The sequence below is a fragment of the Corallococcus sp. NCSPR001 genome (assembly GCF_017309135.1).
Classification (GTDB): Bacteria; Myxococcota; Myxococcia; order Myxococcales; family Myxococcaceae; genus Corallococcus.
Map to the genome: position 1 here is coordinate 3,187,553 of NZ_JAFIMS010000002.1, position 55,272 is coordinate 3,242,824.

Here is a 55,272-nt window from a genome sequence, read left to right on the forward strand (position 1 = left end):
GACATCCGCCTCGTGGTCCATGCCGCTCCTGCTTCCGCCGCGAGGGGAAGCGCCCATCATGGAAAGACGCCCGCGGCCCACCTGAAGAACGGGGGCCGCGAGCCGGGGTCCCCCTCCCATGTGGGAGAGGAACAGGGGAGGGGAGTGGCGGGACTAGTAGGTCTTCGGCGAGCTGCTCGAACCCGTGCTGGAGCCCGTGTCCGGGTTCATCGTGGAGTCGTTGCCCTGACCCATGTCCTGGCTCTTGTCATCCATGCCCGAGCCGCCCGTGTCCTGGTTGATGGACGAGTCCGGCGCCATCGGGTCGGTGCCCGAGCCGCCCGTGCCCGAGCTCGGCGAGATGCTGGTCGCCATGTTCTTCTCGTCCTTCACCTGGAAGCTGGCGCGGATCTCCTGGCCCTCTTTCAGGCTCTTGGCGTTCTTCATGCTCGGGTCGGTGAACTGCGTCTTGCTGTCGACCTCCAGGGGCACCACCGCGCCGCTGGCGCTGCTGATGTAGACCTTCTTGCTGTCGCTCTTGACGACCTTGCCCGTCAGCTCGTTCGAGCCCGTCATGCTCGACGACCCCATCGAGTGCGTCGAGGACGACCCCGAGCCGCCCATGGCGTCCGAGCTGCCCGAGCTCCCGGAGGAGCCCTGCATGCTGCCGGACGACGTCGACGGCTGCTGCGAGCCCTGCGTCGTGCTGTCCTGGGCAAAGGCCACACCCGAACCCAGCAACGCCACGGACGCGAAAACCCCAATGAGCTTCTTCATGGAATCTCTCCCGGATGATGTGTGAGTGGGACGGGGCGGCACCCTCCGGGGCACCCCGTTGGGAAAAAGCTAGGGGTGGGGGGCGCGGGGGGCAGGACGGAGGGGGAAGACCGCGTGCGTGCCCGTTCGGTCCCCGGCCCGAGGGACGTGGACTGGAACCGACGACCTGCGCTCCGGCCGCCGGGTGGGGTGCTTGAAGCTGATTCCGGATTCACCTAGCGTGCTGGGGAAAGAGCGGAGGCTGGCCGCATGGCCTGCTCCCCGCCAGGAGACCGTGACCTCGATGCCCCCGCCCGCCAGGCCCTCCGCGCCGCAGCCCCAGCCCCAGGAACTGCCTGTCCCGTCCTACCCCGCCGTCGAGACCTTCATCGAGAAGGCCTCCGCCAGCGACGTCCAGGCGCTCTTCGCCCCCGTCAAGGCGGGGCTCGCCGAGCTCAAGGGCCCCCGCGCGGAGATCGGCAAGAAGGCCCAGGCTGCGATCGCACGGTCCGAGGAGCTGCTCGGCATGCTCGTGGACGTCCGCGAGAAGCTCGTCGCTGAGTCGAAGCAGTCCAAGGGCCGGAAATAACGGGCCTTTCGGGAGCACGGACGATTTCTTGTCACCAGCAGGCAACCGGCGGCTGGCTCTCCCGATAATCCATTGAAAGAGCCGAGGGATGATCCCGGGGCTCCCCTTTTAGAATCGCTGGCACCTGCAGCGCGGAGGCTGAAATGGCAAAGATCGACAGCGGCATGATGGGCCCGAACCTGCGCATGAACACCCAGATGACCACGGCTCGGCAGACGCCGAACACGAGCTTTGGCGCGCGCGTGCAGAACGGCCTGAACAGCACCGTCGGTGCCGTGGGCGCGGGCGTGGGCGCGGTGGCGGGCTTCGTTCCCGGCGCGGGCATCGTCTCCGCCGCCGTCTCCTCCGCGCAGACCTTCTCCGGCGCCTCCGGCTCCGGCATGCAGGGCGGCCCGTACGTGGGCGTGATGAACACCGCCTCCGGCGCGGTGCCCTCCACCAACCTGCCCGGCGTGGGCGGCTCCGGTCTGCCCTCCACGGGCGGCTCCACCGGCCTGGGCACCAGCGTCGGCGGTGGCGCCTCGGGCGGCCAGGTGTCGGATCAGCTGAACAACAACAGCAGCCTCAAGACGATGATGGACGACAACGTCAAGCTGTTGAACCTCCAGTCGGCCATGCAGCACGAGTCGCAGCTCTTCACGGCTGTTTCCAACGTGATGAAGTCGCGGCACGATACGACCAAGAACTCCATCGGCAACATCCGCTAGTCTTCACGGACAGCGGAATCTGACCGGTGCAAGGAAGGCGGCCCTCGACGGCCGCCTTCCGTGCTTCCGGCGACAGGAAAGGAAGCGCGACGTCCATGGCGGAGACCCCTTCGGAGATTGCCAACAGCCTCGTGCCCCTGGCGCGCCAGCCGGCCATGGTCCTGCTGGAGTCCGGCTACCTGTGGCTGGACATGGGTCACTTCGACAAGGCGAAGGAGATCTTCGTCGGCGCCGCCGCGCTCATGCCCAAGAGCGAAGTGCCGCAGATCGGCCTGGGCGCCGTGGAGTTCGCGCAGGGCAAGCACGACAAGGCCCTGGCGGCCTACCGGGTCGCCCAGCGGCTCGCGCCCCTGTCGTCGCTGCCCCGGGCACACGCCGGTGAGGCCCTGCTGTTCATGGGCAAGGTGCCGGAGGCCCTCAAGGAACTGAAGGCCGCCATCGACCTGGAGCCCGAAAGCGACGGCGCGAAGCTGGCCCAGGCGCTCATCCAGGCGAAGGAAGCGGGGGCCCTGCCTCCGCCGAAGAAGTAGTCGCGGCAAGACGAAGGAGGTACGTCGATGGCTGTCGGTGGAGTCGGACGTGGGGGTGGGAAGGGCCGCGCGGGCGGCGTGAAGGGGGCGTCCGGTCCGTCGGGTGCCGCCGGTGCGTCCTTTGGCGGCAAGGTGGACCGCACGGAATCGCTCGTCGGGCCCTCGGGTCTGGTAGGCTCCAGCAACGTCCAGGGCCCCCAGGCAACGGATCCGATCGCGGCGCAGGCTCTCGCCATCGCCAAGCGGCTGAAGAACGGGGGCTTCAAGAGCAAGGAGGAGGCGACGAAGGCGCTCGTCTCCGAGGTGCTCCAGGAGAAGTTGAACATGAAGTCCGCTGCCCTCACGGGCCGCATCGCCGGGGCCCTGCAGGATGATCCCCGGCTGAACCAGGTTCTCGAGCGGCTGTGGTCCAAGGCCGAGTGAGCGCGCCGCTTGCCTCTGGGTGAAGACAGGAAGGTCATCCTGGAGAAGTACGGCCCGTACGTGCGGTCGCTCGCGGCCACCGTGCGCAAGCAGTTCAATGCCCAGCTCGAACTGGATGAACTGCTGGCCTATGGGCAAATCGGTCTGCTGGAAGCCGCTGAGCGCTTCGACCCCAAGGTTGGCGCCAACTTCCTCACCTTTGCCCACTACCGCATCAAGGGCGCCATCTTCGACGGCCTGAGGAAGATGGGCGTCCTGCGGGGCGCGGACGCCCGCACCGCCTATCAGGGCGAGCGCGCGACGGCGTATCTGGGAAATCTGGCGGACCGCGAGCAGGGCGCAAGCAACCGCGGGTCGTCATTCGACGATGATATTGGAGACATCTCGGATGCCGTGGCGGGCCTCGCGGCGGTTTTTGCAGCGGGGGCGGAAGGGGCGGAGGCGGCGGGCTACGTGGATGAATCACTCCCGGCGGATCAGCGCCTGGAGATGGAGCAGTTGAAGAACCGGGTGCGCTCGGCCATCGAGAAGCTTCCGGAGAAAGAGCGCAAGCTCCTGCAGGGCTATTACTTCCAGGGACGCACGCTGGAAGAGGCAGGGGCGGAGATCGGGCAGTCGAAGAGCTGGGCGTCGCGGCTTCATGCGCGCGCCATTGATCGGCTCAAGGAACTCTTGAACGAGGAGGAGGAACTCCCTCCCCCCTCGACGGATGCAAGGAGGGTGTCACATGGCGGCTCCGATGAGCGGCATCTCCGCGGGACAGGTGGCGCAGCAAAAGCTGCAGGATCAGGGCGCGCAGCAGCAGACGCAGAAGACGGGCGCGTCGAAGTTCGACGGAGTTCTCGCTGACAAGGCGCAGGGCGCCGGCCAGGTGGACGCCGCCCAGAACGTGAACAAGGCGCAGGCCGCGCAGGCCACCCAGAAGGTGGACACCGTCCGCCAGGTGGAGACGGTCAACAAGGCGGAGAAGGCCAACCTGAACAAGGTGAGCGGCGCCGCCCAGCAGCCCGCCACCGCCAAGGGCGCCGAGCCCGTGGACGCGAAGGCCGAGGCCTCCAAGACGACCAAGTCGGGCGGCATGGTCTCCGACCTCGTCTCCGGCCTGGAGAAGGGTCAGGTCAGCATGGACAAGCTGATCAAGGAGGCCTCCTCCGGCAAGAACATGTCCAACGCCGAGCTGCTTGGTCTCCAGGCGTCCATGTACAAGTACTCGCAGGAGTTGGACCTCACGTCGAAGGTCGTCGAGAAGGCCACCAGTGGCCTGAAGGACGTCGTCAAGACGCAGGTCTGAAGTCCCCACCCCGCCGGGCCATGGCGGCATGCGAAGGGCGGTCCCTCCCAGGGTCGGGAGGGGGCGCCCTTCCGCGTTTTGCAAGGGCCCTGTTAAGCTAAGCGCGCCCATGACTCGCCGAACGCCCGTCTTCGCCGCCCCGCTCCTCGCCCTGCTGTTCCTCACCGGCTGCTCCATCGAGCTGCAGCACGAGCTGACGGAAGCAGACGCGAATGAAATCTACGTCCTGCTCAGCAAGAACGGCATCAACGCCAAGAAGGAGAAGGCGGAGGGTGGCAACGAAGTGCGCTTCACCATCGTCGTCCCCAAGGGCGACGCCGCGCAGGCCGCGGAGCTGTTGAAGCGCAACTCGTTGCCGCGCCCGGTGGAGAAGGGCCTGTCCCACTTCGCCAAGGGCAGCATGGTTCCCACCGCCACGGAGGAGCGCGCCATGCTCCTCAAGGCCATGGCGGGTGAGGTCTCCAACGCGCTCAACCAGATCGACGGCGTGCTGGAAGCGCGCGCCATCGTGATGGTGCCGGAGAACAACGACCTGTCGCAGCCGGAGAACAAGCCGATGCCGTCGGCCTCCGTGTTCATCAAGTACCGCATGCTGGAGGGCGGCAAGCCCCCCATCTCCGTGGACGCGGTGAAGCAGTTCGTCGCCAGCTCCGTGTCGGAGCTCAAGCCGGAGGCCGTCACCGTGCTGATGACGGAGGCCATGGCCCCCACGGCGGAGACCACGGAGACCAACCGCCTGCAGGACGTGCTCGGCGTGCGCATGACGGCCGCCAGCGCGAGCACCTTCAAGATGATCCTCGGCGGCGCGTTCGCGCTCATCCTGGCGATGATGGGCCTCACCGCGTGGACCTTCATGCGCGGCGGCTCCGGCGGCGCTGCCCCGGCCGCGGCGGCGCGTCCCGCGCGTGCGCGCGGCGGTCGCGAGGGCTAGAGCTGCAGTCGCTTCCCGCGGCCCTCCTGGGGTGGTCCGCGGGACGTGTCCTCCAGGCCGGGGACACGACTTCTATCTTCAGCGGGCCACCTGGGGGCCCGCGAGGTGACCGTTGGATTCCTTCTTCACCTCGCTCAGCAAGCGCCAGACCATGATGTTGCTCACCGCGGTCACCTTCGGGGGCCAGGAGAGCATGGCGGCGCTGGAGCACCTGCCGGACGAGGAGGGCGCGCTCTTGCGCCACCGCGCGCAGGAGATCCTCCAGATTCCGCGCGAGAAGCGCCTGCCTGCGGTGGTGCAGGAGCTCAAGCGCCTGATGAAGGACCGGCGCGGCCAGCTGTGGACCGCGGATCCGGAGCGGCTGGCGGCGCTGCTCCAGCGCGAGCGCGGCGCCCTGGTGGAGGTCACCCTGCGTGCGCTGCCCGGCAACATGGCGGACGCCGTGCGCGGCCACCTGCCTGCCTCGCGCGTGAAGCTGACCCGCGAGGTGCGGCCGCAGGTGCTGGACATCATCCGCTGGAAGCTGGAGGAGGCGCTGGCGCGCGAGGTCGCGGGCCAGTCCGCGGGCTTCAAGTTCGCGGACGTGCTCAACCTCCAGACGCGTGAGCTGCTCACGGTGAGTGACCGGCTGGGCGCGCGCGTGCTGGGGCCGGCGCTGGCGGGACTCCCCGAGGAGGAGCTGAACGGCCTCATGGAGTCGCTGCCTCCGGACCTGCTCCAGCTCGCGAGCAAGTCCGTGGCGGCCAATGCGCCGCGCAAGCTCCCCGAAGAGGATGCGCGCGCGCAGATCAACCTGCACGACGGCTTCAGCCGGCTGGCGGGCGCCATTCGCAGCGCCGGCGTGCAGCGGCTGGCGCGCGCGTGCGTGGCGCAGTCCCCGGAGTTCGCCGCGCGCATGCTGGAGAAGCACCGCGGTGAGTTCGGTCACCTGGTGGCGAAGTGGGTGCGCGAAGAGCGCTCGCGGCCAACGGCCCGGGGCGATGGCGGACGCACCGACATCGTCATGGACCTGGAGCGGCTGGCCGTGCGCGGCCTCATCGAGCGCCCCGTGCGGCTGACCGCGCCGCCGCCGCGCCCCTCCGCCGTGCTGCCTCCTCCTCCGGGGGCCCGGAAGCCCGCGCCCGCGGCGCCTGGAGCCCGTCCCGCGGCGCCGGGAGCCCGTCCCGAAGCCCCAGGCGCACGCGCAGCGGCGCCGGGAGCCCGTCCGGGCGCGGCACCCGCGCCGCGCGAGGGCCTGCGCACCACCGCGCCGGATCCATCGCGTGCGCCCGCGCTCCGGGCTCCCAAGTCCCTGCGGGGAAGTCCCCCCGCCGAAGAGTCCGCGGAGGCGGGCGCCAAGCGCGACTTCATGGCCGAGCGCGCGGCCCGTCGCGCCGGTGCGGCGTCCAGCCGTGACGCGGGCCCGGGCGCGGCCCCCTCCGGACGTCCGCGTCCGGCTCCAGGGGAGGAGCGGGGCTCGTCGGTGGGCCCCGCGCCTCGCGCCTCCATGGCCCCTCGGGAAGGGGATGCGAACGGCTCCCAGATGCGCCGCATGCCGGTGGAGCGCGAGCGTGGGCCCGCGCCCCGCGCCTCCATGGGAGCGCCGCTGCCGGAAGGTGAGGCGGGAGGTTCTCAGATCCGCCGCATGCCGGTGGAGCGCGAGCGTGGACCCTCGCCTCGCGCCTCCATGGGGGCCCCGGAAGGGGATGCGAACGGCTCCCAGATGCGCCGCATGCCGGTGGACCGGGGCTCGTCGGTGGGGCCCGCGCCCCGCGCTTCCACCGGGGCTGTCCCCGGCCGCCGTGATCCAGATGCATCCCGGCCCGCGCGTCCCGGCCGGCCGGATCCAGACGGCGCCCGCATTGGCCCGCCGCCCTCGCGGCTGGGGGCACGCGGTGCGTCACGCCCGCCGGAGCCGGAGGCGGCGGAAGGCCGCTCCGTCCGGGTCGAGCGCCCCGCGCGGCCTCCCGCCGACGCGGAGGAGCGCGCCCCCCGGCGCCCGGATCCGTCCGGGGAGGCCGCGGAGGGGGCCCGCGTGCTGCGCTCGCGCACGGGGGGCCGTCCCGCGGCGCGTCCCGAACCCGGGGGCGAGCCGGAGCGTCCCCCACGCGTGCTCTCCAGCCAGCCATCCCCGCCCCGGTCCTCGGAGGGAACGCAGGTGGGCCGCCGGCGCCCCCCTCCCACCGACCGGCCGGGCCCGGATGACGCGGGCGGCCCGGGAGGGCGTGGACCGCGTGGCGGAACGCGCTAGCATCCGGTCTTCAAGGAGTGGCCCATGGCGATCGGCAAGGTAATCAAGGGGGACGGGTTGGCGGAGTCGGTGGTCGTCGCCACGTCCGAGCGACCGGCGCTGCGTCCGCCGCGCGGCGGCGTGATGAACGCCGAGGTCTTCGAGGCACGCCAGGGCGCGCAGGGCATCATCGAGGAGGCCCAGCGCGAGCGTGAGCGCATCCTCGCCGAGGCCCAGCGCGAGAAGGAGGAGCTCTTCGCCAAGGCGAAGGAGCTGGGCCGTCAGGAGGGCATCGCCCAGGCGACGGAGCTGCTGCTGCGCGCGAAGATTCAGGCCGGGGAGATGCTCACCTCCCAGGAGCAGGACATCATCGCGCTGTCGTTGAGGATGGCGGAGAAGATCCTCGGCCGCGACCTGGAGCGCGAGCCGGAGCTGCTGGTGGACATGTGCGCCGCGGCCATTGAAAACCTCCGCAACGCGCGCGCCATGGTCCTGCGCGTGCATCCGAAGACGGCCACGGTGCTGCGCGCCAAGCGCCCGCAGTTGATGGAGCTCATCGGCCGCACGGTGGACCTGGCCATCAAGGAGGACCCGGAGGTCGCTCCCGTGGGCTGCATCGTCCAGACGGAGTACGGCACCGTGGACGCGCAACTGCCCACCCAACTGGAGATGCTCCAGAACCTCCTGCAGCCGGACACCGGTCGCAAGAGCGGCCCTCCCTGAGCCTCCCGGCCAACGCCGCGCCCTCGAGCCCTCCCGGAATCCGCCATGGCCATCGACCTCTCGCGCTACTACGACCTCATCAAGGAAGCGTCCCTCGTTCGGGTGCGCGGTCGCGTCACGGAGCTGACGGGGCTCGTCATCAAGGCGAGCGTGCCGAACGTGCGCATCGGCGAGCTGGTGCTCATCAAGAACCGCCAGCGTGGCCTGATGAAGTCGGAGGTCGTGGGCTTCGTGGGCGACGAGGTGATGCTCATGCCCCTGGGCGAGCTGTACGGCATCGGTCCGGACAGCGAGTGCATCCCCACGGGGCGTCCCCTCACCATCAAGTGCGGTGACGGGCTCCTGGGCCGCGTGCTCAACGGCATCGGCGAGCCCATGGACGGCCTGCCCCTGGAGGGGGAGAACCTGGTCGACTGGCCCGTGGACCGCGACTGCCCGGACCCCTTCACCCGCCAGCGCATCGAGCGGCCGCTGCCCCTGGGCGTGCGCTGCATCGACGGGCTGCTCACCGTGGGCGAGGGCCAGCGCGTGGGTCTCTTCGCCGGCTCCGGCGTCGGTAAGTCCACGCTGATGGGCCAGATTGCCCGCAACACGCAAGCCGACTTGAGCGTCGTGGCGCTCATCGGCGAGCGTGGTCGCGAGGTCCGCGAGTTCATCGAGGACGCCATGGGCGAGGAGGGCATGAAGCGCGCCGTGCTGGTGTGCGCCACGTCCGACCAGCCCGCCCTCGTGCGTCTGCGCGCCGCCTACGTCGCCACGGCCATCGCGGAGTACTTCCGTGAGCGCGGCGGCAACGTGCTGTTCATGCTCGACACGGTGACGCGTCTGGCGCGCTCCCAGCGCGACATCGGCCTCGCCATCGGTGAGCCTCCGGCGCGCCAGGGCTACCCGCCCAGCGTCTTCTCCATGCTGCCGCGCATCCTCGAGCGCACGGGCAACTCGGCGAAGGGCAAGTGCACCGCCATCTACACCTGCCTCGTGGCCGGCGGTGACATGGAGGACCCCATCGCCGACGAGGTCCGAGGTATCTTGGACGGCCACTTCATCCTCAACCGTGAATTGGGCGCGCGAAACCAGTGGCCCGCCATGGACGTGCTCCAGAGCCTCAGCCGTGTGATGAGCGGCATCGTCAGCAAGGAGCACAAGAAGGCCGCGGGCAAGCTGCGCGAGACGCTCGCCACCTACGAGAAGCAGCGCGACCTCATCCTGCTGGGCGCCTACCAGGCCGGCGCGGACCCCCGCACGGACTACGCCATCGAGAAGTACGACGCCATCATCGACTTCCTCAAGCAGGACACCCACTCCAACTCTCCGTACGAGGAGACCGTGGAGCAGCTCATCAACCTGTTCGCGGACTGACGCGGGCCGCCTTCCACCCCCATGCGCCTGGACGGGCCGGTTTTTGGGTAGGATGCCCCCACCATGCCCCCGTACCGGTTGCAGTCACTGCTGGACATGCGTGAGAAGGCGAAGGAGGAGGCCGAGCAGGCCTTCTCCGACGCCGTCAAGGCGCTGGCGAAGGAAGAGCAGGAGCAGGCGCGCCTGGAGGCGGAGCTGGAGCGCCGCAAGAAGGAGCGCAAGGCCAAGGTCCAGGAGTACTTCCAGCAGATCATGGCCAAGGGCGCCGGCATCAACGGCATGAACATGATGGGCCGCTTCGAGGAGCGTCTGAAGGACGACGAAGCCCAGGTCGCCCTCCAGATTGAACACCAGAAGGAGGTCGTCCGGACGGCGGGCCGCCTGGTGGAGCAGCGCCGCATGCTGATGGCCGAGGCCGCCAAGGAGCTCAAGGCCATCGAGAAGAACAAGGAGAAGTTCGTCAAGCAGGTGAAGAAGGAGCGCCAGGACCGGGAGGAGCTCCAGCAGGAGGAGATCGGCAGCGCCTTGTTCCTGGCCCGCCAGCGCAAGTAACCTCGCGCCGCCTTCCGCCGTATCTGGAGAAACGCCATGAGCCGAGTTGATGACGATCGTGATGCCGCGCGCTTGGCGGAGCGGATGATCCAGGAGCGTAAGCTCGCGGAGGCGAAGACCCAGAAGCGTCTGCAGGGCGAGTCCGTCTTCTCCAAGCTGGTCCAGCAGGGCCAGGCCGAACAGGCCCAGCCGAAGCAGGCGCAGGAGCTGAAGCAGCCCCTGGGCAAGCAGGTGCTGGCGCGCCTCGCGCAGGGGCAGGGCAAGACCTTCGACGAGAAGCTGGCCCAGAAGGAGACCGCCTTCGCCAAACCCGGGGAGTCCACCCAGGGCGCCCAGCAGTCCCAGCGCAACAGCGAGTCGCAGCAGCTGTCCCGGGGGGGCGAGTCCCGCAAGACGGAGGTCGTGGAGGAGAAGCGCTCCACGGACGTGCGCGAAGGCGACATGAACAAGGCCGAGGGTCAGGCCAGCCGGCTGAGCCAGGAGAAGGGCGAGCTGAAGATCGACGTCAACGCCGGCGGTGGCAAGGGCGCGGGCGGCGGGGGCAGCAAGGAGAAGGACGACAAGGGCGCGCAGATGGCCGGCGCGGGCTTCCGCTTCAACCCCGCGTTGATGGCGCCGGTGCCGGTGGCCAAGCCCAAGGACACCGCGGGCTCCGAGCGGCTGCGCGCCATGGCGAACGAAATCGCCCAGAAGATCGTCGAGCGCGTGCGCGTGGGCACCAACGCCGCGGGCAACGCGGAGTTCCAGATCGACCTGCGCGGCGACGTGCTCAACGGCCTGTCCATCAAGGTCAGCGCGAAGAACGGGAAGATTTCGGCCACCTTCAGCGGCAGCGACCGCGACACCTTGAAGATGCTCGAAGAGCAGAGCGATGGCCTGCGCAGCGCCCTGGGCGGCCGGGGACTGGCGCTTGAAAATCTGAGGTTCGAGGCCAAGACATGAGCCTGGAGCCGGACGACGAGCCCGGAGTCTTCGAGCGCACCATGTTGGTCGACACCCGGAAGCTGGGACCGCCCACGAAGCCCGCGCAGGCGCCGGCTCCGGTACCGGCTTCCACGCCGGCCCCGGCTCCGGTGTCGCCGTGGCGGCCGTTCGCGTTCACGAACCTGGAGAAGGTGTCGCGCACGCAGGGCCAGCTGGCGGAGCGGCTGCGGTGGCTGACGCCGAACGCGGGCACGCTGGAGACGGTCTGCGCGCGCCTCAAGGCCCTCTTCGACGTGGACGTGCGCCTGTCGGTGGAGTCCGCCCAGGCGCGCCCCATGACGGAGCTGCGCCGCTTCCTGGGCGACCCGTCCTTCCTCGCGGTGCTGGCCCCCGGTGCGCTCAAGGGCCGGGCCATCCTCGAAATCGAGCTGTCGCTGGCGCACTCGGCGGTGGACCTGCTCTTGGGCGGCGCCGGTGAGACGGTGGGCCTGCGCCCCCTGACGGACATCGAGGAGGGCGTGATGGGCTACGTCGTCCTGGAGGCCCTGAAGGAGCTGGTGCCCGGACTTCAGCCGGGCGTTCCCCGGCCCCGGCTGGACGGCGTGGCGCGCGGCGTGGATGAGGTCTCCGCCCGCCTGGGCGAGGACGGCCCGATGCTGGCGGTGCACCTGAACGCGGTGCTGGGCTCGCACCGCGGCATCGTGCGGCTGGTGGTGCCTTCGGCGGTGCTGGAGGCGGCGGAACCCGCGGTGGAGAGCGCCCAGCGGCGCGAGCACCGCCGTCAGGACATGAAGGCGAATGGCCGGCGCCTGTCCGCGCTGCGCGACTGGCTGCGCGCGGAGATTGGCGTGGCGGAGCTGTCCGCCCAGGACCTGGCGTCCCTGCGCGTCAAGGACGTGCTGCTTTTGGACATGCTGTCGGCGCGGCCGGACCGGGGCGAGCCCGGCACGGCGCAGCTGCGGCTGGGCCTGGGACGCACCGGCCACTTCCTGGCGGACGTGGCCGTGGAGAACGGCCGCTACCGGGCGCGCATCACGGACATCATCCCCGGCGAGCCGGGCAACCCCCAGGGTGGGGAGCCCGGGGGCGCTTCGGAAGAGAACGAGGACTTCACCAACCCGGAGCTGGGCGTTCCTCCGGAACTCGAAGGGGCGGCATTGGACGACAAGGACGGAAGCGATCTGCTCAGCGACCTGCCCCTGCAGGTGGCGGTGGAGCTGGCGCGCGTGCCCATCACGGCCGAACAGGTGGTGGGCCTGCGCACAGGCCAGGTCATCGACCTGCGTCGTGGTGCGGGTGAGCCGGTGGACCTGTCGGTGAACGGCAAGGTCGTGGCCCGGGGCGAGCTCGTGGAGCTGGAGGGCCAGCTCGGGGTGCGCATCATCCACCTGAGCTGAAAGCGCTTGCGCCCGTGCGTCACAAGGCAGGCGGGCAGGGGGGCGTGCTCGTGCCCGGGCCCGTGGCGGTCCTGACTCGGGTGCACTAGGCTCGCGCCCATCCATGGCGGTCCTCGGTCTCTTCCCCTCGCGCCTGTTGCTCGGCGCCGCGCTGCTCTTCGCGTCGCCCGCCGTCCTGGCGCAGGCGCCCGCGGCCTCCACGCCGGACGCCTCCGTGGCGGCACCGGCCCCGGCTCCCGCCGCCGTACAGGCTCCCGCCGCCGTACAAGCTCCGGCGGTGGCACCGGCTCCGGAGGCATCCCCGGCCGTCACGGATGGCAGCGCGGCCCGCGCGAAGCGCCACGCGGACGAACTGGACCGCGAGCTGGGCGTCCCCGAGGCCGAAGGCGCGGAAGCGCAGGAGAGCCTGGCCTGGGTGGTGGTGCGCACGGTGGCGCTGCTGGGCGCGGTGCTCGCGGCCATCTACCTCACGCTCAACGTGGGCCTGCGCCGGCTGATGGGCCTGCAGGGCGTGCCCGTGGGCAAGGCGTCGGTCGTGTCGGTGATGGAGCGCATCCCGTTGGATCAACGGCGCACGCTCTTCGTCCTGAAGGCCGCGGACGAGTACCTGCTGGTGGGCGGCGGCGAGGGTGGCGTGCAACTGGTTTCGAAGCTGGACCGCGACGCCGTGGAGCGCATCCGCGCCGCGCGTCCGCCGTCGTCGCCGGTGTCCCTGAGTCCTTTCCTCCAGAAGCTCCTCTCCCGCCGGACCGGTGGCACCACGCCGCCGCCGGGCGTCTGAAGGCCGTCACGTGAACCGTTCGTCTCCCGCTCGCCCGCTGCTGTTCCGCGCTCCGCCCTGGCTCTTCGCGGCCCTCGTGTCGCTTTCTCCCTTCGTCGCGTCCGCGGCGAAGAAGGGCGGCGACTCGATGCCGGATGAGATGGTCAAGGAGGCGGTGAGCTCCGACTCCTTCACCTCCCGTCCGCTCATCCTCATCCTCGCGCTCGCGGCCATGTCCCTGGTCCCGTTCGCGCTGATGATGGTGACCAGCTTCGTGAAGATTTCCGTGGTGCTCTCCATCGTCCGCTCGGCGCTGGGCACCCAGCAGATTCCGCCCACCCAGGTCATCACCGGCCTGGCCATCATCCTCACCGTCTACATCATGGCCCCCGTGGGCCAGGAGATGTACCGGGCGGGCGGCATCGACATCTGGTCCCGGGGCACGTCCGTCTTCTCCTCCGAAACGGTGGGCACGATGCTGGGGGCCGCGGACAAGTCCAAGGAGCCGCTGCGCGAGTTCCTGATGAAGAAGGTCACCAACAAGGACCGCACGCTCTTCTACAGCCTGGCGAAGAAGATGCGGAAGGAGGAGGACCGCAAGGACATTGGCCCCAATGACTTCATGGTCATCGTCCCGGCCTTCGTCGTGTCCGAATTGAAGGAGGCCTTCCAGATCGGCTTCCTGCTGTTCGTGCCCTTCATCGTCATCGACATGGTGGTCGCCAACATCCTGCTGGCGCTGGGCATGCACATGCTGTCGCCCACGACCATCTCCATGCCCTTCAAGCTCTTGTTGTTCGTGCTCGTGGACGGCTGGTACCTCATCGCCAAGGGCCTGGTCATCGGCTACCTGTAAGGAGCCCCGTACTTCCATGAATCAGCTCACGTTCATCACCCAGGAGGCGCTGTTCCTGGTGCTCGTGGTCTCCGCGCCGCCGGTGCTCATGAGCCTCCTGGTGGGCTTCCTCGTCTCGCTGTTCCAGGCCACCACGCAGATTCAAGAGCAGACGCTCTCGTTCGCGCCCAAGGTCGTCCTCGTCTTCGGCGTGCTCGCCATGACGGGCCCGTGGATTGGCGGGCAGCTCCTGCGCTTCACCTTCCACGTCTTCGACCGCTTCCCGGCGCTCATCGGCAGATGAACATCGGCGAAGCCATGGCCGAGCTGGGTGCTCGGGTCAACCTGTCGGTTACCATCTTCACGATGGCACTCATCATGTGCCGCGTGATGCCCATCCTCATCTTCAGCCCGTTCCTGGGCGGCGAGGTCGTCCCCTCGGAGATGAAGCTGGGCCTGGGCCTGCTGGTGTCCGCGGTGCTCTTCCCGTCCGTCGCGGACAGCATGGACCGGATTCCCCTGAGCGCGCTCCCGTACATCGGGCTGTTGCTCAAGGAGATCTTCATCGGCGTGGCGCTGTCGTACATCGTCAACATGGTGTTCGACGCGGCCCGCGTGGCCGGGACGCTGATGGACACCATGTCGGGCAGCAACAACGCCCAGCTCTACGTGCCGCAATTGGGCACGCAGGTGTCGCTCTTCTCCAGCCTCAAGGTGCAGCTGTGCGTGGTGCTGTTCCTGTCGCTGGACGGGCACCACATCATCATCCGGGCGCTCGGGGACAGCCTCGCCATCGTGCCGCTGGAGGGCTTCCCGCGCTTCAGCCGCGGCGTGTGGCCCTTCTTCGACCTGATGATCCGCTCCTTCGCGGACCTGTTGAAGATCAGCCTGGCGCTGGCCGGCCCCGGCATGGTGGCCGCGTTCGTCACCGACCTGGCCCTGGGCGCCATCAACCGCGTCGCGCCGCAGATCCAGGTGTTCTTCATCTCCATGTCGCTCAAGCCGCTGGTGGGCGTGCTCATCATGTTCATCGCCATCCATGTCGTGGTTGGCCGCATGCAGCAGGAGCTGGCCAATATGCTCCGCATCTTCCAGCACGCCATCCAGATGCTGGCCTGAGCCGCTTCAAGCCTCCCGGGATTCCTCCATGTCGGACGAGAGTGGCGACAAAACAGAAGAACCGTCGCATAAGAAGCTCGACGACGCGCGCAAGAAGGGCCAGACCTGGAAGAGCAAGGACCTGACGGGCGTGGCCGTGCTCGTCGCGGGCCTGGGCATCGTCAAGGGCACCTGGGACACCGTGGAGCGGGAGATCTCCACGCTCTTCCGCTTCAGCTTCGACGCCATCGCCCACTCGGATGACCTGGCCCTGGCGACGACGCAGCTGCTCATCATGGGCCTGCGCACGCTCCTGCTGTTGACGGTGCCCATCGTGGCGGGCGCGGCGGTGCTGGGCGGGCTGATGGACTTCCTCCAGGTGGGGTCGCTCTTCACCATCGACCCGCTCATCCCGAAGTTCGACAAGCTCAACCCCATCGCGGGGTTGAAGAACATGTTCTCGAAGAAGTCCTTCGTGGAACTGCTCAAGAACCTCATCAAGATTTCCGTCGCCGCCTACGTCGTCACCGGCGTGGTGCGCGACTCCATGCCCCTGGTCATCGAAACGGTGCGCCAGGACACGGTCGGCATCATGGCCATCATGGGGGAGATCCTCTACCGGGTCTGCGTGCGCATCATCATGCTCTTCGTCATCTTCGGCGTGTTCGACGTGTGGTGGCAGCGCAAGTCGTTCATGAAGGACATGATGATGACGAAGGAGGAAGTGAAGAAGGAGTACAAGCAGAGCGAAGGCGACCCGCACCACAAGGCCAAGCGCAAGGAGCTCCACCATGAGATCATGGAGGGGGCCCAGATGGAGGCGGTGAAGGACGCGAGCGTCATCGTCACCAACCCGGACCACGTCGCGGTGGCGCTGATGTACGACCAGAACAAGGACGGGGCGCCGCGCGTGCTGCTGAAGGGCATGGACGCCAAGGCGGAGCGCATCAAGGCGCTGGCGCGCGAGGCGGACGTGCCCCTCTTGCGCAACGTCCCGCTGGCGCACGCGCTGTTGCGCGTGGAGGTGGGCGAGGAAGTCCCGGAGGAGCTCTACGACGCGGTCGCCGAGGTGCTGAACTTCGTCTACGGGCTCAAGCAGCAGCAGAACGCGGCGCCGCCTGCGCGCGCCTGAGGAGGACGCCATGGCCAGCGACGAAGAGGCGGACATCGCCATCGCCATCAAGTACGACAACAAGGCGGACGGCGCGCCCCGCGTGGTGGCGAAGGGGATGCGCCTCAAGGCGGAGAAGATCCGGGAGATCGCCAAGCAGTACGGCATCCCGGTGATGCGCAACGTGTCCCTGGCCCACGCCCTGTACCGGGTGGACGTGGGGCAGGAAGTCCCGGAAGAGCTCTACGACGCGGTCGCCGAGGTGCTGAACTTCGTCTACGCGCTGCAGCGGGAGCAGGCGGGCGGGCGCTGAAGGGGGCTGGACGCGGGGCCCCCACCTGTATTGAAGTCGGGTCACCATGGCCAGAATCAACAATCAGCCCCCCAGCACCGCGCTTTGGCCCTGGGGAGGTCCCCGCAGTGTCCGCGAGCGGCTGGTGGACCCGTCCCAGCTGGACCGGGCGAAGAAGCTGCGCAAGGCGGGGAACATCAAGAACCCGTCGATGCCCTCCGCGGCGCTCCTGGACTTCATCGGTCCGGCGCACTCGTCGGAAGAGCTCCGGTTGCCCCTGCCGCCCCACCCGGGGGGGCACGACGCGGACCTGGAGGGCTTCAGTGACCGGCCGCACCTGGCCAGCGTCGCCGGCCGGGGAGATGACGGGCAGCGCCGCATGCTGGAGCGCGGGCTGTCCAAGGTGAACGCGCCGCCGGAGCGCCTGGAGCGCCTCAAGGCCCTGTTGCAGCGCGAGTCCGCCATGCTGGGCCTGGTGGACCAGGTGAGCGCGGAGTCGCAGGAGATCATCCGCCGCATGTGGGAAGAGCAGAAGGACGAGGGCTACTGACCCATGGCGGCGCTGGACCCGGAAGATCCGCAGGACGAGGCGAAGCTCACCGCGCTCCTGCAGCGTTGGGCGGAGGGCAAGGCCACGCTCCGCGAGGTGCGCGGCTATTCCAACGACGAGCTGTACGCCATCGCCAAGACGGCCTACTTCTTCTTCTACCAGGGCCGGATAGCGGAGGCGCGCACGCTGTTCCAGGGCCTCTACGCCATCAACCCCACGGACGTGTACTTCGCCAAGGCGCTCGGGGTGGTGGAGATGGCCGCGGGGAACGGGCAGGGCGCGCTCGCCGCCTTCGACGTGGCGGCCAAGCTGGCCCCCCAGGATCCGTCCGTCTACGTGGGCCGCGCGGAAGTGAAGTTGGCCATGGGACAGAAGCCCCAGGCCCTGGAGGACCTGCGCCGTGCGGCGGCCATGCCTCCGGCGGATGATCCGGTGGTGCGCAAGGCCGGCGCCATGGTCACCGCGCTCACCCGGCGCTGATCCACGGGTGGGACCCGCATCCTGGCGCGTCGGCTGGAAGCCCCGTAATCTCTGTTAGGCTGGATTCATTCACCTCTCAACCGATGGAGCGGTTCATGAGCACCCCCCCCAAGACACAGCTTCCGCTGCCCCCGGAGCCGCCGGAACTGAAGGAGAAGCGCGACAAGCTGCTGGCGGAGCTGGACGTCCAGGGCAAGACGGCGCAGGGCACCTTCCTCCAGGTGGTGCGCAACATGCGCAAGCTGGTGGCCGCGTCGGCTCCCGGCACGCCGCTGGATGAGGGGATGTACAAGGACGTCACGGATTCGCTGAACCGCTTCATGAAGGACCCCATCCTGCCGCCCCCGCCCATCCTCGGGCACGTGGTGGAGTACCTGCAGTACCGCATCAGCACCTACGGCATGACCATCCAGAGCGCCGTGATGGAGATGAACCCGGAGCTGGGCGCCAAGTTCGCCGTGACGCCCCCGGCCGCCGCGCCGGCCCCGGCGGCTCCTGCCCGCTCCGCGGGTGGGCTCAAGACGTCGGATGGCTTCGAGAGCGCGAGCCGCCCCAAGATCGCGCTGACCCGCGAGGACTCGCTGCCCGGCACCGCCAAGGCCGCGGACCCCCGCGCCGAGTCGCAGCAGCAGCTGGACTCCTTCAAGGCGTGGATGAAGAACCCGACCCTGGGCAAGCTGAAGGGCTGAACCCCGGTTTTTCGAGGCGGGGAGCCGGGAAGAAATGATCCCGGGAAATTCCGAGGAAACTCCGGTCCCCCCTCAGCGATAATCCTTTTGTAGCTGGTGCCGCACGAACCCATCCCGCCGTACCAGGAGAACTCTCATGGCCACGATCGACGTCTTCAACAAGGCTGTTAACACCGCGAAGAGCACCACCGGCACGGCGATGGACAAGATGATCGACGCCGCCCCCGAGGAGCAGAAGGGCTTCCTGCAGGCTCAGAAGCAGGTGCAGCTCGAGTCGCAGATCATGAGCACCATCACGAACCTCATGAAGAAGATGGACGACATGGCGATGGCCGCCGTGAACAACCTGAAGTAGTCCTTCGCAGGTTGTTGGTCCGCTCCGGCCCCGTGCTGATGCCCTCCAGGGTGTCGGTCCGGGGCCGGTGGCATTTCCGGCCCCAGGTGGCGCGCGCGGGGCGGGGGACACGGGGAAAAATGATCGCGGAAAAATCCCCAGGAAACTCCCGCCCCCCCTCAGCGATAATCCTTTTGTAGCTGGTGCCGCACGAACCTATCTCGCCACACCAGGAGAACTCTCATGGCCACGATCGACGTCTTCAACAAGGCTGTTAACACCGCGAAGAGCACCACCGGCACGGCGATGGACAAGATGATCGACGCCGCCCCCGAGGAGCAGAAGGGCTTTCTGCAGGCTCAGAAGCAGGTGCAGCTCGAGTCGCAGATCATGAGCACCATCACGAACCTCATGAAGAAGATGGACGACATGGCGATGGCCGCCGTGAACAACCTGAAGTAGTCCTTCGCAGGTTGTTGGTCCGCCCCGGCCCCGTGCTGATGCCCTCCAGGGCATCGGTCCGGGGCCGGTGGCATTTCCGGCACCCGGTGGCGCGCGCGGGGCGGGGGACGCGGGGAAAATGATCGCGGAAAAATCCCCAGGAAACTCCGGTCCCCCCTCAGCGATAATCCTTTTGTAGCTGGTGCCGCACGAACCTATCTCGCCACACCAGGAGAACTCTCATGGCCACGATCGACGTCTTCAACAAGGCTGTTAATACCGCGAAGAGCACCACCGGCACGGCGATGGACAAGATGATCGACGCCGCCCCCGAGGAGCAGAAGGGCTTTCTGCAGGCTCAGAAGCAGGTGCAGCTCGAGTCGCAGATCATGAGCACCATCACGAACCTCATGAAGAAGATGGACGACATGGCGATGGCCGCCGTGAACAACCTGAAGTAGTCCTTCGCAGGTTGTTGGTCCGCTCCGGCCCCGTGCTGATGCCCTTCAAGGCATCGGTCCGGGGCCGGTGGCATTTCTGGCCCTGGCCGCGTGGGTCCTCCGCTGGAAAGGATCCGGAAACTTCCACTAGGCTCACGTCGATAACCCTGGAAACGCTGCACTCAGAGATGAGGTTTGGATCATGGGCTCCAACACGATTAACGGTTCTGCTCCCCGCGTCGGATTCGCGACCACCTCCGCCAAGCCGGCGACCGGCTCGCAGGCTGTCGTGAAGCAGGAGAACCTGCTCCGCGCCACGACGGATGACCTCGCCAAGAGTCTCCAGGCGCTCCAGGCGAAGAGCGCGCCGCAGGCGGGCACCGCCGGCCAGACCCAGGCCTCCGGCCAGAGCCAGAAGTCGGCCCAGGCCGACAAGCCCTCCGCCGAGCAGGCCGTCCAGGACATCGCGAACCAGTACGGTGACTACCTGGGCAGCCTGGGTGAGAAGGCCGGCACCCGCGCGCTGGGCAAGGCGGAGAAGGCGGTCGCGGACTTCATCAAGAACAACCCGGACGCCACGCCTGAGCAGATCAAGGATCAGGCGAAGAAGGCCTTCAACAAGGAGACCAGCGCCGAGTACATCTTCAAGAGCGTCATCGAGAAGTCGCTGAGCGACGTGATGGCGAAGGTCCAGGAGCGGATCGACGAGCAGGGCTGAAGTCGGCCCGCGCACAGAAGGGGACCCCGTCTGGCACTGGCGGGGCCCCCGGGCTAGACTCCCCGCCGCTGCTGACCCCGCCCCGGTGAACGCGCCGATGACGACTGAATCCAAGGCCACGGTGTCGAACGACAACGAGAAGCCCCTGTCCGGACCGGAGATGCTCGAGCGGGCCACGGAGGGTTTCAACCTCTTCCAGGACGGGAACTTCAACGAGTCGCTGGCCATCTTCGAGCAGCTCTCGGCCATGGACTCGAGCGAGGCCTACTTCCAGACCGCTCTGGGCGCCTGCCACCTGGCGCTGGAGGACCTGGACACCGCCGTGGCGTGCTTCAACCGCGCCATCGAGCTGGACCCCACCGACATCACCCCCTTCGTCAACCGGGGCGAGGCGTTCCTCCGTCAGGGCCGGACGACGGAAGCGGCCCGTGACTTCCAGCATGCCGTGTCGCTGGACCCCGAGGACAAGGACCCCCTGAGCCGTCGTGCGCGCATGCTGGCCGCCGCGGCCCTGGAGAGCTCGGACGAGGCTTCGGAATCCGAAGCCCCCGAGGACCGCTCGTAGGCCGCACGCAGGCTCCCTCGCCGGACAGGTGAGGGAAGGCCCCCCCTTGGGCTCGGGGGCGCGCACGGATTAGGATGGCCCCGCCGATGGCCAACGCCGATCCGAACAGCTTCCTGAACAAGTACTCCGACATCGTCCTGGCCGTGGTCGTCGTGGCCATCGTCGCGATGATGATCGTCCCGCTGCCGACGATCATCCTGGACGTGTTGCTGACGCTGAACATCAGCATCTCGGTGATACTGCTCCTCATCTCCCTCTACGTGCCCAGCGCGCTGTACCTGTCGTCGTTCCCGACGATTCTGCTGATCACGACGATGTTCCGCCTGTCGCTGACCATCTCCACCACGCGACTCATCCTGCTCACCGGCGACCCCGGTGAAGTGGTGGTGGCGTTCGGTAACTTCGTGGTGCAGGGCAACTTCGTCGTCGGCGCCATCCTCTTCCTCATCCTGGTGGTGGTGAACTTCATCGTCATCTCCAAGGGCTCGGAGCGCGTCGCGGAAGTGGCCGCGCGCTTCACCCTGGACGCGATGCCCGGCAAGCAGATGTCCATCGACGCGGACCTGCGCGCCGGCGTGATTGACCAGGACCAGATGAAGAAGAAGCGCCGCGACCTGGAGCGTGAGAGCCAGCTCTTCGGCGCCATGGACGGCGCGATGAAGTTCGTGAAGGGCGACGCCATCGCGTCCATCATCATCACGGTCATCAACATCGTGGGCGGCCTCATCATCGGCGTCACGCAGAAGGGCATGTCCGCCGGTGACGCCGCGCAGAAGTACACGCTGCTCACCATCGGTGACGGTCTGGTGGGCATGATCCCCGCCATCCTCATCTCCACCTGCGCCGGCATCCTGGTGACGCGCGTCGGCGGTGAAGAGGAGGGCGCGCACCTGGGCAAGGACGTGGGCTCCCAGCTCACCGCCTTCCCCAAGGCCATCGCCATCGCGGCGGCCATGCTCGTGGGCCTGGGCCTCATCCCCGGCCTGCCCAAGATTCCCTTCTTCCTGCTGGGCGCGGGCGCGGGCTTCGGCGCCTGGACGATGATGCGCAAGCGCGACGAGGCGCTGGCCGCCGAAGAGGCCGGCCCCGCGATGGAGTCCAGCTTCGGCACGCCGGTGTCCGCCGAGCCTCCGCCCAAGGAGCAGCTCAACCCGGACTCGGAGCTGTTCATCCCCGTCGTCACGCCCATCGTGCTGGAGGTCTCCGACGCGCTGGTGCCCTACGTGGACTCGCGGCAGGACGGCGGCAAGTTCCTCTTCGAGCTCATCCCGTTCATGCGCGACGGCCTCTTCGTGGAGCTGGGCGTGCGCTTCCCCGGCGTGCGCGCGCGCGGCAACGGCGGCCTGCCGCCCGGGGCGTACCAGATTCAAATCAACGAAGTGCCCGTCGTCACCGGCCAGGCCACCCTGGGCCACATCCTGGTGAACGACACGGTGGAGCGCCTCAAGCTGATGAACATCCCCGGCTTCGAGGCCATCAACCCCGCGACGCGCCAGCCGGCCGCGTGGGTGCCCGAGCAGTTCCGGGACATGCTCGAGTCCGCGGGCCTCACCACCTGGGACGTGCCCGGCTACATCATCCTGCACACCGCCGCCGTGCTCCGGAAGAACGCGCGCGAGTTCGTGGGCGTGCAGGAGACGCAGACGATGCTGGAGCAGTTGGAGAAGGCGTTCCCGGCCATCGTCAAGGAAGTGGTCCCGAAGATCGTCAACGTGCTGAAGCTGACGGACATCCTCGGGCGCCTGGTGGAGGAGGAGATCTCCATCCGCGACCTGCGCGGCATCCTCCAGGCCCTGTCCGAGTACGGCCAGGTGGAGGCGGACAACGTCATGCTCACCGAGCATGTCCGTGCCTCGCTGCGCCGCTACATCTCCCACAAGTACGCGCGCGGCACCGGCACGCTGGTGGTGTACCTGCTCGACCCGAACATCGAGGAGGCCATCCGAAGCTCCATCAAGCGCACCTCCGCGGGCGCGCACCTGGCGCTGGAGCCGGAGATCGCCCAGGAGATCGTCGGCGCGGTGCGCTCGGAATGCGGCCACCTGCCGCCCAGCGCGCAGCGGCCCGTCATCCTCACGGCGATGGACATCCGCCGCTACGTGCGCAAGCTGCTGGAGTACGAGTTCAACCCCTCGTTCTCCATCCTCAGCTACCAGGAGCTGTCCCCGGACCTGAACATCCAGCCGGTGGCGCGCATCTCCTCCGGCCGGTAGCGGCGAAGGAGCCTGTGAAGCACCCGGGGCCTCCGCTTCTTCAAGCGGGGGCCCTGTCGTTTTCGCGGGAGGGAAGGGAAGGGCGGCTCAGGCGCCCGCGAGCACGGCGATCATCAGCACCAGGAAGCTCAGCCCCACCACGCCCATGACGATGAGCGGGACGAGCTTCTTCTTGTCCGCCAGCGCGGACACGGCCGCCGGGGCGGGCTCGGGCTCCGGCTCCGGCATGGGCATGTCCTCGCCACCGTCGGGCTGCGGCTCCTCGGAGGAGGACGCGGACCCATCCTCGGAGGAGGGCTGCTCCTCCGGGGGCGACGGTTCGGGCTCGGGCTGCGGCTCCGGTTCGGGCTCCGGCGGGGGCGGCTCCTCTCGCTTGGGCGGGGAGGGGCGCGGCGGCGACGGGGCCGGGACGACGGCGGAGTTCTCCGAGGAGAGGCTCACCGCGGGCTCGTCGGGGGGCTCGGCGGGGTCCACGTAGACGAAGCGGGTGGCGCCAATCTCCAGCTCGTCGCCGTCCTTGAGCGCCTTGCGGTTGACCCGCTTCTTGTTGACCTTGATGCCGTTGCGGCTGCCCAGGTCCTCCACGTGCGTGCCGGACCAGTCGCGGCGCACCTTGGCGTGCTTGCGGGAGACGAGGTCGTCCTTGAGGATGACGTCGGCTTCCTTCTCGTCGCGGCCGAAGATGTGCTCCTGGGCCTCGGAGATTTCGATGCGCTGGCCCTCGCGCGGGCCGTTCATGTAGCGCAGGAAGCGCTCCTCGCCGCCAGCGAGGCCGCGCATCGCGTCCTTCAGGATGCCGCGCGCGAGGAAGGACGTCTTGTCGCTGACGTCCGGCGCGATCTCGACGACCTTGTCGAAGCGGACGTCGTACTGCGCGATGGCGATGACGTCGCCGTTGCGCAGCAGTTCCTTCTCCCCCTTGGGGAGCGACTTGCCGTTGATCTTCGTGCCGTAGGCGCTGCCCAGGTCCTCCAGGAAGTAGAGGGTGCCCTCCTGGCTGATGCGCGCGTGGTTGCGCGACACCGCCTGCTGCGGGAGCACCACCTGGCAGGTCTTGTCCCGCCCCAGGGTGATGACGGAGTCGTCGAGGACGACCTCTTTGCCCGAGGCGCCTCCGGCCTCGCTGCGCTGCGTAACGGTCAGACGGACGCTCATCGCGTGTGTCGCTACCCGAAGGGACGGCTAGAACGAGTCGTTGGCCAGGAATCTCTCACACGTCGTGTACTCGGTGGGGAATTCCTCGGAGGTTCCAAACTTCATGAAGTTCTTGCACGCCGTCTGAGCGTGGTTCTGCTTGTGGGCCTCGGAGAAGATCTGGAAGAGGCCGAAGTGGCAGGGGGCGAACTTGGCGTCCAGCTTCACGCACTTGCGGTAGGCGTTCTCCTCCTCCGTGAGCAGGCCCTTCTCGCGGTACTGGCGCGCGAGCAGGTACATGGCCGGGGCGCTGTTCTCCGCCGTCTGGGTGTCCTTCAGCTCCTTGAGGGCGGAGTCGGTGAGGGCCACCTTGCGCTGGGCGACGGCCAGGTTGTTGAGGCAGCTGGAGTTCTTCTCATCCAGGCGGGCACAGTTGCCGAAGGCCTCGCGGGCCTCCGCGAAGCGGCTCTGCTCCATCAGCACCGTGCCCAGGTCGTGCCACACCTCCGCGGAGTCCGGGGTGAGCTGGGCGGCCTGGGAGATGTGCTCGAAGGCCGTCTCCAGGTCCTTGTCCTCGTAGGCCATGATGCCGAGGTTGTGATGGGCGTTGGCCACGTTGGGGTTGACCGCGAGCAGCGTGTCGAACTCCTTCTTGGCCTCCTTCTTCCGGTCCATCTTCATGTAGGTGAGGCCCAGGTCGTAGCGCGATTCCAAATTGTCCGGGTTCACCTGCAGGGCGCGCTTGAAGTTGTCGTGGGCCTTTCCGTAGGCGCCTTCCTCCAGGTAGAGCACGCCCAGGTTCTGGTAGGCCTGCAGGTGCTCCTGGTTGAAGCGCAGGGCCTTGATGAAGAACTCCTTCGCCTTGCCCTTGTTGCCCGAGTACATGGCGATGAGGCCCTTGTTGGCCCACAGGTCCGCGTACTGGGGGGAGAACTCCAGGCCCAGGTTGCAGTAGGTCTCCGCCTTCTGCAGGTCCCCGTTGGCCATCTCCTGCGCGCACAGCTCGTTGTTGATGAGCGCCCGTTCATGCGGGGGCGGCGTGCTGAGGCAGGCGGTGGTGGTGAGGGAGGCGGCGGCGGTCAGCGTGAGGAAGAGGCGAAGACGCATGGCCGGCCGAGTGTAGGAGAGCGGCCCCCCGCGAGGCAACGCCGTGCTGCCGCCGAATCAGCGCTGTTTTCCAGGGGTTAGGCCGGCTGTAGAGTGCCCCGCCATGCGTACCTACCTTTGTGCTTTCGGCTTGCTCGCTGCCCTGCTGGGCGCGGCTCCTGCTCACGCGCAGTTCTCCAACCGGAGTCTGGGCCTGTCGCTGGGCTACATGGACTTCAAGCGCACCGCGGGCCTCGCGGGGACGCCGTTCATCGGCCTGGAGGGCAGCCTCTACATCGAGAACGGCTTCGAGGTCGTCTCGCTGTCGAAGCTGATGTTCCCGACGGACACCTTCTCCACGCCGGAGAAGCGCGTGGTGGGCCTGGCCCCGTCGCTGGGCATCCGGTACCTGCTGCTGGAGGAGACCATCCGCCCCTACATCGGCACGGACGTGAGCTACCTCATCGTCTTCAAGGAGAGCATCAGCAACTTCGTGGGCATCGGGCCCAACGCGGGCGTGGACTTCTTCCTCAGTGATTCGGTGAGCCTGGGCGTGCGCGCGCAGTACAACTTCTACATCGCGCTCAACGAGGATACGCAGACGTCGCTGACGGGCTCCGTGGGCCTGGCGACGTACTTCTAGGTCCGGACGTGGGCCGCCCCGGGCGCGTGGCCGGGGCGGGCAGCAGGGCGGCGGCGACGAGCAGCGTCCACTTCTCATCCGAGAGGTGGGCGGGCTTCTGCATGGCGAGCGAGTCCTGGAGCCGGGCGCCCAGCGCGGAGAACAGCGTGAGCCGGGCTTCCAGCCGCAGCTCCTCGCGGCGCAGGGCGGCGGACAGCACCAGCTCCCGCTCCTCCGTGGACAGCCGCTTCACGCGCGAGACGAACAGCGGGTCCGCCAAGAGGCCCTCCTCGCCGCGCGTCTCGATGGCGGAGGGCACCTTGAGGCGCCGCTCGCGCACGACGATGGTGCCGGCCAGGAGGTCCCCCAGCCGCTGGTGCGAGCGCGACACGAGCGCGACCGATCCGCCCACGAGGTAGAGCAGCGGCAGCCGGTCCACCACGCGCGCCAGGTTGCGCAGGGCCGCGTGGTAGAAGCCGATGCGCACGCCGCTCTCCTGGATGACCCGGAGCGACATCACGCGCTTGCCCACCGTCTGGCCGGCCCACACGGTCTCCAGCGTGATGCCGTAGCCCCAGTCCACCAGGAAGTAGACGACGATGCCCAGCGCGCTGGCGAACCCCGGGAACACGGCCATGGCCACCTGGAACACCAGCAGCACCACCGTCGTGACGAAGCCGACGATGAGCGCGTCCATCAGCCACGCGAGGAAGCGCGAGTACACCCCCGCCAGCGTGAAGCGGAACTCCACGTACTCCGGGGTCAGCACCGTGTGGGTGCCGTCGAGCAGGGTGTCGGGGGTGGGCGTCACGGCGCCGGAGTGTACGCCACGCGGCCCGCGTTCCGTGGGGCTCCACGGAGTGACCTCTTTCGTGGGGGCCGCAAGGACTCCCGGTCCTGATGCCGGGCAGGCGGGCGGCCGGCCTGGACGGGAGGGTGGATGCTCGCGGGACCTGAAGAGTGGTATTCGTGAATAGCGGGCTCCACGTTATCCTGTCCGCATCCCCGCGCCCGTGGCCCCTTCTGAACCCTCATCCTGGAACCGCCGCGTCCTGCCGGCGGGTGCGTTCCAGTTCGCGCTCATCGCGGGAGTGACGCAGCTCAAGACGTCCGCGAACGCGCTGGTGTTGTCGCGCTTCGAGTCCCAGGCGCTGCCGTACCTCTACCTCCTGGGTGCGTTGATGACGGCGTCGCTGACGCTGTTGCCGCGCGGCCGGCCGGACGCGCCCACGGAGTCCCCGGGCATCCTCACCGGGGTGGGCGGGGTGCTTGCGCTGGGGCTGGCGGCGGCGCTGTCCGCGGGGCAGCGCATGCCGGCGCTGGCGCTGTACCTGTTCGCGGACTGCTTCAGCACGTTCGTGTCGTTCCGCTTCTGGGGCCGCATGGCGTCCGCGTTCGACGCGCGCGAGGCGCGCCGGGCCTTCACCGTGCTCAATGGCTTTGGCATGGGCGGCGGCATCGCGGGCGGTCTGCTGGTGCAGGCGCTGGCGGTGCGGCTGGGCACGCCCGCGGTGGTGGTGAGCGGCGCGGTGAGCCTGCTGGCCGCGGGCGCCATCTTCCACCACCTGCACAAGGCGGAGCCGGCGCCGCCCCCGCGCGCGCGGTCGCTGCAGGCGTGGTTCCCGGCGTGGAGCTACCTGGGGGAGAGCCCCTACGCGCAGGTGCTGGCGGCGCTGGGCATCGCGTTCGCGGTGCTGTCGTCCTTCGTGGACTACCTCTTCCGCCTGCGCGTGGAGGGCACGCTGAGCGAGGACGGGCTGGCGGCGCTGTTCGGCTCGCTCCAGTTGTGGATTGGCCTGTTTTGCGTGGCGTTCCAGCTGCTCGTGGCGGAGCGGCTGCTCAAGCGCATGGGCCTGCTGATGTACCTGGCGCTGGTGCCGCTGGTGCTCGCGCCGCTGGCGGGCGCCACGCTGGCCACCGGGCAGCTGTGGCCGGTGCACCTGCTGCGGCTGGTGGAGACGGCGGTCAGCTACTCCATCCTGCCGGTGGGCATCCAGCTGCTCTACGCGGCGGTGCCGGACGAGCAGCGCGAGGGGCTGCGCAGCGCGGTGGATGGCCTTTTGCGCAAGGGCGGCGTGGTGCTCGCGGGCCTGTTGCTCATCGGCGCGGGCCGGGGCGCCAACGGCATCACCATGGCGGTGGCGGTGGTGGGGCTGTGCGCCGCGCTGGGGCTGCTGCTCGTGCGCCTGAAGCCCGCGTACCTCACGGCGCTGGGCGAGCAGGTGGGCGCGCACGAAGAGGAAGAGGTGGAGCTGGGCGGCGAGGCGCAGAAGCTGCTGGTGGAGGCGCTGGGCGCGCCCACGCCGGAGCGGGTGCTGCGCGCGGTGGACATGCTGGAGCAGGCGGAGGCCGCGCCCCTGCGGCAGCACCTGGCCGCGCTCCTCTCCCATCCCCACGAGCGCGTGCAGGAGCGCGGCGTGACGCTGGCCCTGTCCTTCGAGGCCCGGGAGCTGGCGCCCATGCTGGAGCGGCTGGTGGAGGAGGGCCCCCGGCGCCCCCGCGACCAGGCCGTGTGGGCCCTGGCGCGGCTGTCCCCGGAGCGCGCGGAGCGGCTGTTGCCGCCGCTGCTCACCAGCGCCGACGTGGGCCTGCGCTGCGCGGCGATTGGCGCGCTGATGCGCACGCAGGGCAACTCCGCGGCGCTGGAGTCGCTGCGCGAGTTGCTGGCGAAGGGCGACCACGCGCCCGTGGCCGAGCGGCGCGAGGTGGCGCGGCTCTTGGGCCGGCTGAAGGACCCCCGGTTCGCGGGGCAGCTGTCGCTCTACCTGGAGGACATGGACATCTCCGTGCGGCGCGTGGCGCTGGGGGCGGTGGGGGAGGGCGGCTACGTGGAGCTGGCGCCGCGCCTCCTGCCGTTCCTCGGCTGGCGCGAGGAGCGTCCCGCCGCGCGCGAGTCGCTGGTGCAGCTGGGCGACGCGGTGACGCCGCTGTTGGAGCTGCAGCTCAACAACAAGGCCGCGCCGCTGGCCATGCGGATGCAACTGCCCCGCGTGCTGCGCGGCATCGGTTCATCCGCGGCGCTCAACGCGCTCCTGTTCTCCAACGTGCGCGACGACGCGGCGCTGCACTTCCGCATCGGCGCGCAGCTGTCGCGTCTGCGTGAGGAGCAGCCGGACCACCCGGTGGACGTGGACCGCATCCACGAGGCGCTGGGCCGCCGCCGCGACACGTACCGCCAGCTGGTGGGCGCCTTCCGCGACGTGCAGGCCGCGCTGGGCCCCCAGTCGCTGCTCACCCGCGCGGTGGGCGACCGGTTGGATCAGGCGCTGGAGCTGTCGTTCTTCCTGTTGGGCCTCCTGCACCCGCCGCAGGCCATGCGCCGCATCCACCAGCACCTGGTGGGCAACGATTCGCGCCGCCGCGCCTATGCGCTGGAGCTGCTGGAGAACCTGGTCGCGCAGGAGGAGCGCGAGCTGGTGATGGAGCAGGTGGAGGCCCACCACCGCGAGTTGCCGCCCGGAGCGCCGGGCCGTCTGTGGCGGCGGCTGGCGGGGCTCGTGCAGAGTGAGGACCTGGTGCTGCGCGCGTGCGCCCGCCACGTGGCGCGGGTGAATGGCCTGGACGTGCTCCCGCAGGAGGGTGACATGAGCGATACCATCGTCCAACGGATGTTCGCCCTGGAGGGCGTGAGCGTCTTCTCGCAGAGCGACGTGGATGACATCGCCGCCATCGCGGAGGTGGCGCGCGAGGCGTCCTTCAAGGCGGGCCAGCGGCTCTACAGCCAGGGCGACCCGGGCGACGCGCTCTACGTCATCGTCGAGGGCGCGGTGGACGCGTTCCGCAACGGCGAGCACGTGCTGCGCTTCCAGGCGAAGGAGGCCATTGGCGAGGTGAGCCTGCTGGACGGCGCGCCCCGGCCCACGGACATGGTGGCCGCGGTGGACTCGCGCGTGCTCGTCATCGACCGGCGCGACTTCCTGGACCTGCTCGCGGACCGGCCGGAGCTGCTCACCGGCTTCTTCCGCTCCGTGAGCCAGCAGCTCCAGAGCGTCATCGACCTGCCCGCGCGCCGTGAGGAGGGCCAGCGGCTGGAGCTGGGCGCCCCCCAACAGCCCCACGCGCCGCTGGAGGGCATTGGCGGCCTGCCGCCCGAAGGCAACGCGCCCTCGGACGTGTGAGTCAGTCCCCCGCGCCGTGCGGGGGCGGCGCTTCACCGCTCTTGAGCGCGGGCGGCTGCACCGGATCCAGTCCCAGCAGGTGCGCCGAGGCTACCGGGATGAACGGCCGCGTGAAGCAGCGCAGCGGCGGGAGGCTGCCCACGAACCGCGTGAGCGCGAGCCCCGCGAACACCCACGGCTGACGCTCCACCGCGGCGATGGGCGCGGCGACGCTCTCCGAACGCCGGGCGAGGCCCGACATGACCCAGCGGAAGGACCCGTGGGTGGGCAGCCGGCTCCAGACGCGCACGAACCAGGGCGGGCGCGTGACGGGGGCCATCCACGCGCGGTCGCTCTTGGCGGCGGTGAAGACGAGCAGCCACCAGAAGCCCCAGAGGCTGCTGAGGACGGTGAACGACTTCGGGAACCAGCACAGCGGGATGCACAGCAGCACCAGGGCGGGCACCCCCATCACGAACAGCAGGAAGGCCCTCCAGCGGCGCTGGAGCTTGGCGCGCAGCCAGGGGACGTTGAGGCGCACGTGCGGGGTGATGTCGGGGTCCTCGGGCGGCACGCCGGTGGCGAGGCTGGCCTCGCGGGAGATGACCGTGTGGTAGTCGCGCGACAGGGCGACGACGATCCACTGCACCGCGCTCAGCGAGCCGAAGAAGAGCGCCCAGAACTCCCAGCTGCCCAGGAAGAAGGTGCCGTTGCGCACGGTGGGCGCGTCGATGTTGAACCCCTTCTTCTGGGGCTCCTTCTGGATGCGCGGGCCCTTCGCATTCGCCTCCGGGACGTCCCGGAGCGCTGCCTCCACCTCCGCCCGGATGGCGGCGGAGAGCTGATCCCCCAGGGAGTCTTCCGCGTCCGCGTCCGCCTCGGGTGTGGCGGTGTCCTCGGTGTCCTGGGCGGAGCCGGCTCGCGGCGCCGCCGCCCGGGCCTCCTGTTCGGCCTCTTCGTGCTCCGCCTTCGCCTCTTCAGTGGCGGCGGCGGCTTCATCCGCCGCGTCCTCCGCGGCGGTGGCGGCTTCTTCCGGGGGGAGGTCGCCGCTCTTGCCGGCGTTGACGGCCTCGTGGATGAGCGCGGCGAGCGCGTTCTTCATGGCGGTGGGATCGCCCTTCGCGGCCTCCAGCTCCCTGGCCCGTTGATCAATCCGGGCCTGCGCCTTCTCACGCGCGGCCCGGACCTTGGGCGTCTCCTCCCGCCGCTCCTGCGTCTCCTCCCGCGTGTCGCCGGTGAACTCGTGGAACGCCCACCCTGCGGCGATGGCCAGCAGGAACGCGGTCTGGAGCGCGGTCACCTTCACGTAGGTGGCGCGGACCGCGGGGCTCGCGAGCGTGACGCGGGCGATGTGGAAGGGCAGGGCCACCCCATAGAAGAACTGGCGGATGCGGCCTTTGGGCAACTGGCCCTTCGTGGACTGGAAGTGCTCGGCGCCACCCCGGACCTCGCCCCACAGCTCCGAGGCGAAGTTCCGGCCCTGGAAGCTCCCTTTTCCGCTGGGAGTCCCGCCGTCCTTCTCCTCCTGTAAAGGCTTGAAATCCTTGCCTTTCATGCCCGTCATTGCGTCACGCTACCACGGCGGGGATGTGCTAAAGGCCGGGCCGTGAACCCGAACCTTCTCTCGCTGCGTCCCTTCCGTCGTCCTACCCGCCAGCTCACGCTGTCGTCCGGCGCGCTGGTCCTCGCCCTGGGAGCCCTCGCGGGTTGTGAGAAGACTCCCCCGCCAGCCCCGGCCACGCCGCCTCCCGCGGCCGAGCCCGCGAAGCCCGCCGTGCCCAATGAAGTGACGGTGCTCGTCACCGGCAGCGCCCGTGGCCAGCTGCTGCCCGTGGAGGGCAAGGGCGGCGCCGCGGAGCTGATGGGCCGCTGGGTGAATGATGAAAAGCACTGTGCCGGTCCGCTGAAGGACGGCCAGGCGACCTGTCCGGATGCCGGCACGCTCGCCCTGACGACGGGCGACCTGTGGACGGGCCCGGCCATCTCCTCGTTCTTCCTGGGGGCTCCGACGGCCGAAGTGATGGGGCACATGGGCTATGCGGCCTCCGCTCTGGGCAACCACGAGCTGTCGTACGCCAAGGATTCCTTCCTGAAGAACCGCACGGCCGGGGGGTTCCCCTTCCTGGCGGCGAACCTGAAGGTGACGGACGCGACGCTGGCCAAGGACCTGTCCATGCCCGCGTTCCAGGTGTACGAGCGGCGGGGCCTGAAGATTGCGGTGGTGGGCCTCACCTCGCAGAAGACGGTGCGCACGGCGATGTCCGGCCGCGCGGAGGGCCTGGAGGTCACCCCCAACGAGGACGCGCTGAACACGGCCGTTCCGGAGGCGCGCAAGGCGGGCGCGGACGTGGTGGTGATTGTCGCGGACCAGTGCCCCACGGACCTGCAGCCGGTGCTCGCGAAGCACGCGGACTGGAAGGTGTCGCTGGTGGCCGGTGGCCGCTGCGGCACGGACGCCCCGGGCGTGAAGACGGAAGGCGACACCACCTACGCGTCGCTGGGCCGTGGCTTTGATTCGTACCTGCGCGCGCAGCTGAAGTTCGACCCGTCGAAGGCGGCGGGCCAGAAGCTGACCGGCGTGGACACGAAGGTCGTCCAGGTTGCGGGCGGCACGCCGGACGCGGAGACGGCGAAGCGCATCGCGGAGTGGCAGACGAAGGTGGACCAGGCGCTGGGCCGGAAGATCGGCTTCACCAAGACGGGCATCCCGCAGGACTCGCCGCTGATGGCGAAGTGGGTGGCGGGCGCGGTGCGCACGCAGCTCAACGCCGACGGGGCCATCCTCAACAAGGGCGGCATCCGCAACGGGCTGGCCAAGGGCGACGTGACGCTGGGCAGCGTGTACTCGGCGATGCCGTTCGAGAACTCGCTGCTCACCGTGAAGCTCAAGGGCGAGGACCTGGCCAAGCAACTGGCGAACCCGGACGCGCTCGTGGCCGGCTTCACCGCGGCGGGCAAGGGCAAGTTCAAGGACGCCCAGGGCAAGGCGCTGGACCCCAAGAAGGAGTACACGGTCGCCACGGTGGAGTACCTGTACTTCGGCGGTGACGGCTTCGACTTCGAGAAGCTGGACACCGATCCGGCGGAGACGGGCATGGCGTGGCAGACGCCGGTCGTCGAGTGGACGGAGGCCCAGGCCTCCACCGAGGCGAAGCCGCTGGAGAAGTTCATCAAGTAGCGCGCTTCGCGGTCCTGAAGCACCGGGGCGCCGGAGTCCTCCCTCGAGACGGGGAGGGCGGCCGGCGCCTCGCCGTTTCCGGGCTCGGTTAGAGTGGGCCCATGGAGATGGCGGAGTTCATCGAGACGCGGCGCCCGCGCTGGCAGCAACTGGAGTCGCTGCTGGACAAGTCCGAGGGCGAGGGGCTGCGCAAGCTGAGCCTGGACGAGGCCCGCTCGTTGGGGAAGCTGTACCGCGCCGTCTCCAGCGACCTGCTGTGGGTGCGCGCGCGCAGCGGCTCCGCGGACGTGAGCGCGTACCTCAACGACCTGGTGGGCCGCGCGTACGCGCTGACGTACCCGGGCAGCCGGCCCCGGTTCGCGGACGTGTGGGCGTTCGTGGCGCGCGGCTTCCCGGCGCTCCTGCACCACGAGTGGCGCATGTACGTGGCGTCGGTGCTGTTGTTCCTGGCGGGCGCGGGCTTCGGCTACGTGGGCATGGTGGTGGATCCGGACGCCGCGCACTACCTGGTGCCCGAGCAGCACCTGAGCATGGACCCCGTGAAGCGCGCCGCGGACGAGGCCGCGGGCAAGGGCATGACGGTGGAGGAGCAGGCCCAGTTCTCCTCGTTCCTCTTCACGCACAACATCCAGGTGGCGTTCCTGGCGTTCGCGCTGGGCATCACGCTGGGGCTGGGCACGGCGGTGATGCTGTTCACCAACGGCCTGTTCCTGGGGGCGCTCGCGCAGGTGTACGCGGCGAAGGGGATGGCCGGGTGGTTCTGGGCGTGGATATTGCCGCACGGCATCCCGGAGATTTCGGCCATCTGCATCGCGGGCGCGGCGGGGCTCGTCATCGCGCGGGGCATGGTGGCGCCGGGCGGGTTGTCTCGCGGGCAGGCGCTGCGCAAGGAGGCGGTGACGGCGGTGAAGCTGCTGTTCGGCACGCTGGTGCTGTTCGTGCTCGCGGGCTTCATCGAAGGCACCGTGTCGCAGATCCATCCGCCGAAGCTGTCGGTAGGCTTCAAGATTGGCTTCGCGCTCACGGTGGGGACGGGCGTCTACGCGTACCTGCTCTCGGACTGGATGCGCGGCCGGCGCGGGGATGCGCGGGCCACGGCGGAGCTGGCGGGATGAGCGGGCCGGACCTGGCCGTGCCTCCGTTGCCGCGCGAGCCGGAGGTGCTGATCGAGTGCCCGCGCTTCTCCATGGTGAAGCGGCGCGCGGATGGCTCGGTGGACTTCGTGTCGCCGCTGCCGTGCCCATACAACTACGGCTCCATCCCGGGCCTGCTGTCGGATGACGGGGACCCGCTGGACGCGGTGGTGCTGGGGCCTCGGTTGCAGCAGGGGCAGCGCGTGCGCGTGCCGGTGGTGGCCGTGCTGGGCTTCATCGACGCGGGGAAGGGTGACCCGAAGGTGGTGTGCGGAACGCACCCGATGACGCCCTCGGAGCGCGCGGGCCTGGAGCGCTTCTTCCGCGTCTATGCCCTGTTCAAGCGGGGCCTGCACCGCGTGCGCGGTGACGTGCCCGACACGCGCTTCGTGGGCTGGCTGCGCGAGGGCGCCTAGCCGAGGGCCTTGGTCATCTTCAGGACCCGGTTCCACCGGAGGCCCTGCTCGATGGGGCCCACCCATTGCTCCGGCTGGAAGCCCACGCGTGTCCAGAAGCGGCGGCCGACCTCGTTGTGCTCCACCACCGCCACGCGCAGCAGCCGGCCGCCGTTCGCGCGCGCGTGGTCCGCGTAGGCGTTCAGCACGGCCTCGCCCCGGCCGTGGCCCCGGGCCTCCGGCGCGAGGAGCAGCAGGCCGATGTACCACTCACCCCGCGCCGGAAAGTCACGCAGGGCTTCGAGCATCCCCGCGAGGCCGCCTTGCGCGTCGCGAAGCGCGAAGAGGTGTCCCTGCCCGGGAGCGAGGTTGGGGGGCCGCTCGCGGGGGATGTTCCGGGCCTGGTCCGGGAGCGCGGGACGGCCGTAGGCGATCTGGTGGTAGTCCTCGCAGCGGTCGAGGAGCGGTTGCAGGAGGTGCGTGTCGCTGTCGTCGACGGGGACCGCCGTGAAGTGCTCTGTCTGGAAAGCCATGGTGGGCTCCTACAGGACGCCGCGCGCTTTGATGTCGAGGTACCGGTTCACCGCCGCGAGGCTCAGTTCGTCCGGCGCGACGTCGAGCATCTGCACGCCGCCCCTGCTCACGCGCGCCTTGAGCACCTCGCGGTCCGTGAGCAGCTCCGAGGCCACCGCGTGCTGGAAGGCTTCCTCCGGACCTGAGGGCGGCGTGCGCAGCAGCTTCTGGAGCGCGGTGTCCTTCACGGACAGGCACAGCGGGACGTGGCGGCGGGCCAGCCGGTGCAGCGGGGCCACCAGCGTTCCGGCCTGCTCCTCGTCGAGGAAGTCCGTGAAGACGCACAGCAGGCTGCGCCGGTTGAGGCGCACGTTCAGCTCCTTGAAGAGCGCCAGGTAGTCCACGTACGTGAGGCTGGGCGTCGCGGAGTAGAGCGTGTCCACCAGCTTGCGGTACTGGCCCCGGCCCGCCGCGGGCGGCAGGTAGGCCTTCACTCCGTCCGCGAAGAGCGCCAGGCCCACGCGGTCCCCGTTGCGGATGGCCACGAAGGCGAGGAACAGCGCCGCGTTCACCGCGTGATCCAACTTCGTGAGGCCGTCCACCTGGGCCGCCATGGAGCGCCCCGCGTCCACGCAGATGATCAGCGCCTGCGAGCGCTCCGACTCCAGCACCCGCGTCACCGGCCTGCCCCGGCGCGCGGTGGCCTTCCAGTCCACGTCGCGCACGCTGTCGCCCTGGGCGTAGTCGCGCAGGCGCGCGAACTCGCTGCCCTGGCCGTCGCGCCGCAGCTGCCGCAGCCCCAGGTTCACCAGGTCCAGCGCCGCGCCGGACAACAGCAGCCTGCGGGCTCCTCGCAGGTCCGGGTACACCGACACGGAGCGCTCGGCGGGGAAGGTGCGCTCGTGCGAGACGAGCCCCAGCGGACCGCGAACTCGCACGTGCACGGCGCCGAAGCTGAACTTGCCGCGCTTCGCGGGCGTGGCCCGGTACACCCACTGCGTCTGGCTGTCCGGCGTGAGGCGCAGCGTGGCCTCCGAGGGCTCCGTTGTGAACGACGGCGGCGCGTCGTCCTTCACGCGCACCTCCACCGTGCCTCCGCCCCGGTGCACCAGTCGCAGCTCCACGCGATTGGCCACGCCCACGTTGAGGCGCTCCGGCAGCAGGCGCTCCACCTCCAGGCGCACGCGGCGGGCCTGGAGGAAGTCGAACGCGGCCAGCGCCACGGCCAGCGCGTCCAGCGCCAGCACCGCGCCTCCCAGACCCGGGAAGAAGCCCGCCAGCGCCATGGGCAGCGCGAGCAGGGCCAGCAGCCCCCACAGGCGCTCGGAGGGAATCACCGGGGGACCTCGACGCCCTGGACCACCTCGCGCAGCACGTCCGCGGCCGTGGCCCCGTCCAGCTCCGCGTCCGGCGACAGGAGCAGGCGGTGCCGCAGCACCGGGCCCACCAGGAAGCGCACGTCGTCCGGCGTCACGAAGTCGCGGCCCCTGAGCGCCGCCAGCGCCTTCGACGCGAGCAGCAGGTGCACGCCCGCGCGCGGCCCCGCGCCCAGACGGATGTTGGGCGAGCTTCGCGTCGCGGCCACCAGCTTGCGGATGTACCCGAGGACCGGCGGCTCCACGTTCACCGTGTTGAGCGCCACGCGCGCCTGGAGCAGGTCGTCCTTCGTCACCGCCGCGTTCACGCCCGCGCGCGCCAGGTCGCCCGCGTCGAAGCCCCGGTGCACGGACTCGAGGATGGCGTCCTCCTCCTCCGGCGCGGGGTAGCCCACGTCGATCTTCAGGAGGAAGCGGTCCAGCTGCGCCTCGGGGAGCGGGTACGTGCCCTCCGACTCCACGGGGTTCTGCGTGGCGAACACCGTGAACATGGGCGACAGCTGGAGGTTCTTGCCCTCCAGCGACACGGCGCGCTCCTGCATGGCCTCCAGCAGCGCGGACTGCGTCTTCGCCGGGGCGCGGTTGATTTCGTCCGCCAGCAGCAGGTCCGTGAAGATGGGGCCTCGCGCGAGCACGAAGGCCTGGGACTTCAGGTCGAAGACGCTGGTGCCCAGGATGTCCGCGGGCATCAGGTCCGGTGTGAACTGGATGCGCTTGAAGTCCGCGCCCACGCTGCGCGACAGCGCCTTGGCCATCAGCGTCTTGGCCACGCCGGGCACGCCCTCCAGGAGGATGTGTCCGCCGGCCACGAGCCCGCAGAGCATCAGCTCCAGCGGTTCGTCCTGCCCGACCACGGCCTTGCGCACCTCCGCGAGGACGCCCTCGCGGATGGCGTTCGCGGACCGCACGGCGTTGCCGGTGTCCGGGAAGGGAGGAGGGGAGAAGGGCGCGTTCATGGGGTTCCGGGGCGGGGCCGGCCGGTGCCGGCGGGGTGGATGCGCTCGCGCACGTGCGCGGCGGAAGTGGCGAGGGCCTGCATGTCGGCGTCCGTCTGGACGGTCTCGGACCTGCGGGTTACGTCGAGCAGCCCGTCCGCCAGGTCCTGGCGTCCGCGCGTGCGCAGACCTTCCGCGACGGCGGCGGCGGTGGCGTGCGAAGGCAGGCCCGCGAGCGGCGCCAGTTGCTGCGTGAGGCCGCGCGAGATGAGCCCCGCCGCGAAGCCGTGGTGCCGGCCCTCGCGGTACAGGCGGCTCATGGCGAAGAGGGCGTCCGTGGCGCCCACGCGCATGGACTCCGGCGGAGGGAGCGGACGGCCGAAGCGCTTCAGCGCGCCCGCCCACAGCACGACGCCCAGGAGCAGCTGCGCGACGGCGAAGTGCAGGCCGTAGCGGCGCGCGAAGTCCACGAGCGAGCGCTCGTTGGTGAAGCCGTGGTGGAACTCGTCGAAGGCGAAGGGGCCGGGGCCCAGGGCCTCCAGCGCGCTCAGCCAGAACTGCGCGTTGTCCGCCCTCGCGAGCGCCGGGTTCATCGCGAGCTCGGGGGCGCCCACCACCAGCACCCGGCCCTGGCCCGCTTGAATCACCGCCGCCACCGGGAAGCCCATGCGTTCATCTTCCAGCACCGTGACGGCGCCCTCCGGCAGCCGGAGGTAGGCCTGGACCTTCGCCTCCACGCGCTCCACGCCCAGCGTGTACGGCGTGGGCAGCGGCGGCACCAGCGTGCGCATGGGCAGCGTCACGTCCGCCTTGTCCAGCTTCACGCCCAGCGCATCCAGGAGCGCGTTCTCCCGCGAGCCCCAGGGCACGTACACGAGCGAGGCGCCAGCGCGGACATGCGACAGCACGCGCTCCACCTCTTCGTCGTCCAGTTGCTGCGCGCGCAGGGCGTTGAAGCCCGTGTGCGGCGCCTCCTCGTCGTCCACGCCCGCGTCCGGATCCGAGGCGAGCCGCGTCTGATCCGGATCCTCCTCGTGCGAGTCCTGGACCTCCACGGCGAGCAGCACCAGCGCCTCCTTGCCGGTGAGCAGGCGCAGGTCCGCCATGTTGCGCGTCACCGGCAGGCCGCTCTCCTGCGCGAGCAGGTACAGGACGCGCGCGCCGTCCGGCTCCGCGCGGAAGGTGGACAGCGGATCCGCGAAGCCGCCGCGCTGGGCGCCGCGCACCAGGAACGTCCCGAGCACGCCCGCGAGCAGCAGGCTCCCCAGCACGAGCAGCGGGAAACGGTCACGCACCGGCGGCCTCCTGCGCGGGAGGCGCGGCGAGCAGCGGGGCGGTGATGGCGCGGAACTCGGTGTAGCCGTCCGCGCTGACGGGCACGTTGCCGTACCACGCGAAGTCGAAGCGGCGCGTCAGCTCGCGGAACGGGGCCTTCACTTCAGGGCGGCCCCGGAACGCGCGCAGGTAGTCCCAGTTGGACAGCGTCTCGTCGTAGTGGATGGCGCCGTCGCGGTGCAGGCGTGACAGGAGCGCGAGGTACAGGTTGCGCACCGCCTCGCGGTACTCGCCCTTCGCGGCCAGCGCGTCGGCCAGGTGCGCCCAGCCTTCCGGCGGACGCGACAGCGCGTGGTCCGGATTGCCCGCGAGCGCCGCGGCGTCCACGGTGCTCACCTCCAGTGCCGGACCGGAGTCCCCGCGCTTGCGCCGCAGCACGCTGACGAGCACCACGCCCAGCACCGCCAGCGTCAGCGCGACCAGCATCACGACGAGGACATTCGCCGCCGCGCCGCCGCTCACGGGAAGTGCCGTCTCCCGCGACTGGGGCCGCGGGTTGTTGCGCTTGAAGAAGTCCCGGAGCCATTCGCCCAGCTTGTCGATGAAGCGTCGCCACCAGCTCGATTCCGGAGGCGGGACCTCTTCCTCCTTTGGCTCGCCGGGGGCCTTCTCCGGGCGCTCCTGGAACTCCGGCCGCGCGAGGATGGCCCGCGCCCGGTCCGTGGCCGCACGGGCGTCCGCGCGCGCCTGCGCCTCGGCCGTGGCCGTCACCTGCGCGAGCCCATTCTCCAGCGTCACCGCCGCCGTCTCGCAGTCCTCGTCGTCGAAGGCCTGCTGCTCCAGGCGGCGCACGAAGCGCTCGAGCTTGACCGTCTCCCGCGCGTTCAGCGCATCGAAGTCCCGGAGCGCCGTGCCCTCCACCTGCTCCGGCAGCTCGCACTCCGTCGCGACCTTCTCCAGCCGCTCGCGCAGCGCCTGGCGTTCCACGGGCGCGGCGGCTTCCACCGGTGCGGGCGCCGCGAGGAGGAGGCCCGTGGCCAGCAACAACGCCGCGGCCACGCCCTTCGACGCGAGCCCCCCGCGCTGCGTGCTCCGCTCCGGGAGCTGCTGCACGGCGGCCAGCAGGTCCAGACCCTCCTGCCGCACGCGCCCGTCCACCAGCAGCAGCGTGGCGGTCGCCGCGCGCAGGGGCTCGAAGAGGGCGAACGTCGTCGCGGCGAGGAACACGAGCCACGGCGGGTTGTCCAACGACGCGAACCGCTCCGCGAACGTCAGGTCGACGCCCACCAGCTTCCGCCCGAGGTACAAGAGGAAGTTGAGCCCCACGTGCAGGTTGAGGAACACCAGCACCTGCACGCCCATCAACCAGCGCACCGCGGTGGCCGTGCCTCGAGACGGACCCAAGAGCCGTGAGCCCACCGCGTACAGCTTCAGCGGGCTGCCCCGGCCCTGCATCGTCGCCGCGTAGCCCACGCCCTGCGCGGAGAGGAGGAACAGCGCGATGCCCAGCGAGAACGTCAACGTCAGCACGTTGAAGAGCGCCAGGTACGCCACGGCGATGAACAGGCTGGGCAGCTTCTCCAGCGCCGCGCGCAGGGATTGGCGCACGGAGGGCTCCGCCTTCGCGCCCAGCAGCAGCTCCTGCACGTAGTGGCACGCCGCGCCCTGTCCCACGCCCCGCAGGAACCACGCGAGCGTCACATACAGCGCGGGCAGGGTGGGGGAGCGGCCGTGGTCCACGGCGTCCAAGAGGTGCAGCAGCGCGGCCACCACCGCCGCGCCACCCGGCAGCGTGAGCGCCCACACGCCCGCGTCGCGCGCGCACAGGCGCAGCGCCGCGTCCATCAAGGCCACCGGACCCCGGGGGCGCAGTTCCAATGCGGAGACGGCCATCGCGTCAGCCCACCGCGTGCGCCGCCAACAGGACGCCGCCCCACACGAGCACGACGCCCAGGAGCGCCAGCACCACGTGCGCCACGCTCCACTCGCGCCGGGGCGGCGGCCCCTCCAGCGCCTGGCGGCGCTTCTCGAGGCAACTGGCGCAGCGGTTGATGCCCTCGAACTGCGTGGTGCACTCGCGGCAGATGACGCGCCGGCACTCCACGCAGACGCCCAGGCCCGCGCGGTCCGGGTGGTAGTGGCAGCGGCCCGAGCCCTGAATCATGCGCTCACCTTACGCAATCCAGGGCTCGCCACACCACCCCCGCGCGGGCGGGTGCGGCCTACATCTCGTCGAAGAACTCGTCGTTGTAGGTGTACCGGCCGAGCCGTTTGACGAGCGCCTCCATGGCCTCCACCGGCTTCACGGCGAAGAGCATCTGCCGCAGCTTCTTCACCTTCTCGTACTCGCGCAGGGTGAAGAGCTTCTCCTCCTTGCGCGTGCCGGACTGGGCGATGTTGATGGCCGGGAAGACGCGCTTCTCCGCGAGCAGGCGGTCCAGGGTCACTTCGGAGTTACCCGTGCCCTTGAACTCCTCGAAAATCACCTCGTCCATGCGGCTGCCGGTGTCGATGAGCGCCGTGCCGATGATGGTGAGCGAGCCCGCTTCTTCCGTGGCGCGCGCGGCGCCGAAGATGCGCTTGGGGCGCTCCAGGGCGCGGCTGTCCACGCCGCCCGTCATGGTGCGGCCGGAGCTGTCGACCTCCTTGTTGTAGGCGCGCGCCAGGCGGGTGATGGAGTCCAGGAGGATGACCACGTCCTTGCCGGATTCCACCAGCCGGCGGGCGCGCTCCAGCGCGAGCTCCGCGACCTTGAGGTGGTCGCCCGTGGGCCGGTCGGAGCTGGAGGCGATGACCTCCGCCTTGATGCTCCGGCGCATGTCCGTCACTTCTTCCGGGCGCTCGTCGATGAGCACCACCATGACGTGGCACTCCGGGTGGTTCTGGATGATGGCCTGCGCGATGCGCTGGAGCATGATCGTCTTGCCCGTCTTGGGCGGGGCGACGATGAGCGCGCGCTGACCCTTGCCGATGGGCGCGATGAGGTCCAGCACGCGCGTGACCATCTCCTTGTGGCCGTTCTCCAGCTTCAGCCGCTCGGTGGGGTCCACGGAGGTGAGGTCCGCGAAGTGCGGCAGCCGGGGCGCGCCGTCCAGCGGGCGGCCGTCCACCGTGTCCACCTTCTGGATGACGCCCTTGTGGCCGCGCATCTGCGCGAACGCGGTGAGGTACTGGCCCTGCCGCAGGCGCAGCTTCTGCACCAGGTTCTTCGGCAGCTCCGGGTCGTCCGGCGACGCCAGCAGGTTGCGCTTCACCTGACGCAGGAACGCGTTGGGGCCCTTGGCCTCCGTGTCCAGCACGCCCTCCACGGGCGCCAGGTTCTGCTGCGGCGCGCCCTGGGCGTGGCCGCCGCGCTGCTGCTGCTGACGCGGGTGCTCGTGCCGCTGCGGCTGCGGCTGCGGCCCGCCGTCCTGCGGGCGGTTCTCCTGGCCCTGCGGCTGGCCGCCGCCCTGGGGCTGCTGCTGTTGCTGCTGCGCCTGACGCTGGCGGTACTGCTCCAGCTCCTGCGGCGTCAGGAAGACCTGGACCTGCTGCCCGTCCGGGCCCGCCGTCATGCGGTAGGCCTGGCCTTCCGGGGTGAAGTGCACCTGCGCGCCACGACGACGACGGCGGCGGCGGCGGCGGCGGCCGCCCTGGCCGGGGGCTCCGGGGGCTCCGTTCTGGGCAGCGCCACCCGCGGAGGCATCACCCTCGTCGGGGCCCTCGTCGCCCTCGTCGTCACCGCCGTCGTCGTCCGCCTCGGGGGGCGGGGGAGGACGGGCGGCCGCGGGCGGCGGCGGCGGGTTGCGGGTCTCGGGGTTGTCGGAATTCTCGCTCATGGGGCTCCACGCGTGACGGCCCTTTGAGGTCGGCGGCCGTGAGCGGGCCCGCCGGGGACGTCAGGAAGCAGGTTTTGGGACAGGAAGCCGGACGCGGGGCCTGCGAGAAGGCCGAAACCGCCGGTTCCTGAAACCCCCCGACGGCCCTAGCGCCGGCCGGGAGGCACTCACCACCCTAACAGAGCGCCCGGATGGGGCGCCCGGATTTTCGCCGCCCGTGTGCGTGGGTTGTCCACCGGGCGACCTCCTGGGGGCCCTTCAGCGGATGCGCACGCGGAAGGGCATCATGGCCTTCAGGCCGGGGCGCAGGAGCTCGGGCGAACCCAGCCCCACCTCCCGGGCGAGCACGGACAGGGCCTCCGGCGGGCGCGCGGGCAGCGCGGGCAGCAGCACCCCCGCCAGCGCGTGCACGCCGGGCTCTCCGCCCAGCCCGGAGAGGAAGCCGCGCGCGTCCCCCATGACGTCCAGGTCCAGCTCCTCCGAAGGGGCCACCTTCGCGCGCTTGCGCGCGGACGCCACGGCCTCCGGCATGCCGCCCAGCCCGTCCACCAGCCCCCGGGCGAGCGCGTCCTTGCCGCTCCACACCCGGCCGCGTGCCACGGCGTCCACCTTCGCCTTGTCCATCTTCCGGTTGCGGGCGACCTCCGTGATGAACGTGTCGTAGGAGTCGTCCACCCAGGTCTGCACCGCGGCCAGCTGCTCGGGCGTCCACGGCTTCCACCACTCCAGCAGGTCCGCCATGTCGCCGCGCTTGAGCGTCTCCTGGTTCACCCCCAGCTTCATGCCCAGGCCCTCCAGCGCGGGCTTCGGGTAGAAGACGCCGATGCTGCCCGTCAGCGTGGTGGGCTCCGCCAGGACTTCATCCGCGGCCACCGCCGCGTAGTAGCCGCCGGACGCCGCCGCGTCGCCCATGGAGGCGATGACGGGCTTGTGCTTCTTCGCCTCCAGCACCGCGCGGTACATCAGGTCGGACGCCAGCACGTCGCCGCCGCCGGAGTCCACGCGCAGGATGATGGCCACCACGGACGGGTCGTCCTGCGCCTCCTGCAGCGCGCGCACCACCGTCTCCGCGCCCGCCAGTTGCGCGAAGCCCAGCGGGTCCTCGCGACTGCGGCCTCCGGTGATGTCACCGAGCACCGGCACCACCGCGATGCGGCGGCGCAGGCCCCAGCGGTCCTCGCGCTCGTCGCGCGGCGAGTAGGCCGGGTGGAAGCGCATGCCCGGGAACCACTCCGCCACGCGCGCGTCCAGCTCCGTCGCGGACACCACTCCGTCCAGCAGGCCCGCCGCCTGCGCCCGCTTGGAGGACAGGATGCCCTGGGCCCACGCGGCGCGCAGCCGCTCCGGAGGCAGCTTGCGACCGGCCTCCACGGCCTTCTCGTAGTGGGTCACCTGGGAGTCCAGGTACGCGTCCAGCGTCTCGCGCTCCGCGGGGCTCATGTCGGAGCGGGTGAACTGCTCCATGGCCGTCTTGTACTCACCCACGCGCGCCACGTCCCACGTCACGCCCAGCTTCTCCATGGTGCCGCCCAGCGACGTCACCGTGGCGGACAGGCCGTTGATGGGCAGCGACGCCTCCGTCAGCGCGTAGACGCTGTCCGCCGCGGACGCCACCAGGTAGCTGCGGTCATCCCCGGACAGCATCACCACCACGACCTTCTTGCCCGACTCGCGCAGCTTGAGCAGCGACTGGCGCAGCTCCTCCGCCGTGCCCCAGCCCACGCCGGGCAGGCCCTCCATCTTCACCACCACGCCCTTGAGCCGCTCGTCGCGCGTGGCCAGGTCCAGGAACTTCATCAGGCGCAGGTACGGATCCACTTCACTCACGCCCAGGATGGCCAGCGCGGGGCTCACGCCGCCCGCGAGCATGTCGTCCAAATCCAGCAGCGCCACCACGCCGCCGCCGCCGTGCACGGAGCGGTAGCGCTCCGAGGACAGGCGCACCTGCAGCACGTGGTCCAGGCCTTCGCCCGCGCCGCCCGCCGCGTACGTCAGGCCCGCGTGGCCCAGGTCCACCGTGGCCGAGAACTGGAGCGCCAGGGGGATGCCGCTGACGAAGCCGTGGGACAGGCCGCCGCCCAGCCTCAGGCCGCGCACCACCTCCGCCTGGAGCGTGTACGTGGCCAGGCCCTCCCGGAAGCCTCCTTCCGCGAAGAGCCAGTCCACGCCCAGCGTGTAGCGCTCACCCAAGGGGCGCAGGCCCAGGCCGAAGTTGTAGCGGCGCGACAGCTTGAGGCCGTCCTGCTCCGGCGCGTTGATGTCCCTGGCCACCGCGGCCAGCGACAGGAAGCGGAACGGGCGGGCGGTGAGGCCCACGTCCCAGCTCGTCAGCCCGCTGATGCGGGAGTCATCCGAGCTGCTGAAGTCGTGCAGCGCGGCGCCCAACTGCAGCGTGCGGGGCCCCAGCGACAGGCCGAAGGACGTCCTGCGGTAGTCCGGCGTGTTCTCGCCGCGGATCCACTCCAGGGAGAAGCCCGCGCCCAGGCCCAACAGGCGCGTGCCCAGGAACACGGCGTCGCCCACGGAGTCGGACTGGAGGTTGCGTTCGTGGAGGTAGAAGAGCTGCCCCGCGTCCTGGAAGCCCAGGCCGGCGGGGTTGAGGGACAGGGCGGGCGCTTCGTCAATGAGCGCCGCGTTGGTGGGGGGCAGGGTGACGCCCAGGGGCGGGACGGGGGTGCTGTCGACGGCGCCCGTCTGGGCAAGCGCGAGGCTGGGGAGGAGGGCGAGCAGCGGCAGGTGGCGCATACGGCCCGGGACTCTAGGTGCGAGCCGTCCCGGGACAAGCGCCGCGTGTCACCAGTCCTCGGTACCCGACACGTCGTCCAGCGGATCATCCCCGGAGTGCTTCTTGACGGACTGTCGGGAGTTGCCACCCCGGTCCTCCGAACCCCAGTCCTCCGAGCCGCTGCGGTTGTCCAGCGGGTCCCGCTTGCGCTGGACCTGTTCGCCCTCGCTGTTGATGAGCTGGTTGACGATGCGCTCCATCTCCGACTTGAGCTGGCCGTACTCGTCGCCCTGGAGCACCAGCTTGCGCGAGCCCAGGCGCTTGCCGCTCTTCACGTCGAAGAGGCCCACGGAGAGCTCCGTGCCCCGCTCCGGGATGACGCGCACGGTGCCCACCATGGCCCGGTCCAGGCTCAGCGACTTGCCCAGCGAGACGACGGCGTTGGCCGGCTTGTCGCTGCCGCGCGACACGTCCGGAATCACCTTGTCCAGCTGCGCGTCGTAGGACTTGTAGGTGGCCGTGGGCACCAGCGAGGCGACGACGTCCACGTCGTCCGGCGTCACCTCGGCGATCTGCCCGAACTGGCGGAAGCCCGGCCGCTCCATGCGCACCAGGTGCTTGCCCACCGGCAGCGTGGGCAGCGTCAGCGGCGTGTAGCCCACCGGCTCGCCGTCCACGTACACGCGGGCGCCCGCGGGCCGGGACTTGAAGGTGGCGCTGCCACGCAGCTGCGAGGGACGGCTCGTCGCCACCTGGACGCGCAGGCTGATGAACTCCCGGCTGAAGCGCTTGGGGTTCAATTCGAACGTGGGGTTGAGCGCCATCAGGTCGATGAGCAGCAGCTTCGCCTCCTCCACGTCGCCGCGAAGCTGGAGAATGGCGCCGTGCAGCGCGATCGCGTCGCACAGCGGGAAGCAGGACGTCATCGCCGCGACGGAGCCGTCCAGCTCCTTGAGGGTGGCGCGCACCTTGCGCTCCGCGTCCTCGTACTCGCGCGCCTCGAAGGCCTTGACGCTCTCCTCGTAGCCCTTCTTCGCGCGCTGGAAGGACGCCTGCGCGGCCGGGTCGTCCGGCAGACCGAAGAGGTCGCGCGGCTTTCGCACGGAGTAGCTGGCGAAGTTGCCGAGCGCGTCGTTCATGTAGCTCTCCATCTGCACCCCCGAGGACTCGGACGACGGGTCCATGGGGATGAGCAGCGCGGAGATGCGGCCCGGTTGGGACGACGAGGCGGACAGCGCCAGGGCGGGCAGCAGCACGAGCGCGAGCGGAAGGGCTTTCATGAGGAGTCCTGTGCGCTTGACGCCCAAGCTAGAAGGAAATTCCACCGGGCAGCCCGTTCACCGGGTTGAAGCCGGGGCCGCGGTCCGTGGTGGCCACGTACACCACGCCCGCCGTCACGGCCGCCACGCCCGCCGCCGCGGCCCAGAACCAGGGCTTGCGCAGCACGGAGTCGCTGGACACGAGCGGCTCCTTGGAGTCCTCGCGGCCCTGGGGCAGGGCGGCGCCGGTGAGGAAGGTGTGCACCTGGTCCGCGGCGAAGTCCGCGCTGTTCTTGCCGTCGCGCTTGCCGAAGTCCACCTCCACGCCGCGCAGGCGGTTCTTGGTGCGCACGTCCCACGCCTGCACCTCGCCGTGCAGCCGGCCCTTCTTGTCCTGGAACGTGGCGGCCAGCACCACGTAGCGCGCGTTGAGCCGCTCGGCGATGGCGCCCACCTCCGGCGGCGTGCCGTCCGCGTCGAAGGCGGCCTCCGTGCCGGCCTTCGTCGCCGCGTCACGCAGCGCGGACAGCCCCGGCGCGGAGCCCAGCTTCGTCTTCACCTCCGTGGGGGTGGACGGCTTCACCTCCACGTACGTCGCGAACGGGGCGTAGCCCGGCAGCACCACCTGCACGGGGTAGCGGCCCGGGGACAGCTTCGCGCCGGCCAGCGGCGTCGTGCCCACGTCGCGGCCGCGCACCAGCACGCGCGCGCCCTGGGGCTGGGTGTTCACCACCAGCGTGCCCTGCGGCTGCGCGTTCAATTCGCTCTGCGCCTCCGTGAACACCCGCTGCACGTCCTGGCCGAAGAGGCCCGCGTCCGGGCGCAGCGACGGCTCCGCGAGCAGCGCGTTCGTGAAGGACGCCTTCGCGCCCGCCACGTCGCCGTTGAGGAGCAGGGACGCGCCGTGGAAGAGGTACGTCTCCCCCAGCTTCTCCGGGCGCAGGTCGCCGGGGCGCTGCACGTAGGCCTCCGCGGCCGCCTTGAACTTCACCGCCGCGGCGTCCGGGTCCAGGTTGTCGTACGCCGCGCGGCCCTCTTCGAAGAGGGCGTCCGCCTTGGGGTTGCCCTGGGGCTCCGGGGGCGGGAAGGCGGTCGCCAGGTCCACGAACCGCACGTCGCCCGCGCTGCCCAGCCGCCGGGTGATGGTGTCCTCCAACTTCGCCGCGGCGTCCGTCGCGGCCGACTGGCGGGCCACGCCGAAGACGGCCACCGCGTTGGACTGCGCCGGGCGCACCGCCGGGGCTGGCGCATCCACCACCTTCTTCGGGGCGGCGGGGGTGACGGGCGCGAGCGGGGCCTGGGTGGCCGCCTTGGGCGCCACCGGCGCGTCCGACACGGGGGCCGCGTCATCCGGAGGCGTGAAGGTGTCCTCGGGGACGGCCGCGGGGACCTTCTTGGTGGCGGCGGGGCGCTTCTTCTTCGCGGCGGACTTGCGCTTGGTGGCGGCGTCGGCGGCGGGAGCGCTCAGCACACAGGCGAGCGCGACAGTCAGGGCAAGGCGGGTGGTGTTCACGATTCGGCGGATGCTAGCCGACCGGCGGGGCGGAAGACCAATGCCCACCCGGGACGGAAAAGCGCCCGTCCCGGGTGTGCGGGGACTCCCGTTTTTTCAGACGTCCAGCTCCTGGACCTCACCGGCCTGCTCGGTGATGAACTTGTAACGCGCCGAGACGTCCTTCCCCATCAGGTCGTTGATGATGCGGTCGGTCTCCAGCGCGTTGTCGATGGTGACGCGCAGGCTGATGCGATTCTTCGCATCGAGCGTGGTCGTCTTGAGCTCCTCGGCCGTCATCTCGCCCAGACCCTTGAAGCGCATGATGTTGGGCTTGGCGTTGCCCCTGGCCTTCTCGCGGATGATGCGGTCGCGGTCCGGCTCGTCCAGGGCCCAGTACGTCTCCTTGCCAATGTCCACCCGGTACAGCGGCGGCTGGGCGATGTGCACGGCGCCCGCTTCAATCAGGGGCCGCAGGTGCCGGTAGAAGAACGTGAGCAGCAGCGTGGCGATGTGGTGGCCGTCGCTGTCCGCGTCCATCAGCAGGAAGACGCGGCCGTAGCGCAGCTTCGTGATGTCGAAGTCGGACCCGATGCCGCAGCCCAGCGCGCTGACGATGTCCTGGAGCTCCTTGTTGGTGGCCACCTTGTCGGTGGACGCCTGCTCCGCGTTGAGCACCTTGCCGCGCAGGGGGAGGATGGCCTGGGTGCGCCGGTCGCGGCCCTGCTTGGCGGAGCCGCCTGCGGAGTCACCTTCCACGATGAACAGCTCGCTGGAGGCCGGATCCGTGGACGAGCAGTCCGCCAGCTTCCCGGGGAGGTTCAACCGGTGGCTCACCGCGGACTTGCGGCTGATGGCGGCGGAGGCCGCGCGGGAGGCTTCACGCGCGCGGGCGGCCAGGATGATGCGCGCCAGCAGCGCTTCCGCGATGGACTTGTTGTCGTTGAACCACTTCTCCAGCACCGGGCGCACGGCGCCGTCCACCTGCGCCGTCGTCTCCGGGTTGTTGAGGCGGCCCTTCGTCTGCCCCTGGAACTGGGGCTCCACCACGTACACGGAGAGGATGGCGGTGATGCCCTCGCGGATGTCCTCCGCGGTGAGCGACACGCCCTTGGGCGTCAGGCCGTGCGTCTCGATGTAGTTGCGCATCGCCTTGACGATGGCGGCCCTCAAGCCCGCCTCGTGCGTGCCGCCCAGGTTCGTGGGGATGCCGTTGACGTACGAGCGGATGTGCTCGTCCGTGGCCTCCGTCCACGCCAGCGCCACCTCCAGGCGGACCTCGTTGTCGCGCGAGAAGTAGAACGGCGTGCCGCCCGCGGGGACGATGGGCTTCTGGCGCTCCGACACGACCTTGGTGAGGTATTCGGCGATGCCGCCGTCGTGCTTGAACGTCTCCGTCACGGCGGGGGTGACCGTCTCGTCCTTCCAGACGACCGTCATCCCCTTGTGCAGGTAGCTCTTCGCCTCCAGGCGCTCGCGCACCAGGGCCGCGTCGAACTTCTGCTTCTCCCCGAAGATTTCCGCGTCCGGCTCGAAGGTGATGGACGTGCCGGTGCCGCGCGCGGGGCCCTCCACCTTGAGGGGGCTGGTCGCCTTGCCGCGCGCGTACGACTGCACGTGGCGCTTGCCGTCCTTCTTGATTTCGATGAGCAGCTTGCTGGTGAGCGCGTTCACCACGGAGCTGCCCACGCCGTGCAGACCGCCCGAGTGGATGTAGTTGCCCTGCTCGAACTTGCCGCCCGCGTGCAGCGTCGTGAGGATGACCTCCACGGCGGGCTTCTTGTGCTTGGGCATCATGTCCACGGGGATGCCGCGCCCGTTGTCCACGACGGTGATGGACTTCGCGCCCTTGTGGAGCGTCACTTCGATGAGGGTCGCGAAGCCGTTGATGACCTCGTCCACCGAGTTGTCGACGATCTCCCAGAGCAGGTGGTGGTAGCCGGTGCTGTCGGTTCCACCGATGTACATGGCCGGGCGCTTGCGCACCGGCTCCAGGCCTTCCAGCACCTGGATGTCCGCGCCTGTGTAGGTTTCCTTCTTGGTCGCCATGGCCTTCCCGCTACTCCTTCTTCTCCGGCAGCGGGACGAAGGTGACGGGACGCGCCACCTCCTTCACCGTGTCGCGCTTGGACATCTCGTGGCCCTTGCCGCCGCGGCCCGTCACGCCGAACTTCGCCGGTGACAGGTGCAGCTTGCGGCCCTTCTGCGTCTCGAACTCCAGCGTGGCGTCCTTCTGACTGGCGGGCGCCGCGAGGAAGTCCACCACCTTGTCGCCCGCGTCCACCTTGATGACCTGGACGCCCTTGCCGGGACCGGCCAGCTCGTTCACCTCCGCCACCTTGCAGACCAGGGCGTTGGTCTTCTCCGTGAGGATGGCGAGCAGGTCCTTGTCGCCCACCGGCTGCGTGCCGATGATCTCATCGCCCTCGCCCGTCTTCGCGTAGCGGCGGCCGGCGCGCGTGGAGACCTCCGTGTGCGGCGCCAGCAGGAAGCGCAGGCCCAGGCCCTGGCGCGTCACCGCCACCAGCTTCTCCGGCTGGGGCAGGCGGGCATCCTGGGACAGGGCGCCCACCACGCGCTCGCCATCGTCGAACTTGAACAGCTTCTGCACCGGGTCGCCGTAGCCGGTGGAGGCCGGCACGTCGTTGAAGCGGGTGACGTACGCGGTGCCGAAGTTGCTGAACAGCACCAGGTTCGCCTTCAGGCTGCCGGCGAGCACCGCCATCACCGCGTCGCCTTCACGCAGGCGGGTGGTGGACGGGTCCTTCACCTCGCGAACGCGTTTGATCCACCCGTCGCGCGTGATCACGACGTGGGCGTCCTCGTCCGCGATGAACGCCTCCGCGGAGAACTCCATCTCCTCGGAGCCCGCGCCGCCAATGCGCGTGCGGCGCTTGTCGGTGTACGCGGCCTTGAGGCCGGACAGCTCGTCGTGGATGACGGCCCAGCGCTTCTTCACGTCCTTGAGGATGCCCTCGATGCGCTTGATCTCCGCGCGCTTCTCCTTGAGCTCCTTCTGGACGATGAGGATCTCCAGGCGGGCCAGCTTGTAGAGGCGCATCTCCAGGATGGCGTCCACCTGGACCTCATCCATCTTGAAGCGCGCCATCAACTTCTGGGCGGCGTCTTGCTTGCCCTCCGACTGGCGGATGATCCGGATGATCTCATCCAGCGCGTCGTAGGCCTTCTCGAAGCCTTCGAGGATGTGGACGCGCCGCTTGAGCTCCGCCAGCTCGTGCTCGAACCGCTTCGTCACGATCTCCAGGCGGAAGTCGAGGAAGTAGCGGAGGATGGACTTCAGGTCCAAGCGCTTGGGCGTGCCGACGTCCGGGTTGTCCGACGGCACGAGGCACGTCAGGTTCACGCCGAAGTTCGTCTGCAGGGGCGTGTGCTTGTAGAGGTACGCCATCACCAGCTCGGGGTTGGCGTCCTTCTTGAGCTCCAGCACGATGCGCACGTCCGTGGTGGACTCGTCGCGCACGTCGGTGATGAGCGGCAGCTTGCGCTCGCGCACCAGCTCGCCAATCTTCGCGACGAGCGTGGACTTGTTCACCGTGTACGGGATGGAGGTGACGACGATCATCTGACCGCCGCGCTTGAGCTCCTCCAGCTTGTACTCGCCGCGGATCCGGACGGAGCCCTGGCCCGTCTCGTAGATTTCGCGCAGCTCCTTCTTGTCGTTGAGGATCTGCCCGCCGGTGGGGAAGTCCGGCCCCTTGATCCACTTGAGCAGGTCCTTGGTCTGCAGCTCCGGATCCGCGATGAGCGCCAGGAGCGCGTCCACCAGTTCGCCCAGGTGGTGGGGCGGGATGTTGGTGGCCATGCCCACCGCGATGCCGGTGGTGCCGTTCATCAACAACTGCGGCACGCGCGCCGGGATGACGACGGGCTCTTCGCGGGTGCCGTCGTAGTTGGGGCGGAAGCGGACGGTCTTGCTGTCCAGCTCACCCAGTAGCTCCGTGGCCAGCTTCTCCAGGCGGCACTCGGTGTAGCGGTAGGCGGCGGCGGAGTCGCCGTCCAGCGAGCCGAAGTTGCCGTGGCCGTCCACCAGCGGGTAGCGCAGGGAGAAGTCCTGCGCCATGCGCACGAGCGCGTCGTAGATGGCCGTGTCGCCGTGCGGGTGGTAGCGGCCCATGATGGCACCGACGACCTGCGCGCACTTCTGGTACTTCGTGTCGAACGACAGGTTCAGGTCGTTCCACATGCCGTAGAGGATGCGGCGCTGCACCGGCTTGAGGCCGTCGCGCACGTCGGGCAGGGCGCGCGAGGTGATGACCGACAGGGCGTAGTTGAGGTACCGGCGGCGCGCTTCCTCGGCCAGGCCCGCGGGCAGGCTGTCTCCGCCACCGGCGCCGGACCCGCCGCCGCCTCCCTTTCCTCCGCCCCCGGCCGGGCCTCCCTGCTTCTTGCGCGACTTCGTTTCGGCGTCTGCGAGCATGGTCATGGAATCCAGATGTTTTTCACACGGGCCGGCCGGCCGGGCGTAACGCGGCGCGCGGGCGTGCCGCCGTGCGCGTTGCGACTACCAGTCGGGTCGGACCCTCGACGTCAGATGGGCGGGACTACCATGGGCCTCTGACATTGAGAACGAATTCGGGTGGTTGCGTCGGCTCCAGCCCGGAACTTCTGCACGCCCGTGCAGTCCTGTGCCTGCTTGAAACCCACCGCCAACCCCCCGGAATTCCGAGGGGAGTGGGGCCCGGGCCTGACTGGCGGCCTGCTGGGACTAGCCGTTGTCGCCGTTGGGGTTGGCGCGGGGCTTCTTGCCCTCCGCGTCAGGGGCGCGGCCCCAGCCGCTGCCGCGCTTGAAGATCTGCACGCCCCGGCCGGAGCCGCCACCGGCCATCCCGTTGATGGTGGCGGTGAGGGCCTTGCTCCCCGGCGGGTGGTAGATGACGCGCACCTTGCGGGCGGAGGGCAACAGCGCGCTGGTGGCGTCCACCAGCAGGTAGACCGTGGCGCCGTCCGTCTGGATGCGCTCCGGGTCCTGCCGGTTGTTGAGGTCCGCGAGCAGCTCGCCCGAGTCCGCGCTGGTGGCGTCCGAGCCCAGCTGGCGGATCTTCACGCGCAGGGCCGTCTCCGGGGGGGCGTCCTGGCGTTTGTACTCCCGCACGCCCTGGATGACGATCGCCAGGTCCGCGCCGTTCTCCGGGGCCTTGCTGGTGGGCAGGTGGAGGCCGGACTGGACGCTGGAGTCGGTGTCCAGGAAGAGGGTGACGTTGGCGCAGCGCTGCTTGCACTCCTCGCCGAACGGGTCCTTGTTGAACTTCAGGCGCATGGCGAAGTCGCTGCCCTGGGGCCCGATGGTGGCGTCCACGATGACGGGACGCTCGTCGTCCGGTGATGGCTTGTAGCGGAACGTGGAGGAGGTCCGCCCCGCGGCGGAGACGGTCGCGCTGACCAGCAGCGAGCAGGCGAGCAGGGTGGGCAGGCGCTTCACGGACGGAGACCTCCTGACGGCGTGGGGCATCAAAAAAGTGGCATTCAAAGGGAACTGCCCCCGGGGCGGCAAGCCTGGGGCGTAGAGTGGCCGTCTGGAGGACAACCATGCCCACGCCGTACGTACGCCAGCTCAAGCTCGGACCGATGGACAACTTCGTCTACCTCGTGGGTCCCCAGGACGGCCCGGAGGTGGTGGTGGTGGATCCGGCGTGGGACGTGCCGGCCATCGAGGCGGCGGTGGCGCGGGACGGCAAGCGCGTGGTGGGCGCGTTCGTGTCGCACTGCCACGGGGACCACATCAACGGCCTGGAGGAGCTGCTGTCACGCCACGACGTGCCGGTGTACGCGCAGGCGGAGGAGGTTGCCTTCTCCAGCGACCTGCGCAAGCGGGGTGGGGACGCGCTCAAGCTCCTGAAGGCGGGCGACGCGGTGCCGGTGGGCGCGCGCACGTTCCACGCGCTGCACACGCCCGGGCACACGCCGGGGTCGCACTGCCTGCTGGCGGAGGACGCGCTCGTGTCCGGGGACACGGTCTTCATCAACGGGTGCGGCCGGTGCGACTTCCCGGGAGGCAACCCGGAGGACATGTACCGCTCGCTGTCGCAGGTGCTGGCGAAGGTGCCGGACACCGCGCGGCTGTACCCAGGGCACGACTACGCGGACGTGCCGGTGGCCCAGATGGAGGCCATCCGCCAGAAGAACCCGTACTTCGGCTTCCCGGACATGGCGTCGTTCGTGGCCTTCCGGATGCGCCCGCGACGGTGACCCAACACGTCCGGGCCTTTCTGACACCCGCGGAGATTTCGCGCACGGGCACATTCGCGACAGTCCTGAAGTAGACTTCAAGCCAGGGAAGCTCGGGAAAGGGCTCCCACTTGCCTTGAGGGGACGCGCGATGCCCGTGGAGATCAACTCGGTCGCCTTGAAGGACGGGGACGCGAAGACGTGGGCGGACGGCGCCTACGCGTACGCGCGGTCGACGGACCGCACCCGGCTGAATCATCTGACGAAGGTGGGGCTGCGCAACACGCTCCGGTCGTGGATCGCCTCCAAGCCGTGGTCGTTTCCGAAGGGCACGAAGCTGGGCTCCTTCGAGACCACGTTCGGCATGACGAACACCGCGCCCAAGGCCTACTGGAAGGCCTTCGCCAGCAAGGGCGAGTTCTACATGCACCTGATGTACGAGGCCGACGCCCGCTGCCAGCGCAACCGCGAGCTGGAGCAGGAGCTGGCGGAGGACGTCCTGGAGCATGCCCGGACCCGCCAGACGCTGAATGACCTGCGCAGGGCGCTGGGGCAGTACCTCTGGGACCACGACAGTTGGGGCGGCGCCATCAGCCACGTCGTGACGACGTACTCGCCCTTCAACCTGCTGCCCAACATGACGGGCAGCTACAACGAAGCCAACTCGTACCCGTCCTACGAGCGCCGCTCGTGGGAGAAGCTGGGCGGCAACCTCAACCCCCTCAACCTGGTGATGAACCTGACGGTGCAGCCGCTGTACGACTACAGCGTGCGCAGCAAGGACCGGGTGAGCCTGAGCTACGACAGGCGGGACTTCTCCGTCGCGGAGAACGTGGCCATCCTCCACGACCTGAAGGAGCTGTTCAGCCCCGTTGGCAACAGCCGGGCCCTGATCTCCGTGCACAAGGAGCTGGTCCCGCATCCGTACCAGGGGGCGACGAGCCCGGACCGGCCCCGGCGTTGGGCGACGGACGGCAGGTCCCGCGTGGATGTGCTGAAGAAGGACCTCTCGCGCTACCTCGGCGATCCGCACCAGGACCGCCGGCAGGTGAGCTGGGATCAGGGGCGCAAGGGCGCGGGCACGCGCAACGAGGACTCGCCGGACACGGAGACGGCGCGAGAGCACCACATGCCCATCGAGACCGGGCGCTC

Annotated in this window: 54 protein-coding genes (2 of these 54 only partly in view); 35 read left to right on the forward strand and 19 right to left on the reverse strand. The window is 69.8% G+C overall.

Annotated elements, in window-relative coordinates:
• Together JYJ93_RS15045 and JYJ93_RS15050 are read right to left on the reverse strand one after the other, a co-directional pair.
• A protein-coding gene (locus JYJ93_RS15045) for an NAD(P)/FAD-dependent oxidoreductase (RefSeq protein ID WP_242543816.1) crosses the window boundary here: on the reverse strand, window positions 1-21 show its beginning. The gene continues 1,305 nt to the left of window position 1, outside the view; the window shows 21 of its 1,326 coding nt (coding positions 1-21); its start codon is at window positions 19-21; the stop codon falls past the left edge of the window.
• 132 nt (window positions 22-153) lie between these two features.
• Entirely contained in the window at window positions 154-756 is a 603-nt protein-coding gene (locus JYJ93_RS15050; protein ID WP_206791672.1) for a hypothetical protein, read from the reverse strand.
• 283 nt (window positions 757-1,039) lie between these two features.
• Between JYJ93_RS15050 and JYJ93_RS15055 the strand changes: the two genes are divergently transcribed.
• From JYJ93_RS15055 to sctV, 28 genes are all read left to right on the forward strand, one after another.
• Entirely contained in the window at window positions 1,040-1,324 is a 285-nt protein-coding gene (locus JYJ93_RS15055) for a hypothetical protein (RefSeq protein ID WP_206800318.1), read from the forward strand.
• Between the two features lie 143 nt (window positions 1,325-1,467).
• The gene (locus tag JYJ93_RS15060) at window positions 1,468-2,031 is read left to right on the forward strand and encodes a hypothetical protein (RefSeq protein ID WP_206791674.1); all 564 of its coding nucleotides are present in this window, start codon (window positions 1,468-1,470) and stop codon (window positions 2,029-2,031) included.
• A gap of 95 nt (window positions 2,032-2,126) precedes the next feature.
• Window positions 2,127-2,561, forward strand: coding sequence for a tetratricopeptide repeat protein (locus tag JYJ93_RS15065; protein ID WP_206791675.1), 435 nt, complete (start codon window positions 2,127-2,129; stop codon window positions 2,559-2,561).
• A 27-nt stretch (window positions 2,562-2,588) separates the two neighbouring features.
• The gene (locus JYJ93_RS15070; protein ID WP_206791677.1) at window positions 2,589-2,984 is read left to right on the forward strand and encodes a hypothetical protein; all 396 of its coding nucleotides are present in this window, start codon (window positions 2,589-2,591) and stop codon (window positions 2,982-2,984) included.
• 9 nt (window positions 2,985-2,993) lie between these two features.
• Entirely contained in the window at window positions 2,994-3,833 is an 840-nt protein-coding gene (locus JYJ93_RS15075) for a sigma-70 family RNA polymerase sigma factor (RefSeq protein WP_206791679.1), read from the forward strand.
• Complete coding sequence (locus JYJ93_RS15080) at window positions 3,724-4,275, forward strand: ATP-dependent helicase HrpB (RefSeq protein ID WP_242544430.1); 552 nt, start codon at window positions 3,724-3,726, stop codon at window positions 4,273-4,275. The genes JYJ93_RS15075 and JYJ93_RS15080 overlap by 110 nt, the downstream gene beginning before the upstream one ends.
• A gap of 109 nt (window positions 4,276-4,384) precedes the next feature.
• Window positions 4,385-5,206 (forward strand): type III secretion protein, encoded by an 822-nt coding sequence (locus JYJ93_RS15085; protein WP_206791694.1) that lies wholly within the window; start codon window positions 4,385-4,387, stop codon window positions 5,204-5,206.
• Window positions 5,207-5,318: 112 nt separating this feature from the next.
• Window positions 5,319-7,436: a hypothetical protein gene (locus tag JYJ93_RS15090; RefSeq protein WP_206791695.1), complete on the forward strand. Its 2,118-nt coding sequence runs from the start codon at window positions 5,319-5,321 to the stop codon at window positions 7,434-7,436.
• A gap of 24 nt (window positions 7,437-7,460) precedes the next feature.
• On the forward strand, window positions 7,461-8,138 hold the full coding sequence (locus JYJ93_RS15095; RefSeq protein ID WP_206791698.1) for a FliH/SctL family protein: 678 nt from the start codon (window positions 7,461-7,463) through the stop codon (window positions 8,136-8,138).
• A gap of 45 nt (window positions 8,139-8,183) precedes the next feature.
• Window positions 8,184-9,497, forward strand: coding sequence for a type III secretion system ATPase SctN (gene sctN / locus JYJ93_RS15100; RefSeq protein ID WP_206791709.1), 1,314 nt, complete (start codon window positions 8,184-8,186; stop codon window positions 9,495-9,497).
• Window positions 9,498-9,560: 63 nt separating this feature from the next.
• Window positions 9,561-10,049 (forward strand): flagellar assembly protein FliH, encoded by a 489-nt coding sequence (locus tag JYJ93_RS15105; protein WP_206791711.1) that lies wholly within the window; start codon window positions 9,561-9,563, stop codon window positions 10,047-10,049.
• A 36-nt stretch (window positions 10,050-10,085) separates the two neighbouring features.
• Window positions 10,086-10,991, forward strand: a complete 906-nt coding sequence (locus tag JYJ93_RS15110; protein ID WP_206791713.1) for a flagellar hook-length control protein FliK — start codon at window positions 10,086-10,088, stop codon at window positions 10,989-10,991.
• Window positions 10,988-12,370: a type III secretion system cytoplasmic ring protein SctQ gene (sctQ, locus tag JYJ93_RS15115; RefSeq protein ID WP_206791723.1), complete on the forward strand. Its 1,383-nt coding sequence runs from the start codon at window positions 10,988-10,990 to the stop codon at window positions 12,368-12,370. The genes JYJ93_RS15110 and sctQ overlap by 4 nt, the downstream gene beginning before the upstream one ends.
• A gap of 103 nt (window positions 12,371-12,473) precedes the next feature.
• Entirely contained in the window at window positions 12,474-13,151 is a 678-nt protein-coding gene (locus JYJ93_RS15120; RefSeq protein WP_206791731.1) for a flagellar biosynthetic protein FliO, read from the forward strand.
• Window positions 13,152-13,161: 10 nt separating this feature from the next.
• A complete protein-coding gene (gene sctR, locus JYJ93_RS15125) occupies window positions 13,162-13,986 on the forward strand; it encodes a type III secretion system export apparatus subunit SctR (RefSeq protein WP_206791741.1) in 825 nt (274 codons plus the stop codon).
• A gap of 16 nt (window positions 13,987-14,002) precedes the next feature.
• Window positions 14,003-14,269, forward strand: a complete 267-nt coding sequence (sctS, locus tag JYJ93_RS15130) for a type III secretion system export apparatus subunit SctS (RefSeq protein WP_120528175.1) — start codon at window positions 14,003-14,005, stop codon at window positions 14,267-14,269.
• Window positions 14,266-15,084, forward strand: coding sequence for a flagellar biosynthetic protein FliR (locus tag JYJ93_RS15135; RefSeq protein WP_206791743.1), 819 nt, complete (start codon window positions 14,266-14,268; stop codon window positions 15,082-15,084). The genes sctS and JYJ93_RS15135 overlap by 4 nt, the downstream gene beginning before the upstream one ends.
• A 28-nt stretch (window positions 15,085-15,112) precedes the next feature.
• Window positions 15,113-16,195 carry a type III secretion system export apparatus subunit SctU gene (gene sctU, locus JYJ93_RS15140; RefSeq protein WP_206791759.1) on the forward strand — a complete coding sequence of 361 codons (1,083 nt, stop codon included), beginning with the start codon at window positions 15,113-15,115 and terminating at the stop codon, window positions 16,193-16,195.
• Window positions 16,196-16,205: 10 nt separating this feature from the next.
• Entirely contained in the window at window positions 16,206-16,487 is a 282-nt protein-coding gene (locus JYJ93_RS15145; RefSeq protein ID WP_014398415.1) for an EscU/YscU/HrcU family type III secretion system export apparatus switch protein, read from the forward strand.
• A 46-nt stretch (window positions 16,488-16,533) separates the two neighbouring features.
• Window positions 16,534-17,016, forward strand: a complete 483-nt coding sequence (locus JYJ93_RS15150) for a hypothetical protein (protein WP_120580929.1) — start codon at window positions 16,534-16,536, stop codon at window positions 17,014-17,016.
• A 3-nt stretch (window positions 17,017-17,019) separates the two neighbouring features.
• Window positions 17,020-17,496 carry a SycD/LcrH family type III secretion system chaperone gene (locus JYJ93_RS15155; protein WP_206791762.1) on the forward strand — a complete coding sequence of 159 codons (477 nt, stop codon included), beginning with the start codon at window positions 17,020-17,022 and terminating at the stop codon, window positions 17,494-17,496.
• A 95-nt stretch (window positions 17,497-17,591) separates the two neighbouring features.
• Entirely contained in the window at window positions 17,592-18,185 is a 594-nt protein-coding gene (locus JYJ93_RS15160; RefSeq protein WP_206791763.1) for a hypothetical protein, read from the forward strand.
• A gap of 136 nt (window positions 18,186-18,321) precedes the next feature.
• Window positions 18,322-18,540 carry a hypothetical protein gene (locus JYJ93_RS15165; protein ID WP_206791764.1) on the forward strand — a complete coding sequence of 73 codons (219 nt, stop codon included), beginning with the start codon at window positions 18,322-18,324 and terminating at the stop codon, window positions 18,538-18,540.
• Window positions 18,541-18,762: 222 nt separating this feature from the next.
• Window positions 18,763-18,981 (forward strand): hypothetical protein, encoded by a 219-nt coding sequence (locus JYJ93_RS15170; RefSeq protein WP_206791764.1) that lies wholly within the window; start codon window positions 18,763-18,765, stop codon window positions 18,979-18,981.
• Window positions 18,982-19,202: 221 nt separating this feature from the next.
• A complete protein-coding gene (locus JYJ93_RS15175; protein ID WP_206791764.1) occupies window positions 19,203-19,421 on the forward strand; it encodes a hypothetical protein in 219 nt (72 codons plus the stop codon).
• 181 nt (window positions 19,422-19,602) lie between these two features.
• Window positions 19,603-20,118, forward strand: coding sequence for a hypothetical protein (locus JYJ93_RS15180; protein WP_206791765.1), 516 nt, complete (start codon window positions 19,603-19,605; stop codon window positions 20,116-20,118).
• A gap of 97 nt (window positions 20,119-20,215) precedes the next feature.
• Window positions 20,216-20,683, forward strand: coding sequence for a tetratricopeptide repeat protein (locus JYJ93_RS15185; RefSeq protein ID WP_206791766.1), 468 nt, complete (start codon window positions 20,216-20,218; stop codon window positions 20,681-20,683).
• Window positions 20,684-20,769: 86 nt separating this feature from the next.
• Window positions 20,770-22,896 carry a type III secretion system export apparatus subunit SctV gene (gene sctV, locus JYJ93_RS15190; RefSeq protein ID WP_206791775.1) on the forward strand — a complete coding sequence of 709 codons (2,127 nt, stop codon included), beginning with the start codon at window positions 20,770-20,772 and terminating at the stop codon, window positions 22,894-22,896.
• Between the two features lie 87 nt (window positions 22,897-22,983).
• Here sctV and JYJ93_RS15195 read toward each other — a convergent pair whose 3' ends face one another.
• Window positions 22,984-24,051, reverse strand: coding sequence for an FHA domain-containing protein (locus JYJ93_RS15195; RefSeq protein WP_206791783.1), 1,068 nt, complete (start codon window positions 24,049-24,051; stop codon window positions 22,984-22,986).
• 27 nt (window positions 24,052-24,078) lie between these two features.
• Window positions 24,079-25,137: a tetratricopeptide repeat protein gene (locus JYJ93_RS15200; RefSeq protein WP_206791787.1), complete on the reverse strand. Its 1,059-nt coding sequence runs from the start codon at window positions 25,135-25,137 to the stop codon at window positions 24,079-24,081.
• Between the two features lie 103 nt (window positions 25,138-25,240).
• On the opposite strand from JYJ93_RS15200, the gene JYJ93_RS15205 reads away from it, so the two are divergent.
• Complete coding sequence (locus tag JYJ93_RS15205) at window positions 25,241-25,759, forward strand: hypothetical protein (protein ID WP_120581588.1); 519 nt, start codon at window positions 25,241-25,243, stop codon at window positions 25,757-25,759.
• Here JYJ93_RS15205 and JYJ93_RS15210 read toward each other — a convergent pair.
• Complete coding sequence (locus JYJ93_RS15210) at window positions 25,701-26,549, reverse strand: RDD family protein (RefSeq protein ID WP_206791789.1); 849 nt, start codon at window positions 26,547-26,549, stop codon at window positions 25,701-25,703. The two genes, JYJ93_RS15205 and JYJ93_RS15210, sit on opposite strands and share 59 nt — an antisense overlap.
• Before the next feature lie 202 nt (window positions 26,550-26,751).
• Here JYJ93_RS15210 and JYJ93_RS15215 point away from each other — a divergent pair, with 202 nt between their 5' ends.
• The gene (locus JYJ93_RS15215) at window positions 26,752-29,856 is read left to right on the forward strand and encodes a cyclic nucleotide-binding domain-containing protein (protein WP_206791791.1); all 3,105 of its coding nucleotides are present in this window, start codon (window positions 26,752-26,754) and stop codon (window positions 29,854-29,856) included.
• A gap of 1 nt (window position 29,857) precedes the next feature.
• Here the strand turns inward: JYJ93_RS15215 and JYJ93_RS15220 are convergent, their stop codons facing one another.
• Entirely contained in the window at window positions 29,858-31,390 is a 1,533-nt protein-coding gene (locus JYJ93_RS15220; protein ID WP_206791794.1) for a hypothetical protein, read from the reverse strand.
• Between the two features lie 51 nt (window positions 31,391-31,441).
• Between JYJ93_RS15220 and JYJ93_RS15225 the strand changes: the two genes are divergently transcribed.
• The 3 genes from JYJ93_RS15225 (at window position 31,442) to JYJ93_RS15235 (ending at window position 34,562) form a co-directional block, all read left to right on the forward strand.
• Window positions 31,442-33,013: a 5'-nucleotidase C-terminal domain-containing protein gene (locus JYJ93_RS15225; protein WP_206791796.1), complete on the forward strand. Its 1,572-nt coding sequence runs from the start codon at window positions 31,442-31,444 to the stop codon at window positions 33,011-33,013.
• A gap of 101 nt (window positions 33,014-33,114) precedes the next feature.
• Window positions 33,115-34,128 carry a stage II sporulation protein M gene (locus JYJ93_RS15230; RefSeq protein ID WP_206791798.1) on the forward strand — a complete coding sequence of 338 codons (1,014 nt, stop codon included), beginning with the start codon at window positions 33,115-33,117 and terminating at the stop codon, window positions 34,126-34,128.
• Complete coding sequence (locus JYJ93_RS15235; protein ID WP_206791800.1) at window positions 34,125-34,562, forward strand: inorganic diphosphatase; 438 nt, start codon at window positions 34,125-34,127, stop codon at window positions 34,560-34,562. The genes JYJ93_RS15230 and JYJ93_RS15235 overlap by 4 nt, the downstream gene beginning before the upstream one ends.
• On the opposite strand, the gene JYJ93_RS15240 is transcribed toward JYJ93_RS15235, so the two are convergent.
• The 13 genes from JYJ93_RS15240 to JYJ93_RS15300 form a co-directional block, all read right to left on the reverse strand.
• Window positions 34,559-35,074 (reverse strand): GNAT family N-acetyltransferase, encoded by a 516-nt coding sequence (locus JYJ93_RS15240; protein WP_206791803.1) that lies wholly within the window; start codon window positions 35,072-35,074, stop codon window positions 34,559-34,561. The two genes, JYJ93_RS15235 and JYJ93_RS15240, sit on opposite strands and share 4 nt — an antisense overlap.
• A gap of 9 nt (window positions 35,075-35,083) precedes the next feature.
• Complete coding sequence (locus tag JYJ93_RS15245; protein ID WP_206791805.1) at window positions 35,084-36,391, reverse strand: DUF58 domain-containing protein; 1,308 nt, start codon at window positions 36,389-36,391, stop codon at window positions 35,084-35,086.
• Window positions 36,388-37,386 (reverse strand): MoxR family ATPase, encoded by a 999-nt coding sequence (locus JYJ93_RS15250; RefSeq protein WP_206791807.1) that lies wholly within the window; start codon window positions 37,384-37,386, stop codon window positions 36,388-36,390. The genes JYJ93_RS15245 and JYJ93_RS15250 overlap by 4 nt, the downstream gene beginning before the upstream one ends.
• A complete protein-coding gene (locus tag JYJ93_RS15255; protein ID WP_206791810.1) occupies window positions 37,383-38,660 on the reverse strand; it encodes a DUF4350 domain-containing protein in 1,278 nt (425 codons plus the stop codon). Before JYJ93_RS15255 ends, JYJ93_RS15250 begins: the two co-directional genes overlap by 4 nt.
• Complete coding sequence (locus JYJ93_RS15260; RefSeq protein WP_206791811.1) at window positions 38,653-40,533, reverse strand: DUF4129 domain-containing protein; 1,881 nt, start codon at window positions 40,531-40,533, stop codon at window positions 38,653-38,655. The genes JYJ93_RS15255 and JYJ93_RS15260 overlap by 8 nt, the downstream gene beginning before the upstream one ends.
• Window positions 40,534-40,537: 4 nt before the next feature.
• Entirely contained in the window at window positions 40,538-40,804 is a 267-nt protein-coding gene (locus JYJ93_RS15265; RefSeq protein ID WP_206791814.1) for a hypothetical protein, read from the reverse strand.
• 58 nt (window positions 40,805-40,862) lie between these two features.
• Entirely contained in the window at window positions 40,863-42,458 is a 1,596-nt protein-coding gene (gene rho, locus JYJ93_RS15270) for a transcription termination factor Rho (RefSeq protein ID WP_206791815.1), read from the reverse strand.
• 258 nt (window positions 42,459-42,716) lie between these two features.
• On the reverse strand, window positions 42,717-45,203 hold the full coding sequence (gene sppA / locus JYJ93_RS15275) for a signal peptide peptidase SppA (protein WP_206791824.1): 2,487 nt from the start codon (window positions 45,201-45,203) through the stop codon (window positions 42,717-42,719).
• Between the two features lie 48 nt (window positions 45,204-45,251).
• Complete coding sequence (locus JYJ93_RS15280) at window positions 45,252-46,463, reverse strand: PEGA domain-containing protein (protein WP_206791826.1); 1,212 nt, start codon at window positions 46,461-46,463, stop codon at window positions 45,252-45,254.
• Window positions 46,464-46,491: 28 nt separating this feature from the next.
• The gene (locus JYJ93_RS15285; protein WP_269012615.1) at window positions 46,492-47,955 is read right to left on the reverse strand and encodes a PEGA domain-containing protein; all 1,464 of its coding nucleotides are present in this window, start codon (window positions 47,953-47,955) and stop codon (window positions 46,492-46,494) included.
• A gap of 96 nt (window positions 47,956-48,051) precedes the next feature.
• Entirely contained in the window at window positions 48,052-49,983 is a 1,932-nt protein-coding gene (locus JYJ93_RS15290) for a DNA topoisomerase IV subunit B (RefSeq protein ID WP_206791828.1), read from the reverse strand.
• Window positions 49,984-49,993: 10 nt separating this feature from the next.
• Complete coding sequence (locus JYJ93_RS15295; protein ID WP_206791830.1) at window positions 49,994-52,372, reverse strand: DNA topoisomerase IV subunit A; 2,379 nt, start codon at window positions 52,370-52,372, stop codon at window positions 49,994-49,996.
• A 288-nt stretch (window positions 52,373-52,660) separates the two neighbouring features.
• The gene (locus JYJ93_RS15300) at window positions 52,661-53,374 is read right to left on the reverse strand and encodes a hypothetical protein (RefSeq protein WP_206791832.1); all 714 of its coding nucleotides are present in this window, start codon (window positions 53,372-53,374) and stop codon (window positions 52,661-52,663) included.
• Window positions 53,375-53,481: 107 nt separating this feature from the next.
• Here JYJ93_RS15300 and JYJ93_RS15305 point away from each other — a divergent pair, with 107 nt between their 5' ends.
• Window positions 53,482-54,141, forward strand: a complete 660-nt coding sequence (locus JYJ93_RS15305; protein WP_206791834.1) for an MBL fold metallo-hydrolase — start codon at window positions 53,482-53,484, stop codon at window positions 54,139-54,141.
• A gap of 130 nt (window positions 54,142-54,271) precedes the next feature.
• A protein-coding gene (locus tag JYJ93_RS15310; RefSeq protein WP_206791836.1) for a hypothetical protein crosses the window boundary here: on the forward strand, window positions 54,272-55,272 show its 5' portion. It continues 277 nt past the right edge of the window; only the first 1,001 of its 1,278 coding nucleotides appear in the window; its start codon is at window positions 54,272-54,274; its stop codon lies beyond the right edge, outside the window.

Excerpts from the sequence above, each read along its gene's own strand:
- JYJ93_RS15070 (WP_206791677.1), top strand. The coding sequence starts at position 2,589 with ATGGCTGTCGGTGGAGTCGGACGTGGGGGTGGGAAGGGCCGCGCGGGC.
- JYJ93_RS15120 (WP_206791731.1), top strand. The coding sequence starts at position 12,474 with ATGGCGGTCCTCGGTCTCTTCCCCTCGCGCCTGTTGCTCGGCGCCGCG.
- JYJ93_RS15220 (WP_206791794.1), bottom strand. The coding sequence starts at position 31,390 with ATGAAAGGCAAGGATTTCAAGCCTTTACAGGAGGAGAAGGACGGCGGG.
- JYJ93_RS15195 (WP_206791783.1), bottom strand. The coding sequence starts at position 24,051 with ATGAGCGTCCGTCTGACCGTTACGCAGCGCAGCGAGGCCGGAGGCGCC.
- JYJ93_RS15180 (WP_206791765.1), top strand. The coding sequence starts at position 19,603 with ATGGGCTCCAACACGATTAACGGTTCTGCTCCCCGCGTCGGATTCGCG.
- JYJ93_RS15050 (WP_206791672.1), bottom strand. The coding sequence starts at position 756 with ATGAAGAAGCTCATTGGGGTTTTCGCGTCCGTGGCGTTGCTGGGTTCG.
- JYJ93_RS15265 (WP_206791814.1), bottom strand. The coding sequence starts at position 40,804 with ATGATTCAGGGCTCGGGCCGCTGCCACTACCACCCGGACCGCGCGGGC.
- sctU (WP_206791759.1), top strand. The coding sequence starts at position 15,113 with ATGTCGGACGAGAGTGGCGACAAAACAGAAGAACCGTCGCATAAGAAG.
- JYJ93_RS15080 (WP_242544430.1), top strand. The coding sequence starts at position 3,724 with ATGAGCGGCATCTCCGCGGGACAGGTGGCGCAGCAAAAGCTGCAGGAT.
- sctQ (WP_206791723.1), top strand. The coding sequence starts at position 10,988 with ATGAGCCTGGAGCCGGACGACGAGCCCGGAGTCTTCGAGCGCACCATG.
- JYJ93_RS15250 (WP_206791807.1), bottom strand. The coding sequence starts at position 37,386 with ATGAACGCGCCCTTCTCCCCTCCTCCCTTCCCGGACACCGGCAACGCC.
- sctS (WP_120528175.1), top strand. The coding sequence starts at position 14,003 with ATGAATCAGCTCACGTTCATCACCCAGGAGGCGCTGTTCCTGGTGCTC.
- JYJ93_RS15110 (WP_206791713.1), top strand. The coding sequence starts at position 10,086 with ATGAGCCGAGTTGATGACGATCGTGATGCCGCGCGCTTGGCGGAGCGG.
- sppA (WP_206791824.1), bottom strand. The coding sequence starts at position 45,203 with ATGCGCCACCTGCCGCTGCTCGCCCTCCTCCCCAGCCTCGCGCTTGCC.
- JYJ93_RS15060 (WP_206791674.1), top strand. The coding sequence starts at position 1,468 with ATGGCAAAGATCGACAGCGGCATGATGGGCCCGAACCTGCGCATGAAC.
- JYJ93_RS15240 (WP_206791803.1), bottom strand. The coding sequence starts at position 35,074 with ATGGCTTTCCAGACAGAGCACTTCACGGCGGTCCCCGTCGACGACAGC.
- JYJ93_RS15200 (WP_206791787.1), bottom strand. The coding sequence starts at position 25,137 with ATGCGTCTTCGCCTCTTCCTCACGCTGACCGCCGCCGCCTCCCTCACC.
- JYJ93_RS15280 (WP_206791826.1), bottom strand. The coding sequence starts at position 46,463 with ATGAAAGCCCTTCCGCTCGCGCTCGTGCTGCTGCCCGCCCTGGCGCTG.
- JYJ93_RS15295 (WP_206791830.1), bottom strand. The coding sequence starts at position 52,372 with ATGCTCGCAGACGCCGAAACGAAGTCGCGCAAGAAGCAGGGAGGCCCG.
- JYJ93_RS15055 (WP_206800318.1), top strand. The coding sequence starts at position 1,040 with ATGCCCCCGCCCGCCAGGCCCTCCGCGCCGCAGCCCCAGCCCCAGGAA.
- JYJ93_RS15135 (WP_206791743.1), top strand. The coding sequence starts at position 14,266 with ATGAACATCGGCGAAGCCATGGCCGAGCTGGGTGCTCGGGTCAACCTG.
- JYJ93_RS15305 (WP_206791834.1), top strand. The coding sequence starts at position 53,482 with ATGCCCACGCCGTACGTACGCCAGCTCAAGCTCGGACCGATGGACAAC.
- JYJ93_RS15185 (WP_206791766.1), top strand. The coding sequence starts at position 20,216 with ATGACGACTGAATCCAAGGCCACGGTGTCGAACGACAACGAGAAGCCC.
- JYJ93_RS15170 (WP_206791764.1), top strand. The coding sequence starts at position 18,763 with ATGGCCACGATCGACGTCTTCAACAAGGCTGTTAACACCGCGAAGAGC.
- JYJ93_RS15095 (WP_206791698.1), top strand. The coding sequence starts at position 7,461 with ATGGCGATCGGCAAGGTAATCAAGGGGGACGGGTTGGCGGAGTCGGTG.
- JYJ93_RS15150 (WP_120580929.1), top strand. The coding sequence starts at position 16,534 with ATGGCCAGAATCAACAATCAGCCCCCCAGCACCGCGCTTTGGCCCTGG.
- JYJ93_RS15065 (WP_206791675.1), top strand. The coding sequence starts at position 2,127 with ATGGCGGAGACCCCTTCGGAGATTGCCAACAGCCTCGTGCCCCTGGCG.
- JYJ93_RS15290 (WP_206791828.1), bottom strand. The coding sequence starts at position 49,983 with ATGGCGACCAAGAAGGAAACCTACACAGGCGCGGACATCCAGGTGCTG.
- JYJ93_RS15165 (WP_206791764.1), top strand. The coding sequence starts at position 18,322 with ATGGCCACGATCGACGTCTTCAACAAGGCTGTTAACACCGCGAAGAGC.
- rho (WP_206791815.1), bottom strand. The coding sequence starts at position 42,458 with ATGAGCGAGAATTCCGACAACCCCGAGACCCGCAACCCGCCGCCGCCG.
- JYJ93_RS15175 (WP_206791764.1), top strand. The coding sequence starts at position 19,203 with ATGGCCACGATCGACGTCTTCAACAAGGCTGTTAATACCGCGAAGAGC.
- JYJ93_RS15145 (WP_014398415.1), top strand. The coding sequence starts at position 16,206 with ATGGCCAGCGACGAAGAGGCGGACATCGCCATCGCCATCAAGTACGAC.
- JYJ93_RS15160 (WP_206791763.1), top strand. The coding sequence starts at position 17,592 with ATGAGCACCCCCCCCAAGACACAGCTTCCGCTGCCCCCGGAGCCGCCG.
- sctN (WP_206791709.1), top strand. The coding sequence starts at position 8,184 with ATGGCCATCGACCTCTCGCGCTACTACGACCTCATCAAGGAAGCGTCC.
- JYJ93_RS15205 (WP_120581588.1), top strand. The coding sequence starts at position 25,241 with ATGCGTACCTACCTTTGTGCTTTCGGCTTGCTCGCTGCCCTGCTGGGC.
- JYJ93_RS15260 (WP_206791811.1), bottom strand. The coding sequence starts at position 40,533 with ATGGCCGTCTCCGCATTGGAACTGCGCCCCCGGGGTCCGGTGGCCTTG.
- sctV (WP_206791775.1), top strand. The coding sequence starts at position 20,770 with ATGGCCAACGCCGATCCGAACAGCTTCCTGAACAAGTACTCCGACATC.
- JYJ93_RS15105 (WP_206791711.1), top strand. The coding sequence starts at position 9,561 with ATGCCCCCGTACCGGTTGCAGTCACTGCTGGACATGCGTGAGAAGGCG.
- JYJ93_RS15085 (WP_206791694.1), top strand. The coding sequence starts at position 4,385 with ATGACTCGCCGAACGCCCGTCTTCGCCGCCCCGCTCCTCGCCCTGCTG.
- JYJ93_RS15155 (WP_206791762.1), top strand. The coding sequence starts at position 17,020 with ATGGCGGCGCTGGACCCGGAAGATCCGCAGGACGAGGCGAAGCTCACC.
- JYJ93_RS15235 (WP_206791800.1), top strand. The coding sequence starts at position 34,125 with ATGAGCGGGCCGGACCTGGCCGTGCCTCCGTTGCCGCGCGAGCCGGAG.
- JYJ93_RS15230 (WP_206791798.1), top strand. The coding sequence starts at position 33,115 with ATGGAGATGGCGGAGTTCATCGAGACGCGGCGCCCGCGCTGGCAGCAA.